The sequence below is a fragment of the Psychrobacillus sp. Z16_25 genome (assembly GCF_056856695.1).
On record NZ_JBXEOV010000018.1, the window covers coordinates 1 to 49,932 of the forward strand.

Annotated in this window: 52 protein-coding genes, 2 tRNA genes and 1 pseudogene; 51 read left to right on the forward strand and 4 right to left on the reverse strand. The window is 38.7% G+C overall.

Annotation, left to right across the window (positions count from 1 at the left end):
- The first annotated feature begins 840 nt into the window (after positions 1-840).
- The 10 genes from AC1VU3_RS14870 (at position 841) to rsmI (ending at position 7,946) form a co-directional block, all read left to right on the forward strand.
- Positions 841-2,262: an aminotransferase class I/II-fold pyridoxal phosphate-dependent enzyme gene (locus AC1VU3_RS14870; protein ID WP_480390510.1), complete on the forward strand. Its 1,422-nt coding sequence runs from the start codon at positions 841-843 to the stop codon at positions 2,260-2,262.
- 2 nt (positions 2,263-2,264) lie between these two features.
- Positions 2,265-2,903: a dTMP kinase gene (gene tmk, locus AC1VU3_RS14875; protein ID WP_480390509.1), complete on the forward strand. Its 639-nt coding sequence runs from the start codon at positions 2,265-2,267 to the stop codon at positions 2,901-2,903.
- Positions 2,904-2,957: 54 nt separating this feature from the next.
- Positions 2,958-3,287: a cyclic-di-AMP receptor gene (locus AC1VU3_RS14880; RefSeq protein ID WP_093276576.1), complete on the forward strand. Its 330-nt coding sequence runs from the start codon at positions 2,958-2,960 to the stop codon at positions 3,285-3,287.
- A 23-nt stretch (positions 3,288-3,310) separates the two neighbouring features.
- Positions 3,311-3,748 (forward strand): YaaR family protein, encoded by a 438-nt coding sequence (locus tag AC1VU3_RS14885; protein WP_480390508.1) that lies wholly within the window; start codon positions 3,311-3,313, stop codon positions 3,746-3,748.
- A gap of 62 nt (positions 3,749-3,810) precedes the next feature.
- Positions 3,811-4,821, forward strand: a complete 1,011-nt coding sequence (gene holB / locus AC1VU3_RS14890) for a DNA polymerase III subunit delta' (protein WP_480390507.1) — start codon at positions 3,811-3,813, stop codon at positions 4,819-4,821.
- Complete coding sequence (locus AC1VU3_RS14895; protein ID WP_480390506.1) at positions 4,814-5,644, forward strand: PSP1 domain-containing protein; 831 nt, start codon at positions 4,814-4,816, stop codon at positions 5,642-5,644. Before holB ends, AC1VU3_RS14895 begins: the two co-directional genes overlap by 8 nt.
- Positions 5,645-5,653: 9 nt before the next feature.
- Entirely contained in the window at positions 5,654-6,013 is a 360-nt protein-coding gene (yabA, locus tag AC1VU3_RS14900) for a DNA replication initiation control protein YabA (protein WP_480390505.1), read from the forward strand.
- 64 nt (positions 6,014-6,077) lie between these two features.
- Positions 6,078-6,824 (forward strand): tRNA1(Val) (adenine(37)-N6)-methyltransferase, encoded by a 747-nt coding sequence (locus AC1VU3_RS14905; RefSeq protein ID WP_480390504.1) that lies wholly within the window; start codon positions 6,078-6,080, stop codon positions 6,822-6,824.
- Complete coding sequence (locus AC1VU3_RS14910) at positions 6,811-7,077, forward strand: GIY-YIG nuclease family protein (RefSeq protein WP_480390503.1); 267 nt, start codon at positions 6,811-6,813, stop codon at positions 7,075-7,077. Before AC1VU3_RS14905 ends, AC1VU3_RS14910 begins: the two co-directional genes overlap by 14 nt.
- Complete coding sequence (gene rsmI, locus AC1VU3_RS14915; RefSeq protein WP_480390502.1) at positions 7,074-7,946, forward strand: 16S rRNA (cytidine(1402)-2'-O)-methyltransferase; 873 nt, start codon at positions 7,074-7,076, stop codon at positions 7,944-7,946. The genes AC1VU3_RS14910 and rsmI overlap by 4 nt, the downstream gene beginning before the upstream one ends.
- A 50-nt stretch (positions 7,947-7,996) precedes the next feature.
- Here the strand turns inward: rsmI and AC1VU3_RS14920 are convergent, their stop codons facing one another.
- Positions 7,997-8,272, reverse strand: coding sequence for an AbrB/MazE/SpoVT family DNA-binding domain-containing protein (locus tag AC1VU3_RS14920; protein ID WP_480390501.1), 276 nt, complete (start codon positions 8,270-8,272; stop codon positions 7,997-7,999).
- A 332-nt stretch (positions 8,273-8,604) separates the two neighbouring features.
- Here AC1VU3_RS14920 and metG point away from each other — a divergent pair, with 332 nt between their 5' ends.
- The 23 genes and pseudogenes from metG to yabQ form a co-directional block, all read left to right on the forward strand.
- Positions 8,605-10,557 carry a methionine--tRNA ligase gene (gene metG / locus AC1VU3_RS14925; protein WP_482983897.1) on the forward strand — a complete coding sequence of 651 codons (1,953 nt, stop codon included), beginning with the start codon at positions 8,605-8,607 and terminating at the stop codon, positions 10,555-10,557.
- A 373-nt stretch (positions 10,558-10,930) separates the two neighbouring features.
- The gene (locus AC1VU3_RS14930; RefSeq protein WP_482983898.1) at positions 10,931-11,701 is read left to right on the forward strand and encodes a TatD family hydrolase; all 771 of its coding nucleotides are present in this window, start codon (positions 10,931-10,933) and stop codon (positions 11,699-11,701) included.
- Positions 11,702-11,818: 117 nt separating this feature from the next.
- The gene (locus AC1VU3_RS14935; RefSeq protein WP_482983899.1) at positions 11,819-13,042 is read left to right on the forward strand and encodes a ubiquitin-like domain-containing protein; all 1,224 of its coding nucleotides are present in this window, start codon (positions 11,819-11,821) and stop codon (positions 13,040-13,042) included.
- Positions 13,043-13,126: 84 nt separating this feature from the next.
- Entirely contained in the window at positions 13,127-13,690 is a 564-nt protein-coding gene (gene rnmV, locus AC1VU3_RS14940; protein ID WP_480390497.1) for a ribonuclease M5, read from the forward strand.
- On the forward strand, positions 13,690-14,571 hold the full coding sequence (gene rsmA, locus AC1VU3_RS14945) for a 16S rRNA (adenine(1518)-N(6)/adenine(1519)-N(6))-dimethyltransferase RsmA (protein WP_480390496.1): 882 nt from the start codon (positions 13,690-13,692) through the stop codon (positions 14,569-14,571). Before rnmV ends, rsmA begins: the two co-directional genes overlap by 1 nt.
- A gap of 154 nt (positions 14,572-14,725) precedes the next feature.
- Positions 14,726-14,989 (forward strand): biofilm formation stimulator Veg, encoded by a 264-nt coding sequence (veg, locus tag AC1VU3_RS14950; protein ID WP_480390495.1) that lies wholly within the window; start codon positions 14,726-14,728, stop codon positions 14,987-14,989.
- Positions 14,990-15,101: 112 nt separating this feature from the next.
- A complete protein-coding gene (locus tag AC1VU3_RS14955) occupies positions 15,102-15,281 on the forward strand; it encodes a small, acid-soluble spore protein, alpha/beta type (protein WP_480390494.1) in 180 nt (59 codons plus the stop codon).
- A gap of 276 nt (positions 15,282-15,557) precedes the next feature.
- On the forward strand, positions 15,558-16,424 hold the full coding sequence (ispE, locus tag AC1VU3_RS14960) for a 4-(cytidine 5'-diphospho)-2-C-methyl-D-erythritol kinase (RefSeq protein ID WP_480390493.1): 867 nt from the start codon (positions 15,558-15,560) through the stop codon (positions 16,422-16,424).
- A gap of 57 nt (positions 16,425-16,481) precedes the next feature.
- Positions 16,482-17,333 carry a pur operon repressor gene (gene purR, locus AC1VU3_RS14965; RefSeq protein WP_480390492.1) on the forward strand — a complete coding sequence of 284 codons (852 nt, stop codon included), beginning with the start codon at positions 16,482-16,484 and terminating at the stop codon, positions 17,331-17,333.
- Entirely contained in the window at positions 17,311-17,682 is a 372-nt protein-coding gene (locus AC1VU3_RS14970; RefSeq protein ID WP_482983900.1) for a RidA family protein, read from the forward strand. The genes purR and AC1VU3_RS14970 overlap by 23 nt, the downstream gene beginning before the upstream one ends.
- A 322-nt stretch (positions 17,683-18,004) precedes the next feature.
- Positions 18,005-18,292, forward strand: coding sequence for a septation regulator SpoVG (gene spoVG, locus AC1VU3_RS14975; protein ID WP_480390490.1), 288 nt, complete (start codon positions 18,005-18,007; stop codon positions 18,290-18,292).
- A 357-nt stretch (positions 18,293-18,649) separates the two neighbouring features.
- Positions 18,650-20,020: a bifunctional UDP-N-acetylglucosamine diphosphorylase/glucosamine-1-phosphate N-acetyltransferase GlmU gene (gene glmU / locus AC1VU3_RS14980; RefSeq protein ID WP_480390489.1), complete on the forward strand. Its 1,371-nt coding sequence runs from the start codon at positions 18,650-18,652 to the stop codon at positions 20,018-20,020.
- A 28-nt stretch (positions 20,021-20,048) separates the two neighbouring features.
- Positions 20,049-21,008, forward strand: coding sequence for a ribose-phosphate diphosphokinase (locus AC1VU3_RS14985; RefSeq protein ID WP_480390488.1), 960 nt, complete (start codon positions 20,049-20,051; stop codon positions 21,006-21,008).
- A 73-nt stretch (positions 21,009-21,081) separates the two neighbouring features.
- A complete protein-coding gene (locus AC1VU3_RS14990) occupies positions 21,082-21,684 on the forward strand; it encodes a 50S ribosomal protein L25/general stress protein Ctc (protein ID WP_482983901.1) in 603 nt (200 codons plus the stop codon).
- Between the two features lie 133 nt (positions 21,685-21,817).
- Positions 21,818-22,381, forward strand: a complete 564-nt coding sequence (pth, locus tag AC1VU3_RS14995; RefSeq protein WP_480390486.1) for an aminoacyl-tRNA hydrolase — start codon at positions 21,818-21,820, stop codon at positions 22,379-22,381.
- A gap of 45 nt (positions 22,382-22,426) precedes the next feature.
- Positions 22,427-22,657: an anti-sigma-F factor Fin gene (locus AC1VU3_RS15000; protein ID WP_482983902.1), complete on the forward strand. Its 231-nt coding sequence runs from the start codon at positions 22,427-22,429 to the stop codon at positions 22,655-22,657.
- A gap of 79 nt (positions 22,658-22,736) precedes the next feature.
- On the forward strand, positions 22,737-26,264 hold the full coding sequence (gene mfd / locus AC1VU3_RS15005) for a transcription-repair coupling factor (RefSeq protein ID WP_482983903.1): 3,528 nt from the start codon (positions 22,737-22,739) through the stop codon (positions 26,262-26,264).
- Positions 26,265-26,352: 88 nt separating this feature from the next.
- Positions 26,353-26,889 carry a stage V sporulation protein T gene (spoVT, locus tag AC1VU3_RS15010; protein WP_480390483.1) on the forward strand — a complete coding sequence of 179 codons (537 nt, stop codon included), beginning with the start codon at positions 26,353-26,355 and terminating at the stop codon, positions 26,887-26,889.
- 229 nt (positions 26,890-27,118) lie between these two features.
- Positions 27,119-28,729: a putative polysaccharide biosynthesis protein gene (locus AC1VU3_RS15015; RefSeq protein ID WP_482983904.1), complete on the forward strand. Its 1,611-nt coding sequence runs from the start codon at positions 27,119-27,121 to the stop codon at positions 28,727-28,729.
- A gap of 13 nt (positions 28,730-28,742) precedes the next feature.
- The gene (gene yabN / locus AC1VU3_RS15020) at positions 28,743-30,203 is read left to right on the forward strand and encodes a bifunctional methyltransferase/pyrophosphohydrolase YabN (protein WP_480390481.1); all 1,461 of its coding nucleotides are present in this window, start codon (positions 28,743-28,745) and stop codon (positions 30,201-30,203) included.
- 4 nt (positions 30,204-30,207) lie between these two features.
- Positions 30,208-30,498 (forward strand): RNA-binding S4 domain-containing protein, encoded by a 291-nt coding sequence (locus AC1VU3_RS15025; protein ID WP_480390480.1) that lies wholly within the window; start codon positions 30,208-30,210, stop codon positions 30,496-30,498.
- 113 nt (positions 30,499-30,611) lie between these two features.
- On the forward strand, positions 30,612-30,914 hold the full coding sequence (yabP, locus tag AC1VU3_RS15030) for a sporulation protein YabP (protein ID WP_480390479.1): 303 nt from the start codon (positions 30,612-30,614) through the stop codon (positions 30,912-30,914).
- Positions 30,911-31,174, forward strand: a pseudogene (gene yabQ / locus AC1VU3_RS15035) (spore cortex biosynthesis protein YabQ); the annotation flags it as partial. The gene yabP and the pseudogene yabQ, both read left to right, overlap by 4 nt.
- Positions 31,175-31,226: 52 nt before the next feature.
- Here the strand turns inward: yabQ and AC1VU3_RS15040 are convergent.
- A complete protein-coding gene (locus AC1VU3_RS15040) occupies positions 31,227-31,358 on the reverse strand; it encodes a hypothetical protein (RefSeq protein ID WP_480390512.1) in 132 nt (43 codons plus the stop codon).
- 70 nt (positions 31,359-31,428) lie between these two features.
- Between AC1VU3_RS15040 and AC1VU3_RS15045 the strand changes: the two genes are divergently transcribed.
- From AC1VU3_RS15045 to AC1VU3_RS15060, 4 genes are all read left to right on the forward strand, one after another.
- The gene (locus tag AC1VU3_RS15045) at positions 31,429-31,824 is read left to right on the forward strand and encodes an FtsB family cell division protein (protein ID WP_480390478.1); all 396 of its coding nucleotides are present in this window, start codon (positions 31,429-31,431) and stop codon (positions 31,822-31,824) included.
- Between the two features lie 127 nt (positions 31,825-31,951).
- Positions 31,952-32,383 carry a S1 domain-containing RNA-binding protein gene (locus AC1VU3_RS15050; protein ID WP_480390477.1) on the forward strand — a complete coding sequence of 144 codons (432 nt, stop codon included), beginning with the start codon at positions 31,952-31,954 and terminating at the stop codon, positions 32,381-32,383.
- A 122-nt stretch (positions 32,384-32,505) separates the two neighbouring features.
- Positions 32,506-32,958 (forward strand): DinB family protein, encoded by a 453-nt coding sequence (locus tag AC1VU3_RS15055; protein ID WP_480390476.1) that lies wholly within the window; start codon positions 32,506-32,508, stop codon positions 32,956-32,958.
- Positions 32,959-33,063: 105 nt separating this feature from the next.
- A complete protein-coding gene (locus AC1VU3_RS15060) occupies positions 33,064-33,351 on the forward strand; it encodes a hypothetical protein (protein WP_482983905.1) in 288 nt (95 codons plus the stop codon).
- A 661-nt stretch (positions 33,352-34,012) separates the two neighbouring features.
- On the opposite strand, the gene AC1VU3_RS15065 is transcribed toward AC1VU3_RS15060, so the two are convergent.
- Together AC1VU3_RS15065 and AC1VU3_RS15070 are read right to left on the reverse strand one after the other, a co-directional pair.
- Positions 34,013-34,084 (reverse strand) — tRNA-Glu (locus AC1VU3_RS15065).
- A 10-nt stretch (positions 34,085-34,094) separates the two neighbouring features.
- Positions 34,095-34,168, reverse strand: a tRNA-Met gene (locus AC1VU3_RS15070).
- Between the two features lie 270 nt (positions 34,169-34,438).
- Here AC1VU3_RS15070 and AC1VU3_RS15075 point away from each other — a divergent pair.
- The 14 genes from AC1VU3_RS15075 (at position 34,439) to lysS (ending at position 49,581) form a co-directional block, all read left to right on the forward strand.
- Positions 34,439-36,784, forward strand: a complete 2,346-nt coding sequence (locus AC1VU3_RS15075) for a SpoIIE family protein phosphatase (RefSeq protein WP_482983908.1) — start codon at positions 34,439-34,441, stop codon at positions 36,782-36,784.
- 50 nt (positions 36,785-36,834) lie between these two features.
- Entirely contained in the window at positions 36,835-38,235 is a 1,401-nt protein-coding gene (gene tilS / locus AC1VU3_RS15080) for a tRNA lysidine(34) synthetase TilS (protein WP_480390475.1), read from the forward strand.
- A 16-nt stretch (positions 38,236-38,251) separates the two neighbouring features.
- Positions 38,252-38,794 carry a hypoxanthine phosphoribosyltransferase gene (gene hpt, locus AC1VU3_RS15085; protein ID WP_480390474.1) on the forward strand — a complete coding sequence of 181 codons (543 nt, stop codon included), beginning with the start codon at positions 38,252-38,254 and terminating at the stop codon, positions 38,792-38,794.
- Positions 38,795-38,893: 99 nt separating this feature from the next.
- Positions 38,894-40,885 (forward strand): ATP-dependent zinc metalloprotease FtsH, encoded by a 1,992-nt coding sequence (gene ftsH, locus AC1VU3_RS15090; protein WP_480390473.1) that lies wholly within the window; start codon positions 38,894-38,896, stop codon positions 40,883-40,885.
- Positions 40,886-40,995: 110 nt separating this feature from the next.
- Positions 40,996-41,778, forward strand: coding sequence for a type III pantothenate kinase (locus AC1VU3_RS15095; RefSeq protein WP_480390472.1), 783 nt, complete (start codon positions 40,996-40,998; stop codon positions 41,776-41,778).
- Entirely contained in the window at positions 41,779-42,660 is an 882-nt protein-coding gene (gene hslO, locus AC1VU3_RS15100; RefSeq protein WP_480390471.1) for an Hsp33 family molecular chaperone HslO, read from the forward strand.
- The gene (locus AC1VU3_RS15105) at positions 42,644-43,570 is read left to right on the forward strand and encodes a peptidyl-prolyl cis-trans isomerase (RefSeq protein ID WP_480390470.1); all 927 of its coding nucleotides are present in this window, start codon (positions 42,644-42,646) and stop codon (positions 43,568-43,570) included. Before hslO ends, AC1VU3_RS15105 begins: the two co-directional genes overlap by 17 nt.
- Before the next feature lie 148 nt (positions 43,571-43,718).
- The gene (gene cysK / locus AC1VU3_RS15110; RefSeq protein WP_480390469.1) at positions 43,719-44,642 is read left to right on the forward strand and encodes a cysteine synthase A; all 924 of its coding nucleotides are present in this window, start codon (positions 43,719-43,721) and stop codon (positions 44,640-44,642) included.
- Between the two features lie 354 nt (positions 44,643-44,996).
- On the forward strand, positions 44,997-45,851 hold the full coding sequence (gene folP / locus AC1VU3_RS15115) for a dihydropteroate synthase (RefSeq protein WP_482983906.1): 855 nt from the start codon (positions 44,997-44,999) through the stop codon (positions 45,849-45,851).
- A gap of 2 nt (positions 45,852-45,853) precedes the next feature.
- Positions 45,854-46,219, forward strand: a complete 366-nt coding sequence (folB, locus tag AC1VU3_RS15120) for a dihydroneopterin aldolase (protein ID WP_480390467.1) — start codon at positions 45,854-45,856, stop codon at positions 46,217-46,219.
- Entirely contained in the window at positions 46,216-46,734 is a 519-nt protein-coding gene (folK, locus tag AC1VU3_RS15125; protein WP_482983907.1) for a 2-amino-4-hydroxy-6-hydroxymethyldihydropteridine diphosphokinase, read from the forward strand. Before folB ends, folK begins: the two co-directional genes overlap by 4 nt.
- Positions 46,686-46,910, forward strand: a complete 225-nt coding sequence (locus AC1VU3_RS15130) for a helix-turn-helix domain-containing protein (protein WP_480390465.1) — start codon at positions 46,686-46,688, stop codon at positions 46,908-46,910. Before folK ends, AC1VU3_RS15130 begins: the two co-directional genes overlap by 49 nt.
- Positions 46,907-47,932: a tRNA dihydrouridine synthase DusB gene (gene dusB / locus AC1VU3_RS15135; RefSeq protein ID WP_480390464.1), complete on the forward strand. Its 1,026-nt coding sequence runs from the start codon at positions 46,907-46,909 to the stop codon at positions 47,930-47,932. The genes AC1VU3_RS15130 and dusB overlap by 4 nt, the downstream gene beginning before the upstream one ends.
- 158 nt (positions 47,933-48,090) lie before the next feature.
- The gene (lysS, locus tag AC1VU3_RS15140; protein ID WP_480390463.1) at positions 48,091-49,581 is read left to right on the forward strand and encodes a lysine--tRNA ligase; all 1,491 of its coding nucleotides are present in this window, start codon (positions 48,091-48,093) and stop codon (positions 49,579-49,581) included.
- Positions 49,582-49,932 lie beyond the last annotated feature (351 nt).

The following is a 49,932-nucleotide window of genomic DNA, read 5'->3' on the forward strand; positions in this document are numbered from 1 at the left end:
ATTGCTGGTCTATCTGATAGGGTCATTTGGGGCCATGGGTTTATTCTCATTCACGGGTGAAATACTCTCGGATAGGTTGTGGTTACTCTCGTTTAGCCGCTGTTTACTCTCAGTTAGACAAGTTTTATTCTCGTTCAGTGGGAATACTCTCGTTCGGGAAGCATTTACTCTCGGATAAGCCGAATTTATTCTCGTTCGCGCGGGAATAAAAGGAAGGTATTCTCCCAATCAGCACCTACTATCTAAATAGGAAAGAACATTTGGGGAAGGCATGGCCGATGCCTCCAATCTCCCATACTAGCTCCTATCGCAGCATCCACAAGTAAGCTAGAAGACTTAGAATGGTAAAAGGCATGGCAAATGCTCACCGGTTATCTTTATAAGGGCAAATTCAAAAAAATAATCCCTGTCATAGGTAACCGAGGATTTACTCTCGTTCACGGGAGGAATACTCTCGGATAGGGGAAGCTTACTCTCGTTCGGCGTCTGTTTACTCTCAGTTAGACCAGGTTTATTCTCATTCAGCAGGAATACTCTCGTTCGGGGACCATTTACTCTCAGATAAGCCGATTTTATTCTCATTCGTGCTTACTTAAAAGGAAGAGCAGATTCTGAGGTATGGTGGAAGTGTATGGACCAATGACTACTGTTTTTTCGTAGAGAGGGAATTCTAGTAGGGGTTCCCCTTTTTTGAATTGGAGTGGGGTATCCGTACTAATAGAGTAGGAAATAATAAGAGTTAGACACTCTCTTTCCTTAATGTCCTTGCAAGGAAAGCAAAGGATTCACTCATTTTTTCATGTATAATAAAGATAGCAAGAGGTAATTGGAGGTTTTCATATGCAGGAGTCACGCCCACTGGTTGAGGCATTAGAAAAATTTTATAATAAGAGGACTATTTCGATGCATGTGCCGGGGCATAAGCATGGTTTATTATCTAAGCTTCCAAGTCCTATGAAGCAAGCGATGGGCTATGATTTTACGGAACTAAGTGGATTGGATGATTATCATCATCCAGAGGAAGCGATTAAGGAAGCGGAGGATTTATTAGCTAGAGCTTATGGATCGGTGAAAAGCTTCTTCTTGGTGAATGGGACGACTGTCGGAAATCTAGCAATGATATATGCGGTTTGTCAGTATGGGGAGCAATTGATAGTGCAACGTAATGCACATAAATCTATCTTTCATGCGATTGAACTAGTAGGGGCTGAACCAATATTCGTTAACCCTGTTTGGGATAAGCGAACAAAGACGGCGACGACAGTGTCAGTAGAGGGAATTCGGAAGGCTATTGAGGATTTTCCTAATGCGAAAGCAGTAGTTATCACATATCCTAACTATTATGGTGTAGTATCTGCTGAGCTACAGGAAATAATAGAGCTATGTCACCAAAACAATATGCTTGTTTTAGTAGATGAGGCTCATGGTGCTCATTTTAGAGCTTCAACAGGCTTTCCTAAGTCGGCATTAGAGCTTGGAGCAGATATTGTTGTACAATCAGCTCATAAGACTTTACCAGCCTTTACAATGGGCTCCTTCCTGCACATCAATTCAACGTTAGACTTAGTTGAACGAGTAAATAAATATCTTAGAATGCTCCAATCAAGTAGCCCCTCCTATTTATTACTTGCTTCGTTAGACGATGCTCGTAATTATGTGGAGAGGTACAGTGATATAGATTTTAAACAGTTCATGGATAAGAGAAAGTTGTTTATTGAAGCATTAGAAACAATAAAACAGCTAGAAGTAATACAAGTGGATGACCCACTTAAGCTGCTTATCAGAGTAGGAAAATATTCTGGATTCCAGGTACAGAGAGTCCTGGAGGCACATCAACTTTACGTTGAATTGGCGGATACATCTCAGGTGTTACTCATTTTGCCGTTGTTAACTTTTGACCAAGATTATTCTTTTGCAGAGGTCAGAAAGCGTATAAAAAATGCAGTGGATGATTTAATGAAGGAAGAGCCTAAGAGTCCAAAAGATATTCACCCCACTGCTGGGAAAGAGATTTCTACCTTACATATGAATGTAAGTTTATTAAATGAGAGGCAAGGGGAATGGATTCCTTATACACGAGCGTTGGGGAGAGTTGCAAAAGGAATGATTGTTCCTTATCCACCAGGTATTCCGTTAATTTTGCCTGGGGAGAAGATAACTGTTTCCGTGTTGACAGAATTAGAGGAATGGATAGAGAAAGGGGCTTCCTTTCAAGGAAACCATCGTCTAGAAGAAAGGCTAATATATGTTGTGGAGGATTAATTGTGAAGAAAAAAGGGTATTTTATAACAAGCGAGGGACCAGAGGGTGCTGGGAAGACGACAGTGATGCAACTGCTAGGTAGCAGGCTAATGGATGAAGGCTATGAAGTATTAATGACTAGAGAGCCAGGCGGTATAAAGATTTCAGAGGAAATACGTAATATAATTTTAGATAGAGAGCATATAATGATGGATAGTCGTACGGAAGCGTTGTTATATGCTGCTGCAAGAAGACAGCACCTGGTTGAGGTAATTTTACCTGCTTTAAATGAAGGAAAAATCGTCATATGTGATCGATTTATTGATAGTTCCCTCGCTTATCAAGGCTTTGCTAGAGGAATCGGGGTAGAGGAGATCTATTCGATTAATCAATTCGCAATAGGAGATACAATGCCTGACAAGACCATTTACTTTGATATAGAACCAAGTATTGGACTGGCACGTATCAATGCCCACCTGGAGAGAGAAAAAAATCGATTAGATGTGGAAAGTCTCTCTTTTCATGAGAAAGTGAGAGAGGGATATTTAATGCTGTTAGATAAATATCCAGAACGTTTTGTCTCCATTGATGCTTCCAAGGAGGTAGAAGAGGTTCTCGAAGAAGTTTATTTAGCCACCAAGAAAGAACTGGAAAAATATTAAATAGTTTATGTTATAATAGAAAGAATATATAATAATAATTAGGGGTGAGTCTCGATGAAATTAATAGTAGCGGTAGTGCAGGACCAAGATAGTAATCGGTTATCCAATGCGTTAACGAAAGCCAAGTTTAGAGCAACAAAACTTGCAAGTACAGGTGGATTTTTAAGATCTGGAAATACTACTTTTCTAATCGGTACCGATGACTCTTTAGTGGCATCTGCATTAGAACTAATTAGAGATAATTGCCGTGCAAGAGAGCAAATGGTTGCACCTGTTTCTCCAATGGGAGGAAATGCAGACTCTTATATCCCGTACCCTGTGGAGGTAGAGGTAGGAGGAGCAACAGTATTTGTCCTTCCTATTGAACAATTCCATCATTTTTAAAATGAAGGAAAGGAAAGAACATTTTGAAAATAAACCAAGACTTGCGTGTAGGACACGATAAGATTCGAAATACCATTCCGCAAAATGTTTCTTCTGCAAAGTTCGGTCATATGGTCGTCAAACAAGAGCAGAGAATGCAGACGGAAACGTTGACTAGACTTTTAGGAGATATCTCCACAGCTGGAGATCGATTAGCTAGATCTAGAAATTTGCGGGACATGGCGAAATATAAAATGCTCATTCGAAAATTTTTGCAAGAAGCTGTTGATTTCGGAATGGGATTAAAGCAGTCTCACACATGGAATCGCTTTGGAGAAGGTAGAAAGCTTAAAATAGTAGAAACGATTGATGAAAAATTAGTAGAATTAGCTGAAGAAATACTGAACCAAGAAAAAAGCTCCCTTGACTTATTAGATAAAATTGGGGAGATTAAAGGACTTCTAATTAATTTGTATACGTAATACTCCCGTGTTTTCGCACAATGCGAGACACGGGATTTTTTAGAGAAAGGAATGAATAAATAATGACAGAGGAATGGTCCATAGAAGGAATTGAAAAACTGCAACCAAGGGCTATTCAGCAAGTACAAGCAATGGTATCTAAGGGAAGAGTAGGCCATGCTTATATTATAGATGGGGCAAAGGGAACAGGGACAGAAAAGATCATGCAGTTTTTTGTTCAGCTGTTATTTTGCGAAAATCCGACAAATTATGTTCCATGTGAAACATGTCGAAGCTGCAGAAGGCTAAAATCACATAATCATTTAAACTATAGGGAAATAAAACCTGATGGACAATTTGTTAAAAGGAATCAGATAGACGAGTTAATACAGGAAATGAGCAAGACCTCTATTGAAAGCGGAAGAAAAGTTTATGTGATATATGAAGCAGATAGACTACATAATAGCGCTGCTAATGCATTACTTAAATTTTTAGAGGAGCCTCAAAGTAATATCACTGCCTTTCTTTTAACAGACAAAATTCATGCCCTTATTCCAACAATTCGTTCGAGATGCCAGCAAATTAGTCTCTCGGCGATTCCACATGCTATTTTAAAGCAAAAATTAATAGAAGAAGGAATAACAGATTCTATGGCTTCAACGGTTAGTAGATTGACAAATAAGGTCGAAGAAGCACTAATTTTAGCGACAGACGAGCAGTTTGGACTTACACGAAAATCAGTGTTAAAATTAGTACAAGCAGCGGAAAAGGATCCCCAGGAGGCGCTCTTATGTCTTCATGAAGATTTTGGACCATTGCTAAAAGAGAAAGAGGAAGCAGGACAAGTATTAGATTTACTACTATTTGCTTATCGTGATATAGTAGCTATAAAAGCAACTCCGGAAACAGCTTGTACTTATCCAGACATGATTCCCGTTTGGAAACAGTTGGCTTTGCAAACAACTTACGGAAAATTATCTAAACAATTAGAATTAATTTTACAAGCAAAGCAAAATCTTCATAAAAATATGAATAGGACGCTGATGATGGAACAGCTGATGCTTAACCTGCAGGAGGGGTATAGTGTTGTATAAAGTGGTAGGAGTCCGCTTCAAAAAAGCGGGTAAAATATATTATTTTGATCCAGTAGACTATGCGCTTGAAAAAGATGACTATGTCATCGTAGAAACTGCTAGAGGGGTAGAGTATGGGAAAGTCGTTGTACCGATTAAACAGGTCGGAGAGAACGATGTAGTGCTTCCATTAAAGCAGGTAGTGCGTCCATCTACAGAAAAGGATCGTATCCAGGTAGAGGAAAATCGATTAGAATCTGCCCAAGCCTTGGCTTTAGGAACAGAGAAGATTTTAGAGAGGCAGTTAGAAATGAAGCTTGTAGATGTCGAATATACCTTTGACAGAAACAAGATTATCTTTTATTTTACTGCAGAGGGTCGCGTAGATTTTAGAGACCTAGTGAAGGACTTAGCCTCTATATTTAGAACAAGAATTGAGCTTCGACAAATAGGGGTACGAGACGAAGCGAAAATGCTTGGAGGAATTGGTCCATGTGGTCGTATGCTTTGTTGTTCAACGTTCCTTGGAGATTTTGAGCCAGTTTCGATTAAGATGGCAAAGGACCAAAATCTGTCCTTAAATCCTTCTAAAATTTCAGGTCTTTGTGGAAGATTAATGTGCTGCTTAAAGTATGAAAATGATGAGTACGAGGCTGCAAGAGAAAAAATGCCAGACCTTGGAGATAAGATAGAAACACCGGATGGTTTTGGTAAAGTAGTAGGCATGAATGTGCTTGAAAGAGTTTTAAAGATTGAATTTAGCGATCCTATGCGTGTACTAGACTACACGTTAGATGAGATTATCAACTATGCTAAAAGCCCAGTACAATGGTCTAGGCAATGAGGTGAATATGTGATGGACCGTAATTTTTTGGATACAGTAATCGAATTTGAAAAACATTTAGAGTCCACGCAGCTCCAATTTCGAGCTTTAAAAGAATTTGTAGCAATCTTGCTTGAAGAACGCCAGGCGCTGCAAGAAGAAAATAAGCACTTAAGACAAAGACTTGATGAAATACATGAAAAAGAAATGACTCAAGAGAAAATGCAAGGTAAAGGGCAGTTGAACAAGATGGATGTTGGAGAAGGGTACGATAATTTGGCTCGTCTCTACCAGGAGGGCTATCATGTATGTCACGTTCATTATGGAAGTCCTCGCAAAGAGGAAGATTGCCTGTTTTGCTTATCTTTTTTAAATAAACAAAATGGTTAAATGAAGAGACTGAATGCCACATAGGTGGAATCTCAGTCTCTTGTTTTGTATGGAGGTAGTAGAAATGGAAGAATGGCTAAAAAATGACGAGCGATTGGATTATTTATTGGCAGAGGATTTGAGAATAATTCAGAGCCCTTCTGTTTTTTCTTTTTCGCTAGATGCTGTTTTATTAGCTAAATTTACATATGTTCCCATTAAAAAAGGAAAAATAGTAGACTTATGTACTGGAAATGGTGCGATCCCCTTATTTCTTAGCGCACGAACAAATGCAGAGATTATAGGAGTAGAGTTACAAGAAAGACTTGCTGATATGGCTGACAGAAGCGTGAAATATAATAAGCTAGAGGGAAGAATAGAAATTAGGGAAGATAACGTAATAGGAATAGCAGGAAAAATAGGCTATGAAAAGTACGATGTTGTTACCTGCAATCCACCATATTTCCCTGCTCATGAGGCAAGTGAGCGCAACCTAAAGGAACATTTAGCAATTGCACGACATGAAATTCATTTAAAGCTTGATGAGGCAATAAAATCAGCAAGTGAGCTTCTGAAACAAGGTGGAAAGGCTGCTTTTGTCCATCGTCCTGGAAGACTGTTAGATATCGTAACTGCTATGCGAGCAAATAGACTTGAGCCAAAGCGGATACAACTTGTCTATCCCAAGCCTGGGAAGGAAGCAAACACTTTATTAATAGAAGGAATAAAAGATGGGAAGCCAGATTTGAGGATTCTCCCACCTTTATATGTGTATGGGGAAGATGGAGAATATACAAACGAAGTAAAAGAGATGCTATATGGAGCAAGATAAAGGAAATCACATTTTTTATGTATTAGAATGTAGAGATGGTTCGTATTATGCAGGATATACAAATGATTTAGTGAATCGAATGAAAAAACACAATGAAGGCAAAGGTGCCAAATATACAAGAGCTAGAAAGCCTGTGAGATGTATATACTATGAGTTATTTGAGTCAAAGGAAGAAGCAATGAGAGCAGAGTATGCATTTAAACAGCTTTCACGGAAACAAAAAGAAGCCTATATGGGAGGAACTGTTAAATGAGATCCCAAAAGTCAACCGAGCATGAGACACATAGCTGTTTATACTTGGTAGGAACACCTATTGGTAATTTAGAGGACATGACAATGAGAGCTATACGAATTTTAAAGGAAGTAGATCTTATTGCAGCAGAAGACACGAGAAATACAAAAAAGCTTTGTAATTATTTTGAGATAAATACCCCGTTATTTAGTTATCATGATCATAATCAAGAAACAGGCGGGGAGAAGATTTTAGAGTTATTAAGAAGGGGAAAAAAGGTTGCTTTAGTGAGTGATGCAGGTCTACCATGTATCTCTGACCCAGGAGCCGATATTGTGGAGAAGGCTGTGGCTGAAGGATTTGCAGTTATCCCAATACCAGGAGCAAATGCAGCTATAACTGCGCTAATTGCTTCTGGACTGCAAACTCAACCGTTTTACTTTTATGGGTTTTTAAGCAGAAATAAAAAAGAAAGAAAAAGTGAGCTTCTAGAACTTCAAAAAAGGAAGGAAACAATCTTACTTTACGAAGCACCACATCGTTTAAAAGATACCTTAAAGGATATGCTTACTATAATAGAAGGTAATCGAAAAATAACGCTTGCTAGGGAGCTAACTAAAAAGTTCGAGGAGTTCCTCAGAGGAACTTTAGAGGAAGCTGTTGCTTGGGTAGAAAGTGCCGACATTAGAGGTGAGTTTTGTATTGTTCTAGAAGGTAATGGAGAATCTGTTCAAGAGGAAGAAGCTTGGTGGATTTCTTTATCTTTAGAGGAGCATGTAGAGCAAGTAATAAAAGAAAAAGGAATCAGCTCAAAAGAAGCAGTGAAAGAGGTTGCAAAAGAAAGAGGGATTTCCAAGCGGGAAGTGTATCAGGCTTATCATATTAACTGAGACCAAAAAGAAAAGGGTAGCAAGGTAAATCCTTGCTACACCTATTAACATTATTTTAAGTTGCTTTGAATTTCTTTAATTAATGCTTCAGCGCCTTCTGGGCTTAAGATTAATTTACCGCCAACTAGACGTAGGTTATCTTCAGAAACTTCTCCAGTAACAGCACATGTCATGTTAGGCATATATTTTTTTAAGATGATTTTATCATCGTCAACGTAGATTTCTAAAGCATCTTTTTCAGCAATACCAAGTGTACGACGTAGTTCAATCGGAATAACTACTCGTCCTAATTCATCAACTTTACGAACAATACCTGTAGATTTCATTATTAAAGTTCTCCTCTCAAGAGTGTATATTTTTCGCCATAATTCGACATAAACCTCTTTTATGTAGTCTATCATACCAAGTACTACCATATTGGTCAATAATTATTCTTCTGATTTTATTAGAATTTATGATAAAAATATGACTTTTTGCAGGCGAAAACCCCAGTTAGATGTGGTTATATATAAAAGTTATTAATAAAATTCTTTTTTTTGGAAGAAAATCGAACCTCCTGTTTAATTCGATAAATGAATCTAGTAGTATAGATTGAAACCACTTATTCATTTAGATAGAATAGGAAATAAATAAAGAACGCATTGGAGGCAATATCAAATTGAACGAGCAAAAAACATTCTATTTAACCACGCCAATTTACTATCCGAGTGGAAAATTCCACATTGGTACTGCCTATACAACTGTAGCTTCTGATGCAATGGCGCGCTACAAACGGCTAAAGGGCTATGATGTAAGATTCTTAACTGGTATGGATGAACATGGTCAAAAAATTCAAGAGAAAGCCCAAGAGGCAGGAATGGAGCCGCAAGCATATGTAAATGAAATTGCAGCGGCAGCTAAGAAAGTTTGGGCTTTAATGGATATTTCGTATGATGATTTTATCCAAACGACAGAGGAACGTCATAAAAAAACAGTAGAAAAGATTTTTCAAACTTTCTTAGATAACGGCGATATTTATAAGGGAGAGTATGAGGGATGGTACTGTACCCCATGTGAATCATTTTTCACAGAGACACAATTAGAGGACGGTAACTGTCCTGATTGTGGGCGTCCAGTACATAAAGTAAAAGAGGAATCTTATTTCTTTAATATGAAGAAATATGCAGGTCGTCTTCTGGAGTATTATGAAAACAATGTAGAGTTTATAGAGCCTGAGTCTCGTAAGAATGAGATGATCAATAACTTTATTAAACCAGGACTAGAAGATTTATCTGTTTCCAGAACATCCTTTGACTGGGGAATAAAAGTACCAGGAGATCCAAAGCATGTCATATATGTATGGGTAGACGCACTGACTAATTATATTACCTCACTAGGTTATTTATCAGAGGATGACTCTCTATTTAGAAAGTATTGGCCTGCAGACGTACATGTGGTTGGAAAGGATATAGTTCGTTTTCACACCATTTATTGGCCCATATTCCTTATGGCATTAAATTTACCATTACCTAAAAAAGTATTTGCTCATGGATTTATCATGATGAAGGACGGTAAAATGTCTAAATCTAAAGGAAATGTCGTATATCCAGAAATGCTAGTAGAACGCTACGGACTTGATGCTACTCGTTACTTCTTACTAAGAGAGCTTCCGTTCGGCCAAGACGGTGTATTTTCACCTGAGTCCTTTGTAGAACGCACTAATTTTGATTTAGCGAATGATCTTGGAAATCTGTTGAATCGTACAGTCTCTATGATTAATAAGTATTTTGATGGTTCTATACCAGTTTCTTACACGGTTGCTACAGAATTTGATGAAGCTCTTATTCAGTTTGCAAAGGAAACGGTTGACAAGTATGAAGCAAATATGGAGAAAATGCAATTTAGCGCAGTTTTAAGTGATCTTTGGGCACTTGTATCACGCACAAACAAATATATAGATGAAACGCAACCATGGGTGCTTGCTAAAGATGAAACTCAAAAAGGACAGTTGGCAGCTGTCATGACTAATTTAGCAGAAAGCTTAAGAATGATTGCTACGCTCATTCAACCATTTATGACAAACAGTCCGAAAGAAATAGTAAAACAGCTAGGCCTTTCAGAGGAATTGTTAAAATGGAGTAATCTGAATAGCTTTCATGTCATCCCAGCGGGTACAGTTGTCATTAAAACAGGAGTACCTATTTTCCCGCGTTTAGAAGTGGATGTGGAGGTTTCTTATATACGAGAGCAGATGCAAGGATCTGTTCAAACCCCTCAAGAGGAAGAAATAGAAGAAGAGGAAAAAGTAGAGGAAATATCTATAGATGATTTCTTTAAAGTAGATTTACGCGTTGCGACCGTCATTTCTTGCGAAAAAATGCCAAAAGCAGATAAGCTCCTAAAATTACAGTTGGATTTAGGCTATGAAAAACGTCAAGTCGTGTCAGGTATAGCGAAACACTACGAGCCGAACGAACTTATCGGGAAGAAAGTAATAGTGGTTGCAAATTTAAAGCCAGTGAAGTTAAGAGGAGAGTTATCGGAAGGGATGATTCTGGCTGGAGAAAAGGACGGCTTTTTAACTTTAGCAACTGTAGATGAAAAATTAGAAAATGGTGCACAGGTTAAATAAAGGGAAATAATATAGAAAATGGGCTGTTCCATAAGCAGAAAACTTATGGGGCAGCCCTTCTTTAATTGATGAATGTTTTTTCTTTGCTTTACTCTCCTTAGAACGATATTATATGCCATATGCCCTGTGTGCGGTAATATGCTCTCCGCTCATTTCATTTATACTTGCCGGGATGAATCAGGAGTTTATGGATTTATAAAGAATTTCCTCCCTAAAACAACTTCTTGTATATTTAGAAAAAAATTTCATGTATATGAAGAAAAAGATTTAGTTTGACTTAAAAATTCAGCTAATTTAATGTATTTGTAATAATATCGTGATGTATGTAAAAAGAAAAAGTTGTAGAATATTTTACAGATAGGAGAACATCTATATGTTAATTGATACTCATGTACATTTAAATGCAGACCAATATGATGAGGATTTACAGGATGTAATTGATCGAGCAATTGAAGCAGATGTCCAAAAAATGGTTGTAATTGGATTCGATCGAAAGACAATTGAACGAGCTATGATTCTTGCAGATACATACCCGTTTATCTATGCTGTCATTGGCTGGCACCCAGTCGATGCAATTGATTGTACAGATGCTGATTTGCAATGGATTGAAGAGCTTTCTGCACATGAGAAGGTAGTTGGGATAGGAGAAACAGGGTTGGACTATTATTGGGACAAGTCTCCAAAAGATGTTCAGCAGGAGCTTTTTCGAAAGCAAATTCGTTTGGCTCAGAAGGTAAATCTCCCTGTGATTATACATAATCGTGATGCAACGGAAGATGTTGTGAAAATTCTTCAAGAAGAAGAGGCTCATCTTACGGGAGGAGTCATGCACTGTTTTGGTGGTAGCGTAGAAACAGCGAAACAATGCATTGAAATGAACTTTATGATTTCCTTAGGTGGCCCTGTAACTTTTAAAAATGCAAAGAAGCCGAAAGAAGTGGCTACAGAAATTCCTTTGGATAAGCTGTTAATAGAAACAGATGCACCGTATCTCGCTCCACATCCACATCGTGGAAAAAGAAATGAGCCAGCGCTAGTGGCTTTGGTCGCAGAGGAAATAGCTAGATTAAAGGGTTTGACAGTAGAAGAGGTAGCAGACGCTACGAGTAAAAATGCGCTAAAATTCTTTAATCTGCCTAATTAACGGTTATGAAAAAAGGGTTAAAAATTAGCTTCAGGTAAATAGAGGAAAAATCCAAAAGAGTTGACAAGCTGAAAAGTACTCTATATAATCACACGAGTGAACAAGGAGGCGTTTTTCATGCAAAAAAATAACATGAAAAACCTGTTCCTTCCTTCATTGAGGAGCAAGAAAACATTAGTAACTGCATTGTCTTTATTGGTGTTTATTGCAGCTGTTACCTTTGTATTGTACGAAGGTACAAAGAAAACTGTCGCATTGACAGTAAACGGACAACAACAAGAAATTACAACTCATGCAAATACAGTGAAGGAACTATTAGATGAGCAAGATATAATAGTTTCGGACCATGATTATTTACATCCCTCAGTGAACACTTCAATCTCGAATAATTTAGAGGTTGAGTGGGAGCAGGCAAGAAAAGTACAAGTCACGGTAGATGGAAAGGTACAAAGTGTACATACTACTGACGATTTAGTTTCAGAAATATTGGCAAAGGCAAATGTTCAGTTAGCTGAGCATGATAAAGTAACCCCTGCGATGGATGCAGTGGTAGGACCGGACAATGAAATTTCTATCAAAAAGGCTTACCAAGTAACTGTTTTAGATGGAAAGGAAAAGAAAAAATTATGGTCCACTTCGACTACGGTCGCTGACTTTTTAAAAAAACATGACATTCATTTAAATGAATTGGACCGTTTGAAGCAGAGTATGGATGAGCAAGTAACACCAGATACTGTTATAAAAATAGTGCGAGTAGAAAAGGTCACCGATGTAGTTGAAGAAGAAACAAACTTTGCAGTAGAAACAAAAAAAGATAACTCGCTACTAAAAGGTAAGGAAAAAGTTGTTCAAGCAGGAGAAAAAGGAACTGTTTCCCGAACATATGAAGTAGTAAAAGAAAATGGTGTAGAGGTATCTCGAAAAGTAGTAGAAGAAAAAGTAACAAAAGAACCTAAGAAGAAGGTAGTTGCAGTAGGTACAAAGGTTGTGACAGCTAGTGTATCTCGTGGGTCTTCCAAAGTAGCAGGTACTTCTAACTCATCTTCTGGGGGGAAAGAATTCTATGTTACCGCAACAGCCTACACTGCTTATTGCAACGGCTGCAGTGGTGTAACTTCAACTGGTATTAATCTTAAATCTAACCCTGATGTAAAAGTTATTGCTGTAGATCCAAGTGTTATCCCATTAGGCTCAAAGGTTTGGGTAGAAGGCTACGGGTATGCTATTGCAGGTGACACAGGAGGAGCTATTAAAGGGAATAAAATAGATCTTTTTATGCCATCGAAATCCCAAGCATATAATTTTGGTCGTAAAAAAGTACGTATTAAAGTTTTAAACTAATTACGAGTGCTTCCCTTTCGTTGTAAGGGGAAGCTTTTTTGCGTTATGATAATGGATATAGTGATCAAGAAAAGAGGAAGCTTTTTGCGAATAAAGGAGATTATTGTCGTTGAGGGTAAAGATGACACGACAGCAATTAAAAGAGCTGTTGAAGCAGATACTATTGAAACAAATGGGTCAGCTATTTCTAAAGAAACCCTTATAAAAATTCAACATGCCCAAGAAAAAAGAGGTGTCATCGTCTTTACAGATCCAGACTATCCAGGGAGAAGAATTAGAGCAATCATTGAGGAACAGGTACCAGGGGTGAAACATGCTTTCTTATCAAAGGATAAAACGATTGCTAAAAATGGTAAGGGTCTAGGTATTGAGCATGCGAAAGATGAGGACATCAGACAGGCACTGCAAGATGTCTACACACCAAAGCTTGACCATGACATACAGGAGCCAATTCCATTAAGTATGTTGATAGAAGCGACACTTATCGGGCATCCTGATTCCAAGGGAAGAAGAACGAGACTTGGGGAAATACTAAAGATTGGTTATACAAATGGAAAACAGCTACAGAAGCGCTTGTCTATATTTCAAATTTCCAAAGAACAATTGGAACAGGCGATTTTGCAACTGAACTCGGAGGAAAATAAATAATGACACAAAAAGATATCGCGACCCCAGTTAGAACACAGGAAATCTTAAAAAAATATGGTTTTTCCTTTAAGAAGAGCTTAGGACAAAACTTTTTAATAGACCCGAACATCTTGCGGAATATTGTGAGTCACGCAGAGCTGACGAAGGATTCTGCTGCTATTGAGGTAGGGCCGGGAATAGGAGCTTTAACCGAGCATTTAGCAAGGGCTGCTGGGAAAGTTATCTCCTTTGAAATCGACCAACGTCTCTTGCCGGTTTTGGAGGACACACTTTCTCCGTATGATAATGTAGAAATTATTCATTCGGATATATTAGAGGCTAATATTCAAGAAATTTGGAAAGAAAAGCTCTCAGACTTTCAGGATGTAATGGTAGTAGCGAATTTACCTTATTATGTTACTACGCCCATTCTACTAAAGCTGTTAATGGAACGCTTGCCCTTACGCGGGATGGTTGTAATGATGCAAAAAGAAGTAGCAGATAGAATTACTGCCAAGCCAGGAACAAAAGCTTATGGATCTTTATCAATAGCTATTCAGTATTACATGATGGCGGAAGTGGCAATGACGGTTCCAAAGACAGTCTTTATGCCACCTCCAAATGTAGATTCTGCAGTTATAAAGCTAACTCGTCACGAGAAGCCGCCGGTTAAGGTACTAGATGAAGATTTCTTTTTCCAGGTATCAAGAGGATCATTTATTCAAAGAAGAAAAACCATTATTAATAATTTGCAAGCCTCCTTACCGAATGGGAAGGAGAAGAAAGATCTAATTATTCAAGCCCTTCATAATGTAGACATTGAACCTACTAGAAGAGGTGAAACTTTAACGATTGAAGAGTTTGGCAAACTTGCAGATGAATTGTACCCTCACTTTCATTAAGAATACTTGTTACAATATCAGTAATATTAATAAATAAAAATAATGCTATTGATAAATAAATATATTGACAAGCATAGTGAATCGTTGTTAAAATATTTTGTTTGACAATAAATAAAAAATGCTGTATCATAGTATTCAGTGAGGTGTAAGCGAAATGCCAAAAACTTTAGCTGATATTAAAAAGTCATTAGATCACCATTTAGGCAAACGTTTGCAATTAAAAGCAAACGGAGGACGTAAGAAAACGATTGAACGAGCTGGTGTGCTAAGAGAAACATATCATGCCGTCTTCGTGGTTGACCTGGATCAAGATGAGAATTCTTTTGAACGAGTATCTTATAGTTATGCAGACATTTTGACAGAAGCAGTAGAAATCACTATATTTGATGAAGCAAATAATTTAATTGTAGTAAAGTAATTTGAACTTTTTATAGTTTTTTTTGAGTGCTCCCTTTCTTTTTAAGAAGGGGAGTTTTTTTGTTTATATTGCTCATACTAATAATGCTAGTTGTTAAGGGAGGCTTCACCACATGGCTAGAAAAGGGATAATGTCTAAGGAATTAAAGGAAGAGATAGCGAAAGATCTCGGATTTTATGATGTAGTCAAAACCGAAGGCTGGGGCGGAATTAAAGCCCGTGATGCAGGAAACATGGTAAAGCGTGCGATTGAAATGGCTGAACAAAATGTGAACAACCAAAATAAATCATAGTGTTTTTCTTGTATTCGAGAAGTTTATAATCTACAACTAGCAGGAAAAGGGGTGTCTCATAAGAAAACTTATGGGACACCCTTTCCTATTTGGACAGACATCTACTGGTGTATATCATGGCTTCTTTAATGGCAACACACCATATCTCTTTGTAAAGAGGAAGCACGAAAGGTCTTTCTAAATAATCCCCTTTCTTTTATTTTCCAATCCTTTTCTCAAATAGAAGGGACTATGGTAAAATAGGTTTCACCATACGTATAAAAAGGAGCAGATGGGATGTACTTTGTAAAAGCACCTGCTAAAATTAATTTAACACTCGATGTATTACATAAACGACCAGACGGTTATCATGAAGTGGAGATGATCATGACTACAGTTGATCTGGCCGACCGAATTGGATTAGAAACAAGGGAAGATGGAGCAATACATATATTGTCTTTGGATCGCTTTGTCCCAAATGATCAACGGAATCTTGCATATCAAGCTGCTAAAATCCTAAAGGATATGTTTAAAGTAAAACAAGGGGTTTCTATTAGCATTGAGAAAAATATTCCTGTTGCAGCTGGATTGGCCGGTGGCAGCAGTGATGCTGCAGCCACTTTAAAGGGTCTAAACAAGCTGTGGAACTTAGGACTAAGCCTGGACGAGCTTGCCCAAATCGGTACGAAAATTGGCTCAGATGTAGCATTTTGTGTATATGGGGGAACAGCTCTTGCGACTGGGCGAGGAGAAAAGATTCAAGAGCTGCCGAGTCCAGCAAATTGTTGGGTTATACTCGCTAAACCTACGCTTGGAGTGTCGACTGCTGACGTGTATGGTAATTTAAAAATTGATAAAATAACTCATCCACCAACTGAACAAATGATCAAGGCGATTGAGGAAAAGGATTTTAAGCTAATGTGTTCCTCGCTAGGAAACGTGCTAGAGGATGTAACGTTAAAATTGCACCCAGAGGTTGCTGTGTTAAAGGATCAAATGAAAAAGTTTGGCGCCGATGCTGTACTGATGAGTGGAAGTGGACCAACTGTTTTTGGATTAGTTAATCACGAATCGAGAGTTCAGCGTGTTTATAACGGCTTACGTGGCTTCTGTAACGAGGTTTACGCAGTCAGATTGGTCGGAGAACGCCCATCACTTGCCTAAACACGTATATTTATGATAAGTTTTCATTAAAATATTCGTAAATAGAGGTGATGTAAGATGAAATGGAAGAGAAGCGAGCGGTTGGTGGACATGACCCAATATCTGATGGAAAATCCACATAAGTTAATTCCTTTGCCTTTTTTCTCTACGCTATATGATTCAGCAAAATCCTCTATAAGTGAAGACTTAGCAATCGTGAAGGAAACATTCGAAGCAAGAGGAAGTGGCATGCTAGTAACAGTCCCGGGAGCTGCAGGGGGCGTAAAGTTTATTCCAACTATGTCAGATGAGGAAATAAGGAAAGTTGCAAAGGAATTAATGAACCAGCTTTCTAATTCAGATCGACTTCTGCCGGGTGGTTATCTTTATCTCACTGATTTATTGGGAAATCCATCTTTGATGAACAGAGTAGGAAAGGTTTTTGCTACTGCTTTTGCTGATGCTAAAATTGATGCCATTATGACGGTTGCCACAAAGGGAATACCTATCGCTCATGCAATTGCAAAGCATTTGAATGTTCCAGTTGTCGTGGTTCGGCGTGACAGTAAGGTGACAGAAGGACCTACTGTTAGTATTAATTATGTATCAGGCTCGGCACGTCGTATACAAACAATGGTCTTATCAAAACGTAGTATGGAAAAAGGGCAACGAGTATTAATTACGGATGATTTTATGAAAGTAGGCGGCACCATTAATGGTATGAAGAGCCTACTGGAAGAATTCAATTGTGAACTTGGCGGTATAGCTGTCTTAGTAGAAGCGCAGCATGAGGGAGAACATCTTATTCAAGACTATTTATCACTTGTAAAGCTTCATGAGGTAAATGAAAAAGATAACACAATCGCACTATCAGAAGGAAACTACTTTAAGAAGGGTGGAAATAAGAGTGAAAGAGATTTCAACAAATAAGGCACCTGCTGCAATTGGTCCCTATGTGCAAGGAATGATCGTCAATAATATGGTGTACACGTCTGGACAAATTCCTTTAACTCCAGAAGGACAGGTAGTAGAAGGATCTATCACAGAGCAAACTGCCCAAGTATTTGCAAATCTAGAAGCAGTACTAGAAGAGGCAGGTTCCTCCTTAGACAAAGTGGTAAAGACACTTGTTTTCTTGAAAGATATGAATGATTTTGTTGAATTTAATGAAGCTTACGAGAAACACTTTAAAGGACATAAGCCGGCTCGTTCTGCAGTAGAGGTAGCCCGTCTACCAAAGGACGTCAAGGTAGAGATTGAAGTAATCGCCACCATTTAAAATATGGATAGAATTTGGTGAAACGAGAATGAAAAATGAAATAGCACTTACGTTTTTATTTATCTATAAAATCGTAGGTGCTATTTTATTTGGGTTTCTTTTAAAGATTTCGTTTTAAAAATAGTCGGCTGTAGAGTGACATTTAACTGCTTATTTAGTAAAAATTAAAATATTTTTTAAAAAAGTATTGCAAAGATAAAAATATTACTTATATACTATGTTATAATATTGAAAATATTCTTAACAATAAGAAGGACTTTTTATTTTTTTGTAGAATGATAAATAAATGATAAAAACAGCAGGATAAAAGGAGTGGAATTAAGTGGAAGTAACCGATGTGAGACTGCGAAAAGTAATAACTGATGGGCGCATGAGAGCTATCGCTTCCATTACCTTGGATGATGAATTTGTTGTTCATGATATAAGAGTAATCGAAGGAAATGATGGCTTGTTTGTGGCCATGCCAAGTAAGCGTACTCCAGAAGGAGAATTTCGCGATATAGCTCACCCAATAAATGTGAGTACTCGTGCTAAAATTCAAGAAGCAGTGTTGTACGCATATAATTTATGCGAAGATGTGGAAGAAAAGGTGCATGAAGCAACGGTATAATTACCATGTTTATATTGATTAACTATTAGCTGAAGAGTACTTATAACTTCGAAGTCTTTTCACCATACGTAGAAAGGCAGTTCCTACTAGGAGCTGCCCTTTTTAAATATCCGAGATTAAGATAACTGTTTACCTCTCCTCTATCTTTTCCCTTTATTTTGAACCGTTTACATTAAAAAACCGGCCTCTTCTCTTCTATTTTAAATTATTCTAAAAACTCAGATTAAAAATTATACATTTAAAAGTTATATATATTACTTGTTTTGTCATGTATTTGTCAAGAGATATTTCCTTGAAAAATAGCTTCATTTCCGATATAGTCAAAAGAGGAAATCAGCCACTGGAGGGAAAATATAAATGACAAATACTTATGCTGTTGTTTTGGCAGCCGGTAAAGGCACTCGAATGAAGTCAAACCTATATAAAGTATTACATCCTGTTTGTGGTAAGCCTATGGTTGAACATGTTATCGGAAACATGGAAAAAGTAGGGGTTGAAAAGATTGTTACAATTGTAGGGCATGGAGCTGAAAAAGTCCAAAGTGAATTGGGCGCTAGAAGCGAATATGCATTACAGGAGGAACAGCTTGGAACAGCGCATGCAGTCTTACAGGCTAAGGACGTGCTAGAAGGTCTTCCTGGAACGACGATTGTTGTTTGTGGGGATACTCCGCTAATTACTGCAGAAACTCTTCAAGAGCTATTAGAGCACCATCATTCCACAAAGGCGAAGGCTACCATTCTTACTGGCATCGCAGAAGATCCTACAGGCTATGGAAGGATCATACGTAATGAAGAAGGAAATGTGAAATATATTGTAGAACAGAAGGATGCTTCCTTAGAAGAACAAAAAGTAAAGGAAATTAACTCTGGTACTTATTGTTTTGATAACGAAGTTTTATTTAAAGCGTTAAAATTAGTAAAGAATGAAAATTCTCAAGGTGAGTATTACTTGCCCGATGTTATTGAGATTATACAGCAAGAGGGAGATATAATTTCTGCTTATGCAGCTAAGAACTTTGATGAAACGCTGGGTGTTAATGATAGAGTAGCGTTATCACAAGCTGAGAAAATTATGCGTGAAAGAATCGCACATTATCACATGCGTGAAGGTGTCACAATTATAGACCCACAAAGTACATATATCAGTAGCGATGCTGTCATAGGGTCCGACACCGTTATTCAGCCTGGTGTAATAATCGAAGGAAAAACTACTATTGGACAAAATTGTCATATTGGTCCAAACAGTCACATTGTTTCTAGCGTGATTGGTAATGGGTCTATTATTCACTCTTCTGTGATTCTTTCCAGTGAAATTGGAGAGGCTACTTCTGTTGGTCCATTTGCACATATAAGACCTGATTCAGAAGTTGGAAATAAGGTGAAAATCGGAAACTTTGTAGAAGTAAAAAAAGCCACTATAGGAGATGGAAGCAAGATTTCTCATTTAAGTTATATGGGCGATGCTTCTATAGGCTCTAATGTAAATATCGGCTGCGGAACAATTACCGTGAATTATGATGGGAAAAATAAATTTAAAACTACGATTGAGGACGATGTGTTTGTAGGTTGTAACTCTAATCTAGTAGCGCCTGTCACATTGGGAGCGGGTGCATATGTCGCAGCTGGAACTACCGTTACAAAAGATGTTCCGGGAGATGCGCTTGCCATTGGTCGCGCAAGACAAGAAAACAAAGATGGATATGTGAAAAAACTTAAACTAAAATAAGCAACCATTCAGGAGGATCAATCAAACCATGACTCACCGATATAATAACTCAAAGTTAAAAATATTTACGTTGAACTCGAACAAGAAATTAGCGGAAGAGATCGCAAAAGAAGTTGGAGTTCCACTAGGGAAAAGTACAGTTACCAGATTTAGCGATGGAGAAGTACAAATTAATATCGAAGAGAGTATCCGTGGGTGCGATGTGTTCATCGTGCAATCAACTTCTGGTCCTGTGAATGAGCATATTATGGAGTTATTAATCATGCTGGATGCGGTGAAACGTGCATCAGCAAGAACTGTTAGCGTAGTTATTCCTTATTATGGTTACGCACGACAAGATAGAAAAGCACGTGCTCGTGAACCAATCACTGCTAAGCTAGTAGCAAATCTCCTAACAACTGCAGGAGCTACTAGAGCAATCGTATTAGATTTACATGCACCACAAATTCAAGGTTTCTTTGATATCCCTATTGATCATTTAGTAGCAGTGCCGATTCTTTCAGATTATTTCTTAACAAAGAATTTCGATCCTTCCGAAGTGGTAGTAGTATCTCCTGATCATGGTGGTGTTACACGTGCTCGTAAAATGGCAGACAGACTGAAAACCCCAATTGCAATTATTGACAAACGCCGCCCAAGACCAAATGTGGCAGAGGTTATGAATATTGTTGGGAATGTAGAAGGAAAAACTGCCATCCTAATTGATGATATTATCGACACTGCAGGCACAATCTCTATTGCTGCTAATGCATTAATGGAAAGCGGTGCGAAAGAGGTCTATGCTTGTTGTACACATCCTGTATTATCAGGCCCAGCAATCGATCGAATTGATAGCTCTGTGATTAAAGAATTAGTAATAACTAACTCAATCGATTTAGCGGATGATAAAAGGTCTCCAAAAATCAAAGAGCTTTCAGTAGCAAAACTATTAGGTGACGCAATCGTTCGTGTGTTTGAAGAGAAATCTGTCAGCACGTTATTTGATTAATTGCTAAATGTTTGAGAATCCCCCCTCAGGGTATTATTTGGATATAGATATACCAGGTGGGAGGATGAATACAATGGGTACATTAATTAAGGCACAACGCAGAAAGAATAAAGAAAATACGATATTACGTAATAGTGGTTTCATTCCAGCAGTAGTGTATGGTTTTAAAACAGATTCTCAATCTATTGCAATAGATGAGAAAGATTTAGCGAAGACGCTTCGTGAAATTGGGAAAAATGGTGTTATGCGTCTTGATCTTGACGGTAAGGAGATCAATGTTATCTTAAATGATTACCAAATGAACATCCTACAAGGTAAAATGATTCATGTTGACTTTTTAGCAATCAATATGAAGGATGAGTTGGAGGTCAGTGTGCCTGTAACTGTTACAGGGGCGTCTGAAGGTGTTTCACAAGGTGGTTTATTGCAGCAGCCAAACCGTGAAATTACCATTGTAACAAAGCCTTCTAACATTCCTGAGGCGATAGAGGTAGATGTTACAGGTCTAGCAATTGGAGATACTTTAATGGTAGGCGATATCCGTAAAAAAGTTAAATATCCAATTGTACAAGATGATGAATTTACGTTAGTTACTGTTTTAGCACCAAAGCTGGACACTGAACCTGAAGAGGTAGAGGATACATCGGAAGTTCAGGAAAATGAGACTACAGATTAATTAAAAAAGAGATTGCCGATTGGCAGTCTCTTTTTTAACTCATACATATGCTTGATGGCTACTTTCCGATGAGATATTAAAAGTCCTATGTGCTAAAATGAAGAAAATATAGAATCAAAGGAATGGAATAAAGATGAAAATACTTGTAGGGCTTGGAAATCCGGGAAGCCAGTATGAAGCGACGAGACATAATGTCGGCTTCCATGTGATTGATGAGCTTTCTAAAAGATTAAACTTACCTTTAAATCAGTCGAAGTTTAAAGGTGTCTATGGAATAACTCATGTCGGCACGGAAAAGATAATGTTACTAAAGCCATTGACTTATATGAACCTGTCAGGCGAATGTATCGTCCCAATGATGGATTACTTTAATGTGGAGGATGATCAAATAGTCGTTATTTACGATGACTTAGATTTACAGGCAGGCAAGCTACGTTTGAGACAAAAAGGAAGTGCTGGAGGTCATAATGGAATAAAATCTATTATTCAGCACCTTGGAAGCCAAGAGTTTAATCGAATCCGCATTGGGATAGATCGCCCTAAAAATGGCATGAAGGTGCCGGACTATGTATTGTCCAAATTCACAGCTGATGAACTTCCGGAAATAGAAAATGCAGTGAAAAATAGTGCGGATGCATGCGAAGAATGGTTGTCGAAGCCATTTTTAGAAGTGATGAATAAATATAATGGTGCATAAATGGTAGGGAATATGCCTATACTTCTTTTAAAAGGGGGTATAGGTATGCCAATTCGTTACAAATGCCGTCACTGTGAAACAGAAGTTGGTCAATTACCTTTTGACTCAATTGACCAGGAGTTTCTAAATAAACACGAAATTAAACCTGAAGAACAACATATTTATATAGTAAACGAAGAAGAAGGGAATTTTGTGGTGAGATGCATCTGTGAGGAATGTCAGCATTCTCTTCAAAAGTTTCCTAATTACTATGCTTTGAAAAAATGGATACAGTAATTGCTTTGACACATGGGGTGTACAAAGCATTTTTCTGTTTAAGCTTATTAGCTTTTGTAATGATTAAAGGTGGGTTGAAATGGAACTTCTAAGTAAATTATTAATCGAAGATATACAATTGCAGAATCTAGTGAAAGATTTAGAGAAAGGGAACGACCAGCAGCTTGTAACAGGTCTTTCTGGGAGTGCAAGAGCAGTTTTTACTAAGCTGTTACATGGCTCGTTAAAAAAGTCTGTATTAATTATTACACCTAATCTCCTTCATGCCCAAAAACTAACAGAGGATTTAATCAAGCTTTTAGGTGAAGATTTAGTCAGACTATATCCTGCTGATGAGCTGATTTCAACAGATATATCTGTTGCGAGTCCTGAGTTGCGTGCTCAACGATTAGAGACGATTGATCATATGTTATCAAACTCTACAGGTGTATATGTAGTACCTGTAGCTGGGTTAAAAAAGCATATACCTGGAGTAGAAGAATGGAAGAGAAACAGGATTTCTATTTCGGAAGGTGAAGAAATTGTTGTTGATCATCTAGTTCAAAGTTTAGTAGATATAGGATATGTTCGACAGCCTATGGTTACAACACCCGGAGAATTTGCTATGCGTGGCGGAATCATAGATATTTATCCACTATATCTAGAGGATCCAATTCGGATAGAGCTGTTTGATACTGAAGTGGACTCCATCCGAACTTTTTCTGCGGAAGATCAACGTTCCTTAAAAAAGCTGAAAGAAATAAGAATCCTCCCTGCGACTGAGTATGTCTTCACAAGAGAAAAGAAGATTCTGTTGGCAGAAAGACTAGAGGATGCTCTAGCAGATAGCTTAAAAAAGGTGAAGCTTCCAGAAATAAAGGAAAAATTCTATCAAAATATTCAGCAGGATATTGAGGAGCTAAAACAAGGTGAGACGCCAAAAGAGGCATTGAAATACGTCTCCCTTTTAGATGGAAATAGCTTTTTAGGTGACTACTTTGCGAAAAATGGAATCGTATTATTTGATGAGTTGGGTAGAGTTCAGGAAGTAGCAGAAACATTAGAAAGGCAAGAAAATGATTGGTTTTTAGCATTACTTGAAGAGGGGAAAACAGTTCATAAAGTAAAGCCTTCCTTTACTATGAAGGAAATTTTACAAAAAATAGCTCAGTCTAAGGTGTACTTATCTTTATTTTCAAGAACGTTTGGTGGTATATCCATTAAGAAAAACATAGGTTTTTCATGTAAACCAATGCAAAATTTCCATGGCCAAATGCATTTGTTAAAAAATGAAACAGAGCGTTTTATGCAAGGGAAATTTCGAGTGGTCATACTAGCAGATAGCAGTGAACGAGTACAAAAAGTGCATGAAGTATTAGAGGATTATGAAATAGTTTCACAGATTGGAGCTAATTCAAGTGATTTAACACGTCCGGGTATCTTTATTATAGAGGGAGATTTAGAGGCAGGTTTTGAGCTTCCTTTACAAAAAATGGCTGTTATCACAGACTCGGAATTGTTTAAACAGAAGCATAAGAAAAAAGCTCGCGCTCAAAAGGTTACAAATGCAGAAAGAATAAAAAGCTATTCAGAGATTAAGCCAGGGGACAATGTTGTACATATTCACCATGGTATCGGTAAATATATTGGTATAGAAACACTACTGGTAAATGGCGTGCATAAAGACTACCTGCATATTCGATACCGCGGAGATGATAAATTATTTGTTCCTGTAGATCAAATTGATCTTATCCAAAAATATGTTCCTTCAGGTGAAAAAGATCCGAAGCTCCATAAACTAGGGGGCACAGACTGGAAGAAAACAAAATCGAAGGTATCAGCTGCTGTCCAAGACATAGCAGATGAATTGCTAAAGCTTTATGCAAAGCGAGAGGCAGAAGTTGGATATGCGTTCGAACCAGATGGAGAAATGCAAAGAACCTTTGAGGCAGCTTTTCCGTATGAGGAAACAGAGGACCAGCTACGGACAATTCAAGAGGTTAAACGTGATATGGAAAGAGCGCGTCCAATGGATCGCTTGGTATGTGGGGATGTTGGATACGGTAAGACAGAAGTCGCAATAAGAGCTGCCTTTAAAGCGGTAATGGAAGGGAAGCAGGTTGCTTTTCTCTGCCCAACTACCATTCTTGCTCAGCAGCATTACGAGACAATGATTGAGAGGTTTCAGGACTTTCCTATCGAGGTTGGCTTGCTAAGTCGATTCCGTACGAAAAAACAGCAGGCAGAAACAATTAACGGGCTAAAAAAGGGTATGGTTGATGTAGTGGTCGGAACACATCGCATTCTTTCGAAGGATGTGGAGTACCATGATTTAGGGTTACTGATAGTCGATGAAGAGCAGCGATTTGGTGTAAAGCATAAGGAAAAAATCAAGCAGTTAAAAACAAATGTTGATGTGTTAACGCTTACCGCCACTCCTATTCCTAGAACACTGCATATGTCCATGATTGGTGTGAGAGACCTTTCTGTAATTGAAACGCCACCAAAAAATCGTTTTCCTGTACAGACTTATGTAATGGAATATAACGGAGTACTTGTCCGAGAAGCTATTGAAAGGGAATTAGCTAGAGGAGGACAGGCATTTTACCTTTATAACCGTGTAGAGGATATAACTCGTAAGGTAGATGAAATTCAAGCACTTGTTCCTACTGCCAGAGTTGGCTATGCACATGGTCAAATGTCAGAAACCGAGCTAGAATCCGTCATTATTAGCTTTTTAGAAGGAGAGTATGACGTTTTAGTCACCACAACTATTATTGAAACAGGCATAGACATACCGAATGTTAATACGCTGATCGTCCATGACGCAGATAAAATGGGATTATCTCAGCTTTATCAGTTGAGAGGGCGTGTTGGCCGTTCAAACCGAGTGGCTTACGCATATCTTCTTCATCAAAGAGACAAGGTGCTTACGGATGTGGCAGAGAAACGTTTACAGGCGGTCAAAGAATTCACCGAGCTGGGCTCTGGATTTAAAATCGCGATGAGGGACTTGTCCATCCGTGGAGCAGGAAATTTGTTAGGTTCTCAGCAACATGGATTTATAGATTCGGTAGGATTCGATTTATATACTCAGATGTTAGAAGAAGCAATAGAGGAACGTCGTACTGGTGTCAAAAAGGAAGAGGCTGAAGAAATAGAAATTTCACTTAGTACAGAGGCCTATATTTCCGATGAATATATACCAGACGGTTATCAAAAAATCCAAATGTACAAACGAATTAAAGCGATGGAAAAAGAAGAAGAATATTTAGAAATAGTAGATGAGCTTCAGGATCGTTTTGGAGATATACCGCTTCCGGCAGAAAGATTACTCCGTATTGCTCGTATGAAGGTATGGGGAAAAGAAGTCGAGGTAGAATCTATTAAGGAGAATAACAAGAAGGTTTCTATTAGGATTAGTAAAGAAGGTACCAAGCAAATAGACGGAGCGATGCTAGTCGAGGAAACCATGAAATTTGGTCGAGCGGTAGGATTTCATATGGACCAAGCCAACCTTATTGTTACCATTGACGGTAGAAAAACAGATAGAAATGAACCCTTTGATGTGTTAGAAGAAGTGATGAAAATCCTGCCTAAAACAAAAAAGATAGAAGAAGTAAAATAGCGCTTTGCATATTATTTGGTAATGTGATGCATACTATGGCAGAAATAAACTTTTATTTCCATTCTGTCGAAAGAGAGGCACACATTACATGAAAGCAACAGGAATTGTACGTCGTATTGATGATTTAGGTAGAGTAGTTATTCCAAAAGAAATTCGTCGAACTCTTCGTATTCGTGAAGGAGATCCACTGGAAATTTTCACTGACAGAGAGGGAGAGGTAATTCTCAAGAAATACTCCCCGATTAATGAACTTGGAGATTTTGCAAAGGAATATGCAGAAACGTTATACGAGACCCTAGGTACTCCAGTATTAATTAGTGACAGAGATGAAATGATCGCTGCAGCTGGACTTTCCAAAAAGGATTATTTAAAACGTCGAATTAGTCCAGAAGTAGAGGAAATCATAACGGGCCGTAACGTCATTGTAGAAAAGCATGAGAACTCTGTAGAATGGATACCAGGGGTAACGGAAACTGTAAAGTCCTATTGTATTGCTCCTATTATTGCTGCAGGAGATCCTATTGGTGCTATTTTAATCTTCTCTAAAGTGCATTTTATTGGCGAAGCTGAATTAAAGGCTATAGAAACTGCGGCTAACTTTTTAGCAAAACAAATGGAAAATTAATCATCACATTTCAATTAAAGCTTATTTTCCATAGCCTTCCTCTTTCATTGAGGAAGGTTTTTTGTATTTCCGCTTTCCGGTCCCTCGAGTCAAATGTGGCACGACTGCGGTGGCTGGAGAACAGCCTCCTCGCCGTACCCCATTTGCTGGTCGTGGCAGACATAGGCGCTTACGCTTTTCTTGTATTGATGTATAATAATGCTATTGATGGAGAAGAAGGGGTAATACTATGAGTAGTGAATGGAATATGAAGTCCTACATGAAGGGAGCTGCGCTTCTAACAATAGCGGCTATTATCGTAAAACTGCTGAGTGCGGTTTACAGGGTTCCCTTTCAAAACTTGGTTGGTGATGAAGGTTTCTATATCTATCAACAGGTGTATCCCTTCATTGCGATTATTACGACTTGGACTTCATATGGTTTTGCAGTAGCTTTATCGAAAATTCTCTCTGATTATGCTGCTGTAGGGAAAGAAAATGCTTTAGATCAAGTAAAGAAAATAGCATTTTTCTATATAGGATTCATTTCCCTCGTTTTCTTTTTTATTTTATATTTCGGAGCAGAATTTATTGCGGATGCAATGGGAGATCGTCAGCTAGCGCAATTATTACATTCGGGCTCATTCGTCATTTTATTAATGCCTTTTTTAGCTGTACTGAAGGGAAGCTTTCAGGCAGAGGGTCAGATGGCACCGGTTGCATATGCCCAGATAATTGAGCAGGCTGTACGGGTCTCTGTCATTTTAATTGGTGCCTGGATTGTTGTATCCACTAGCTTTGATTTGTATAAAGCAGGGAGTACTGCTATGTATGGGGCTGTTGTAGGAGAACTAGCTGGTATTTTATTTTTAGCTGTGCTCTATTGGAAGGTCATGAATCGGAAGGAATATAAATCTTCCTCGAGGCTTGTTGATAAATGGCGGGTTGTGAAAGAGTTAACTGCCATCAGTATTAGCGCAAGTATAAGCTCTATGCTCTTTCTGTTGCTACAGCTTGTCGATTCTTTTACTGTCTTTCAGCTTTTATTGGACAGTGGGGTAGAGAAGCTTGCAGCGATGGAAATCAAGGGAATTTACGACCGAGGACAGCCATTGGTACAGCTTGGTATTGTGATAGCTTCCACTCTATCTTTAGCAATCGTTCCTTTGGTTGCTCATCGAATGAATAGCAACAAGGGAAGGAGCGCTGTTCCTTTTATGCAGTTAACTTACCGAGTGGCATGCACATTTGGTGTGGCAGCAGCTCTTGGTTTGATTGTAGTAATGCCTTTTGTAAACGAAATGCTGTTCCAAACAAAGGCGGAGTCTGTTACTTTAATGGTATTTTCCATCCAAATTATTTGGATGTCCTTTATTTTAACCCTTATGGCGATGCTACAGGGAAGTGGAATAGTAAAACTCCCAACCTTTTTGCTGTTAATGGGTGTGATTTTAAAATGGATCGGCAATATTACACTGGTGCCTAGCTATGGAATACTCGGAGCTGCTATTTCTGGTAACATAAGCTTAGTTGTTGTGTTTTTATTAATGCTTCTTTATGTGAAAAAAAGCTGGAAGATGACATTTGCACCAATAAAGTTTTATCTTGGAATACTTATATCCTCGCTTGCCATGGTAGTCGTAGTGGTTGGGTATACAAATTTAGCTGAATCTCTTCTATTCGCTTGGCTAGAAGGCCGTATGCAATCGGTTCTCATCTCACTGACGGCGGTGTTTCTTGGAGCGGTAACCTTTTTATATGTGCTAGCAAAGAGAAGAGTGATTGCAGAAAAAGAGTGGTACCTGCTTCCATTTGGGAAAAGAATGGCAGCGATTCAATTATGGTTAAATAAACAAAAATAAGGTTGTGAAGCTTATGAACAAAATAGTAGTGATTGGATTGGGAGCAAGTGATCTAGAGCAGCTTCCACTAGGGATATATAAAAAGCTTCTGCAAGCAGAAAATTTATATGTTCGAACGGAGCAGCATCCTGTTCTTCAAGAACTGAAGGCTGAAGGAGTAACATGGAAGAGCTTCGATACTCTATATGAAAAAAACGACCGTTTTGAAGATGTCTATTCGGCGATTGTGGAGGAGTTATTACAGCTATCCAATGAAAATACAATTATCTATGCCGTACCTGGTCACCCTTTAGTAGCGGAACAGACAGTACAGCTATTGATAGAGGCAGAAAAGGATGGAAGAGTGCAGCTTGAAATCGAAGGTGGGCAAAGCTTTTTAGACCCTATCTTTAATGCGTTGCGCATCGATCCTATCGAAGGTTTTCAATTACTAGATGGAACTAGTCTTCATCGTGACGACTTACATATGAATGCCCATTTGTTAATAGGACAAGTATACGATTCCTTTAGTGCATCAGAGGTAAAGCTCACACTGATGGAAAAATATCCAGATGATTATGAGGTCACCTTAGTGACAGCTGCTGGTTCCACCCAGGAAAAGCTGCAGAAGGTGCCATTATATGAAATAGATCGGGTCATGACTCTAGATAATTTAACCACCTTGTATGTACCTCCAGTAAAGGAAATGGAAAATCGAATAAAGGAGTGGCAAACTTTTCGAGAGATTATTGCTACTTTAAGAGGGCCAGACGGTTGTCCATGGGATAAGGAGCAAACTCATAGCTCCTTAAAGAAATATGCTATAGAAGAAGTATATGAGCTACTCCAGGCGATTGATGAAGAAGATGATGATCACCTTGTCGAAGAACTAGGAGACGTATTGCTGCAGGTATTTTTGCATGCTCAAATAGGGGAAGACGAGGGTTACTTTAGTATGGAGGACGTCTTGGCCTCCGTTGCTGAAAAGATGATTAGAAGGCATCCACATGTCTTTGGAGATGTGAAGGTTGAAAATACAGAGGATGTGTCACGTAATTGGCAGGAGATTAAGGAGAACGAGCAAAGTGTCAGTAGCGACTCTATATTGGATGGAGATTGGAGAGCAGACTCCTCCTTGTTAACTTCCTTTAATTATCAAAAGCGTGCAGCAAAATTTGGATTTGATTGGCCAGAGGTTTCAGAGGCTTGGAAGAAGTTTGAGGAAGAGCTAGCTGAATGGAAGGAAGAGTTAAAAGGAGGATCGAAAGAGACGCAAACCGATGAATTAGGAGACGTCCTCTTCACGATTGTGAATCTTGCAAGATTCTATGGTCTGTCGCCAGAGCTAGCAATGATGCAGGCAAATAATAAATTTAAAAGAAGGTTCCAATATATTGAGAAAAGAGTAGCAGAAGGTAGGGGAGAATTTTCTCTTTATAGCCTAGAGGAGCTCGATGAGTTTTGGAACGAAGCAAAAAAGTTAGAGAGGTTGTGAGACGATGAGATTAGATAAGTTTTTAAAGGTATCTAGGTTAATTAAGCGAAGAACGTTAGCAAAGGAAGTAGCAGATCAAGGAAGAGTGACGATCAATGGGAAAGTAGCTAAGGCAAGCTCAACGGTGAAACCAGGAGACGAGCTTTCTATCCGGTTTGGGCAAAAGGTTGTAACGGCGCAGGTTAATGAAGTAAAAGAGAATGCGAAGAAAGAAGATGCGGCTAAGATGTTTACTATCTTGAAAGAAGAGCGCCTTGAAAAAATAGAGCCTGAGTTTATTGACGATGAAGACTAAAGCATATATTCTCTTCTCTCTAAAATAAAAGTTAAGAAAAAAAGCATGAGATTTAGTCATGCTTTCTTTTTTTTATGCATAGAATCTATTAGGACAAGGAGAGGAGAGAGGATATGCAATATCAAGCAGAAAATCAAACAATCACAATTCCAACGGGGGACCACTTAATTTCGCTAAGAAATCGAAAGAGAATGGACCTAACATCTGTCAAAGCAATTGAAAGATTTGATCAACAAGAATTTTTCGTTCGCACATCTCAAGGCACCCTTCATATTAAAGGGGAAGATTTGAAGATTGTCCATCTGGATGTAGACAAAGGTCTACTGACATTAGAAGGTATCGTCCAGGCAATACAATACGCAGATGAGCAAAGCATAGACGGTGCTAGAGGATTACTTCATAAGTTATTCGGATGACGCTTTCCTTACAGTTTTTTAGTTTGTTACTAATGATGATTAGTGGAGTCATCGTAGGAGCCATCATAGAGGGATTGCGTTTTGTTATGCATAGTGCGCCAAGACGCTCCTTCTTTTATAAATATCGTATCTACATCGAGATAGTAGCCTGGATCGTCCTTGGTCTGGGAACCTTTTATATTCTTTACACAGTTAGAGATGGTATTTGGCGAATATATGATCCGCTTGCCCAATTGCTAGGAATTCTCTTATATGAACAAGTATTTCAGCCCGTTTTTCGCTTTGCTGGACGAGTTTGTTTACGCTTCATAATTAGGCCTTTATGGATTCTATTAAAGCTACTAACTGGGTTAGTTCTAAAATTTGTACAACTTCTTTTAAAATTTCTGCGGTTTTTACTGTCACCAATTGTTTATATTTATAAAAATACATTGCATTTGGCACTACAGAATTTCCTAAAAAAACGATATAATAAGAAAAGTAGAATTCCTAAAGTAGAATAGGAGAGTGAGACATGAGGCAGGAGCGATATAAAGCACCAACTGAACAACATATTACATCTATTAATACAGACTACGTGCGTTCTGTCCAACGTCGTGAAACTCAAAATAAGTCTCGTAAAATAAGACTTATTAGACGCCTAGTTGCTTTTAGTATTTTTTCTATGCTGCTTATAGGTTTCCTAGTGTCTGCACTGGTAAACAGCAAGCAAACTTTAGCAGAAAAGCAACTACAAAAGGAAGAAGTTGCAGTGGAGCTTGAAAGAGTTCAAGAAGAGCAGGAAATGCTTAAAATGCAAATTTCCAAGCTTAATGATGATGAATACATTGGAAAACTTCTTAGAAAAGAATATTTTCTATCCGAAGAGGGAGAAATCATCTTTTCCTTACCTGAGGATAGTGACAAATAATGAAAAATTTGTAGTCAAAAAGAGTGTCTTGTTGACACTCTTTTTTTGTTAGCTATAATAAAAGATAAGAATGTGTATACTACTCGTTCTAAGAGTCGCTTAAATTTTAAGGAGGAGCATTTTTTTTATGTCAATTGAAGTAGGCAGCAAGGTACAAGGTAAAGTAACAGGAATCACTAACTTTGGAGCATTCGTCGAGCTACCAGGAGGCTCAACAGGTCTTGTTCACATTAGTGAAGTTGCAGATAACTATGTGAAGGATATTAATGATCATTTAAAAGTTGGCGATATGGTCGAAGTGAAAGTGATGAATGTTGAAGCGGATGGCAAAATCGGCTTATCTATTCGTAAAGCAAAGCCACAAGCAGAGAGACCGGAGAGACCAGAACGTCCACAGCGTCCACGCAACAACAACCGCCCGAACGACCGTGATCGTCCGAGCAAAGAGAATTTTGAGCAAAAAATGGCGAAGTTCCTAAAGGATAGTGAAGATCGTTTGTCTACGTTAAAGCGTGCAACAGAATCTAAGCGCGGCGGACGTGGCGCAAAAAGAGGATAATACGCTGTCTGTTTTATCGGTAGAAAAAATGTTTAATAGATGAAGAACTAGAGGTGCACAGCTTAGCTGGGCACCTCTTTTTATAACTAAAAGAATTTATTTTCAAAACTGGGGGTAGGGGATTGAGAAAAGTAGAGATTTTAAGGGAGCATCAACGTTACGTGGAATGGCTAGATTCTTTGCAAAGTTATTCGGAAGAGGAAGGAAGAAAACCTTACAGGGAGGGTAAATGGTCACCAAAGGAAATAATTATGCATTTAGCAGAATGGGATCGTTTTACGCTAGAGAATCGATTACCAAGAATGAAGGAGGGAGAAATACATGAAAGGTATCCTGATTTCCAAGAGTTTAATGCAAAGGCCGCTGCCTCAGCGAATAAACAAACATTTAAAGAAACCATTGCTCATGCAAAAGAGCAACGCACTAAGATTATGGAGCAACTACAAAAAATAGATGAAACGGAATGGGAAAAAATCTTTTACATCGGAGAACGCCCTATGTCTATCCGTCAGTATTTCACAGATTTTATCGAGCATGACTTACACCATAAGGTTCAGATTTCAGGTTATCTGTAAATGAGGAGTCTGAGAGGCTGGAATAAAGCCTATTCCTAAATTCTATAATGAGAAGTTTTCGGCCGAATTGCTAATGCCTATCAGGCTTATGATAAGCATGAAAGAATGAAAAAAATCATTCAATTAGTAGAGAAGAACTTAGAGCCGTATCGTGGAAGATTGTTTGAAGGCTTGTCGTTAATAAAGAGGAGAAAAAAGAATATGAGGCTGGACAAATCGAATGAGTTTATTTTACGATCAAATAATCAGAGGATTGGGAATGGAAAGATTATGTCCTTTTTAAAATTTCTTGACCAAAATTTATTTTTAATAGGTAATTTTATTGGTTCGAAGCAGCGTCGGCGACTCCTGTGGGAGCAGGTGGTAGGAGAGCCAGCACAACCGCACGCGTAAGCGTTGGGTGCTGGCTTGTTACGCCCCCACGGAAAGCGTCCGACGCAGCGGAGAACCTAAATCTCAAAAATTAAGAAAGTACGTATTATTCTAATTGTATAATGAATCACACGTGCTTCCACAGTCTACTCTGTAAGCGTACTTGCAATAAAATTCCTTCTGCTCGACAGGTATTTCCATTAAAATCATCTAACATTCAGTTACAAAATACTGTTTCATGCGGATATCTTCCATTGACCAAGGAATTGGTCCCTTCGACAATAAACCCTCAGCTTTTTTTGAATGTCCTTAAGAATTCTTTCATCTTTTAAAATTACTCCTTCAAAAAACATTCTAGAGAGGGTGGACTTTGTTCGATGCCAGTCCGAAGCGAAGAAACTCTTATAGAATGCTAGATTATACATTTCAATCAGCCAATTTTAAATGTGAAGAGATTCCCTATAGGCATAGGGAATAGATGAATCAAAGATAAAGATATCGAAATCTAACGTAGAATTAGATTTGCCTCTTACGACACTAACAGCCAGAAGCACAGCCTGACATAATGGAAAATGACGTTTAACAAATTGGAACGCTGCTGTATGAGCTTCAGACCTTTGCAGTTATTCCTTTAAAAATAGATAAAAAAATAGCAGCTACAAAGTAGCTGCTATTTGTAAGATGACCCCTACGGGATTCGAACCCGTGTTACCGCCGTGAAAGGGCGGTGTCTTAACCGCTTGACCAAGGGGCCGTATATATAATGGCGGCAGAGGGGATCGAACCCCCGACCTTACGGGTATGAACCGTACGCTCTAGCCAGCTGAGCTACGCCGCCGTTCTCTTAACAACAAATATCATATTACAAGCGATTGGACAAAGTGTCAATACTTTTTTTAAAACTAAATAGTTCGACTTTTGAAGGGGTAAATAGTTCCCCCTCGACTTGTTTAGAGAAAAATTATTAGAACCTTACAAAGCCCTTTTTTTCTAGCCAATCTAGTCGAAAAGTTTTTAAGGAGGAATATCAGGAAGTGACATTCTTCTCGTAATAGCGAAGGTATACTTCGAACAAGAGTTGAATAGGAGGTATACCCAATTGAAAACAATGTATGAACAGGAACAAAAAAAGTTTTATTTCTGGCGCAGCTTCATAGAAGGGATAAAAGCAAGGAAGATCACGCTGTTGTTTACCGTAATATTCTTTTTATTAACATTCTTTGGAGCACAGGTGGTTTTGTTTGAGGCAACAGTTCCCTTTTTCTTACCCATTTGGGCACTTGTTCATCTTAGATTCCCACGCTATATCCCTTGGACAATAGCTGGGGCTGTACTAGGAAGCTTAACGTTAGGCATAGGACAACTTACTATACATGCACTACAAGCACTCCTTTTTAAGTTTCAAGGGAAAAGGATTATAAGAAAAATACCGGTTCCGTTATTTGTTTTCTTGGATATTATACTTGTTCAGCTGATCTGGCAGCTTATCTCCTATGGGGGTGAGGTACCAGTATCCATCTGGCTATCCATTGGATATGAGGGGATACTAAGCCTATTTATGACGCTGTTTTTGTTTCAGCTCTTTCTGCCTTTACCAGAGCTTCTTCACCGTAAGTGGACAAACGAAAGAATGGGAGCAGCTTTACTAATCGGAGCACTAATACTAACAGGGATGTCATCATTAATAGTTGGTTATGTATCGATTCCATTAATCATTGCACATCTCGTTATCGTAATAGCAGCAGCTGTAGGAGGAGCTCAGTTGTCTACAGTGGTAGCAGTCCTAGCAGGTAGTATTTTAAGTATTTCAACGCTCAGCTTTAGCGGCATGATTGCTGTATACGCGGTAACAGGGTTTTTCGCTGGCCTGCACAGGAGATTCGGACGGCTATGGCAGGCTTTTAGCATGCTTGGCGTCACCTTTTTCTTTATTTTATATGATCAAACCTTGCCTCTAGATAGTGTTTATATAGGGTCTCTTGTAGCGGCCTCTTTACTTTTCTTTATGATACCGTCCCAGTGGATTAGCGATTTAAAGAACCATTTATATCCTGACGCAACTCATGTTCTTTTACGGAGACAAAAATGGATGACAGAGAAGGTACACCATCAATTACAAGAGTTTCAGTATTTTGTTGATTTTATCACTGGTTTTATTACACAAAAATTCGAGAAAAAAGGGGGGACCTTAGAACAGCCAGAACTTTTACATGTCTGTCAGTCATGCTTTCATTATGAAAAATGCTGGGGGGAAAAATCTAATGGAATTCCAAACCTAATAAAACAGTGGGAGGAGCAGCCGAATAAGACAAGGATCCATTTAGAAATTAAACTTCAAAATAAATGTGTGAAGCCAAGTGTGATTATACAGGAGCTTAAAGAAAGAGAGGCTAAGAAACAGCTGCAGCTGGAGATGCAGCATGGTAAGAAAATGTTTGCTTTAAAACTGAGAGATATGGGACAGCATATGAGTGAGCTGATGAACAATTTAGAAAGTGGGGTTTCTCTATATACATCTCATGAAGAAGAACTAAAACAAAAGCTTCAGCAGTGCAATGTCGATTTTTTTCAGATAGATGTGCTAAGTATTGAAAAAGGACAAATGGAAATTGTATGCTGCCTACCTGTAGAGGCACGAGGAAAGATGTTAGGAGAAAGAATGATTCTTCCTATTCTTTATGAATTGTGGAAGGAGCCATTTGAAATTATTTCGGAAAGAGAGTTGCAGCAACCTTACAATCATATACAAATGACCTTTAAGTCATCTGTTCGTTTTCAAGTAACACATGATGTTTATACATCCTCTAGCAGAAATACAATCTATTCAGGAGATGCTCATGCTGTTTTTCAATTGCATCCAGGTTTACTAGCAGTTATTTTATCTGACGGAATGGGTAATAATATAGAGGCACATAGAGAAAGTAGAAGAGTCATGCAGTTTATGCGTGAATGCTTAAACAAAAAAATGGATCCAGAAACAACGATGCATACGCTACATTACATGATGAGTCTACAGGATGAAACGGATAGCTATGCAACAGTAGATTTAGCCTTAATTGATTTGCAAAAGGGAGAGCTTTGGTCTTGGAAGGCCGGCAGTATGTCTACGTATTTGATAAGAGGGAAGGATATGCGTAAAATTGAAAGCAAGCATGTCCCATTTGGATTTTTACCAACCATTTCTATAGAGGCAAGAAAAGTAGATATAAAGGATGGAGATATTTTACTTATGCTTTCGGATGGCGTGTTTTCTTCTAAAACAACAATTGAAAAACAGGAGCAATATTACCGAAAAATATTGCAAGACCCAACCATTAATGCAGAGCGATTTGTGAAGATTTTAGAAGAAACCTATTCGTTGCCGGGTGATGACCGGACTGTTATTTTTATGCAAGTGAAACACGCTGTTCCTGAATGGTCTATATTTTCACCAAGAGAGGCGGCTAGATACTAAGAAAAATGCTACAATAATCTAAAGGATGTTGAAAGAGAGAGGGTGAGAAGATGCACCAATTCGTCCGAAAGGTGAAACAATATATTGACAAGCACCAGCTGATTGAAAAGGGAGAGCGTCTTCTTATCGCCTGCTCTGGTGGGGCTGACTCTGTAGCTGCAGTTCTCGTAATGAAAGAGTTGGCGAGCGTTTATGAATGCGAGCTAGGAATTGCTCATACAGACCATCGATTAAGAGGAAAAGAGTCTGCAGAGGATATGGACTTTGTATTAAAATTAGGAGAAAAATTACGTATTCCTGTTCATGCAACCACACTTCAAGTACCAGAGCGAATTGAAGCTGAAGGTGGAAATGTTCAACTGATCTGTAGGGAGGAAAGATACTCTTTTTTTGAACAAGTAGTAAGGAACCATGACTATCATAAACTCATTTTCGGCCATCATGGAGACGACCAAACGGAAACAGTATTAATGACAGTGATCAGAGGATCTTTAAGTAATGCAATTACTGGAATCCCCAATATGCGTCCATTTTCAACAGGTCAGATTATTCGCCCGCTTCTTAATGTGACGAAGAAGGAGATTATGGAGTATTTAAATGAATGCAACGTAGGCTATCGACATGACCCTAGTAATGATAAGCATACATACACACGCAACCGTATCAGACATCGAATCGTCCCTTTATTGGAAGAAGAAAATCCGAATATCAATGAGGCGATCCGTACCTTGGTAGAAAAACAACAACAAGATGATGATTTTCTGTGGCAGCTTGCAAAGGATAAGTTTGAACAGCTTGTGACAGTTGAGAGTGAAGGGGTCTTCTCACTCAATACTAGCACATTTTCGAAGATTCCCCTTGCTTTACAAAGGAGATTGATTCTACTACTATTAGAGTATCTATATAAAAACTCCGACATACTACTTAATGACCGTCTGATTGAATCTATTTTAGCAGCCTGCAATGAACAGGAGGGCCATGCTGTTTTACATTTGCCCAACGGTTTCTTCCTCATTCGTCATTACCAAGTAGTTCAATTTACCTCTTCTAATCCACAAAATGCTTTTAAGTTAAGAGAACAAATTTTTCTAGAAGAGAACAAATGGACTAATTGTGGTGCTGGATTTTCTATCTATTTAACACGGAATATAGGTGAAGTACAATTCTCAGATGAAAAATGGTTTGTTCATGTAGAAAAAGACATGCTTCCCCTTAAGATTAGACAAAAGAAAAATGGAGACCGCATACAAATAAAAGGAATGCGCGCCTCCAAAAAAATTTCACGTCTATTTATAGATGAAAAGGTCCCATTAGAGGAACGGCTAGTATGGCCACTGCTAGTGACTGCCAAAGATGATATAATAGCAGTAATCGGCATACGTTACGGAGTACAATTTTCGAAGCAAGGCAGTTCGCAAAATTATGTATTATACATAAGGCGAAATCAATAATTTAGGGGGACCAATCATGCTAGAGAAGGACATTCTAGAAGTATTAATAACAGAGGAGCAAATTCAAGAAAAGACGAATGAGCTTGGTGCGTTATTGTCAGCAGATTATGCAGACAAGTTCCCACTTGCAATAGGAATCTTAAAGGGTGCAATGCCTTTTATGTCCGATTTAATGAAGCGAGTAGATGCTTATATTGAAATGGATTACATGGATGTATCGAGCTACGGAAATGCGACAGTTTCTTCTGGAGAAGTAAAAATTGTCAAAGACTTAAACACTAGTGTGGAAGGCAGAGACATTCTTATTATTGAAGATATCATTGATAGTGGGATGACTTTAAGCTATCTAGTGGATCTTTTAAAGTATCGTAAAGCAAAATCCATTAAAATCGTGACCCTATTGGATAAGCCTTCTGGTAGAAAAGTAGACTTGGAAGCAGATTATGTTGGTTTTGAAGTGCCAGATGCGTTTGTTGTAGGTTACGGATTAGATTACGCAGAAAAATATAGAAATTTACCATACGTTGGTGTGCTGAAAAAAGAAGTGTATTCTTTTTAGTATAAGTATCCAAGTTTAGAGGCTTTTTGTTGTACGCCCAAAATTTCGTATGATAAGATAATCAGTAGTTTTTCTGTTTACCTTGTGAGGAGGCTAGGAATGAATCGAGCATTGCGCTACGCCATATTGTATTTACTGATATTTTTTGTGATTGTTGGTATATTCGCTACGTTTAATAATAGCAATCAACCAACTAAAGATATTCGTTACGACGAATTCATCACAGCTCTTGAAAAAGGAGAGGTAACAAGCTTCTCTATGCAACCTGAACAAGGTGTTTACTTTGTTGAAGGGAAAATGAAGGGCTATGAAGAGGGAGAGACGTTTTTAACAAAGCTTCCTTATAATAGTGAAAATTTACAAGAAAAGATACGTTCATTAGCAGCGGCTCAAGCGATAGAAGTAGAAGTTATTGAACAATCCAAAACGAGTGGATGGGTTCAATTCTTTACTGGCTTATTACCCTTCTTAATTATCATTATTTTGTTCTTCTTCTTATTAAGTCAATCACAGGGCGGTGGAAACCGTGTGATGAACTTTGGTAAGAGTAAGGCAAAATTATATGATAACGAGAAGAAAAAGGCCAAATTTGCAGATGTTGCTGGGGCAGATGAAGAAAAAGCAGAGCTTGTAGAGGTTGTAGATTTCTTAAAAGACCCTCGTAAATTTGTAGAAATTGGTGCACGTATCCCTAAGGGTATCCTTTTAGTAGGTCCACCGGGAACCGGTAAAACCTTACTTGCACGTGCTGTTGCCGGTGAAGCCGGCGTACCTTTCTTCTCAATTAGTGGTTCTGATTTCGTAGAAATGTTTGTTGGTGTAGGGGCTTCCCGTGTACGTGACTTATTTGAAAATGCGAAAAAGAACGCTCCGTGTATCATATTTATTGACGAGATCGACGCAGTTGGTCGCCAACGTGGTGCAGGTCTTGGTGGCGGACACGATGAGCGTGAGCAAACACTTAACCAGTTACTAGTTGAGATGGACGGCTTTGGTGCTAATGAAGGTATTATCATTATCGCTGCGACAAACAGACCGGACATTCTAGACCCAGCATTATTGCGTCCTGGACGTTTCGACCGTCAAATCACAGTAGGTCGCCCGGATGTAAAAGGTCGTGAAGCTGTACTTAAAGTACACGCACGTAACAAGCCTTTAGATGATACTGTAGATTTAAAAGCAATAGCTTCTCGTACTCCAGGCTTTTCTGGTGCAGACCTAGAGAATCTTTTAAACGAAGCGGCATTGGTTGCTGCTAGAAGAAATAAAAAGAAAATTGATATGTCTGACATTGATGAAGCAACAGACCGAGTTATTGCAGGTCCTGCAAAATCAACGAAGGTTATATCAGAAAAAGAACGTAAAATCGTTGCCTTCCATGAAGCAGGTCACGTAGTAATCGGTTTAACCTTAGATGATGCAGAAGTCGTTCACAAGGTAACAATCGTTCCTCGTGGTCAGGCTGGCGGTTATGCAGTAATGCTTCCAAAAGAAGATCGTTACTTTATGACAAAGCCAGAGCTTTTGGATAAAGTCGCTGGTCTATTAGGAGGACGTGTGGCTGAGGACATCGTGTTTGGGGAAGTATCTACAGGTGCCCATAATGACTTCCAGCGCGCAACAAGCATCGTAAGAAGCATGGTAACGGAATACGGCATGAGTGATAAATTAGGTCCAATGCAATTTGGTCAATCTCAAGGTGGTAACGTTTTCTTAGGCCGTGACTTCAACTCCGAGCAAAATTACTCCGATAAGATTGCTTACGAAATTGATCAAGAAATGCAAACAATGATTAAAGAACAATATGAACGAACAAAACAAATTCTAACAGAAAAACGTGATTTGCTAGACCTTATCGCGAATACACTCTTAGAAGTAGAGACATTAGATGCTGCTCAGATTCTTCATTTAAAGGATCATGGTACGCTTCCTGAGCGAAACTATGGCCAAAACACTGAAGAAACAACTGAGGATGCAACCGAAATCACTTCGGATGCAGTAGGAGCTCCAAATGATCCGACAATTGGAGACTTACCAAGCGAAGACGGTTCTAATGATCCAGATTCACCAATTCAGGAAGAACGTCGATAATAATAGGAAAGCTGATTGCTCTCGTATGTGCACGAGGCAATCGGCTTTTTTCTTATATAGAAAATATGGTATGATGTTTTGGAAAAACTAGAAAAGTGAGGATATGCTCCATGATTCTCGTTTTAGATATCGGAAATTCAAATATTGTGTTAGGAGTCTTTCAAGATGAGCAGCTCATCCATCACTGGCGCATAGAAACAGATCGTCGTAAGACAGAAGATGAATACGGCATGCAGGTAAAAGCACTATTTTCACATGTTCATATATCATTCGATCAAATTGAGGGAATCATTATTTCATCTGTTGTGCCACCCATTATGTTTTCCCTTGAATCCATGTGTAAAAAATATTTTGGAATAAAACCACTAATAGTGGGGCCAGGTGTGAAAACTGGACTAAATATAAAATACGAAAACCCACGAGAAGTCGGGGCTGATCGTATTGTAAATGCTGTTGCAGCTATTCATGAGTATGGTTCTCCTCTTATTATTGTAGATTTTGGTACTGCCACAACGTATTGCTTTATTAACGAAAAGGCAGAATACATGGGGGGAGCAATTGCTCCAGGGATAGGTATTGCTACAGAAGCGCTATTTACTAAGGCAAGCAAGCTTCCGCGTATTGAGCTTGCGACGCCAGAGCATGTAGTAGGAAAAAATACAATAGCTGCAATGCAATCTGGTATTGTTTTTGGGTATGTAGGTCAGGTTGAGGGTATAGTAAATCGTATGAAAAAGGTAGCGAAGAAAAGGCCTACTGTTATAAGTACTGGAGGTATGGCATCTCTTATCGCAAGTGAAACTGCGGTTGTAGATATCATCGACCCGTACCTGACTTTAAAGGGCTTACATTTAATATATAAACGAAACTTAGATGAAAGAGGTAATAAATAGATGAATGATTATTTAGTAAGAGCATTAGCTTTTGATGGAAGTGTCCGTGCATTTGCCGTTCGTACCACAGAGACAATTGGGGAGGCGCAGCGTCGCCACGAAACATGGCCAACTGCTTCCGCAGCTTTAGGAAGATCAATGACTGCTGCAGTAATGATGGGCGCTATGTTAAAGGGAGAGGACAAACTCACTGTTAAGGTAGAGGGGAATGGTCCTATTGGTCCGATGATTATTGATAGTAATGCGAATGGTACGGTACGTGGCTACGTGACCAATCCACAAACCCATTTTGATTTAAATGCTATAGGTAAGTTGGACGTAAGAAGGGCAGTCGGTACAGAAGGTGCTATCACCATTGTTAAAGACTTAGGAATGCGTGATTTCTTCACTGGACAAGTGCCAATTGTTTCTGGAGAAATTGCAGAGGACTTTACTTATTACTTCGCTTCCTCTGAACAAGTTCCGTCTTCAGTGGGGCTTGGTGTGCTAGTAAACCCTGATAACTCTATCTTGGCTGCGGGTGGTTTTATTATTCAGCTAATGCCAGGGACAGATGATGAAACTATCACGATAATAGAGGAGCATTTAGCGAATATGCAGCCAGTTTCAAAGTTAATTGAAAAGGGCTTAACACCAGAAGAGTTGCTATATGAAATTTTAGGTAAAGAAAACGTGAAAATTTTAAATGATATGCCAGTATCTTTTCAATGTAACTGTTCAAAAGAGCGCTTTGCAAGTGCTATAATTAGTCTAGGAGAAGAAGAAATTCGTGATATGATTCATGAGGATGGCGGAGCAGAGGCTCATTGTCATTTCTGTATGGAAAAGTATCAATATTCAATAGATGAACTGGAGTCCTTTATAGATGAAATCAATTCGTAATAACACCCCACCACCAACTAAACGACGCTTAAAAACAAAACCTACGCTAATGCTTATTAGCATACTACTGCTTGGAAATCTGTTGTGGTTTATTGCTTGGTTAATACCAAACAATGATGTCCAGGATTCTGAGGAAGTGGCAACTGTTGGTGGGAAGGCTATTACGAAAGAACAATGGGTTGCCGAGATGGAGTCCAGGTATGGAAAAGAAGTCTTACTAGACATGGTAAATACAGAGGTCATGGAAGCGGCTGCCAAAAGAAATAATATTAAGGTGACTGAAGAGGAAGTGGACTTAGAGCTAGCTTTGACTGTCTCTAGCCAAGAAGGAAACGACACTTCCCTTCAGGCTTTTGATGAAGAAACACTCAGGAAAAAAATTCGGTCGAGACTTATATTAGAAAAGGTTCTCACAAAGGATCTTGGTGTTGAAAAGAAATCGATCGAAGATTTCTATGAAAACAACCAAAACCTCTTTGACATACCAACCTCTTACCGAGCGAGTATCATTTATGTGTCAAGCGAGGGAGAAGCAAAAGAAGTAGTAAAGCAATTAAATAATAAATCTTCCTTTGAAGGGCTGGCAAGAGAGCTTTCTATTGACCCTAGCTCCGCTAGCTTAGGAGGAGATATTGGGTACATAACTGTGGAAACACCAAATTTAGACTCTGCTATTGCTCAAGCTGTGTCAAAAATTGATGAAGGCAAATGGAGTGATGCCATCAGCTTGGAGGATGGTCGATATGCTGTTGTGCTTGTAGAGGATATCATAAAAGGCCAATCCTTCTCTTTTAAAGAAGTAGAAGAGCATATTAAGAGAGATCTGGCGCTTAATCAGATTTCTCAATCGGTTCCACCACAATCCTTTTGGCAGGAGTTCGATGCTAATTGGTTATATGGAGAAGAATAAACGCATCCTTAGGGTGCGTTTTTTACTACTTATTAACGGATATACATAGAGAGCGACGAGAATCTTTATTAATTGACATATCTTCTAATAGGTTGTTAAGATGAATATAATAAACCCTATTAAATAACTAGGGATTAGGAGTGAGATAATGACTAAGGTAGCACAAAGTATTACAGATTTAATTGGAAAAACTCCAATTGTAAAGTTAAATAACGTAACAGGGCCTGAAGATGCAGAGGTATATGTGAAGCTTGAGTACTTTAATCCTGGGAGCAGTGTAAAGGATCGTATTGCACTAGCAATGATTGAGGCGGCAGAAAAGGACGGAAAGTTAAACGAAAATAGTACGATTATTGAACCGACGAGTGGTAACACGGGTATTGGTTTATCTATGATCGCTTCAGCAAAAGGCTATAAAGCTATTTTAGTAATGCCAGATACAATGAGCTTAGAGCGTCGTAATCTTTTACGTGCATACGGTGCAGAATTAGTATTAACACCGGGTGCGGATGGAATGAAGGGTGCGATTGCTAAAGCGGAAGAATTAGCAAAAGAACACGGTTATTTTATGCCACAACAGTTTAATAACCCTGCTAATCCAGAAGTTCACCGTTTAACTACAGGTCCTGAGATTGTAGAAGCGTTCGATCAATTAGATGGCTTCGTAGCCGGAATTGGAACTGGTGGTACAATTACTGGTGCTGGTGGCGTATTAAAAGAGCATTTCCCGAACATTCATATCGCTGCAGTTGAACCAAAGGATTCGAATGTATTATCAGGAGGAAAGCCAGGACCTCATAAAATCCAGGGAATCGGTGCTGGATTTGTACCAGGCGTGCTTAATACAGATTTATATGATTCTATTATTGAGGTTTCTAATGAGGATGCATATGCAACTTCTCGTCAAGTGGCGAAAACTGAAGGTATCCTTGGAGGGGTTTCTGCAGGTGCTGCGGTATACGGAGCTATTCAGCTTGCGAAACAGCTAGGAAAAGGTAAAAAAGTACTTGCTATTTTCCCGGATAACGGAGAAAGATATTTAAGTACACCTTTATATCAATTTGAGGATTAATATAGTGTGAAGGGGTGTCCCATTAGTAGAAAACTATGGGACACCCCTTTTTTGCGTTTATTTGTGATTAAGGATTGTTATTGGGGTGGTCATCAACCAGTATCACCTGTTGGAGCACGATTCTTTTGCAATTTAAAGTGTGTTCGTTTTGGTAGATAACTTCATATGTTTCCAGTTAAGATGGACGTAAATGTGTTTCTTTAAATGGAAAATGGAATAAATGCTAAAATAGAGATCGAGATAAGCTTTTATTCAAAAGAGTAAACAAATAAGTTGATGGTTTCTTATCGTTCAGAAGGAGCCGTTGATCTGAATCTACAGTATATAGCAAGCAAAAGGAAGAAGGGAATAACATTGGAACTAAAGTACTCGCAAAAATTTGAGGCTGGCGGAATCACCCTTGATTTTCGAAAGGAAACAATCGTGATGGGCATATTAAATGTAACACCAGACTCCTTTTCGGATGGTGGGAAGTTTAATGAGATAGAAGCGGCTGTTGCGCAAGCAAAGCAGATGGTAAAGGACGGAGCGAAGATTATTGATGTTGGAGGAGAGTCTACGAGACCGGGCTATACTCCAATTACTGTAGAGGAAGAAATTGCTCGCGTAGTGCCTGTGATTGAAGCTCTTCGAAGAGAAGTCGATGGTATTATTTCAATTGATACTTATAAGGCAGAGGTAGCAAGAGCAGCTATCCAAGCTGGTGCGCATATTATCAATGATATCTGGGGTGCTAAAAAAGATCCTCGAATTGCCGAGGTAGCGGTAGAATTTCAAGTACCTATCATCTTAATGCATAATAGAAATAACGAAGATTATCAAGATTTTTGGAATGAAGCCAAGCAAGATTTAGAGGAAAGCATCCGGATAGCTAAGTCAGCTGGAGTTCCAGATAGTCACATTTGGCTGGATCCGGGTATTGGCTTTGCTAAAAATACGACGCAAAATATATGGATGATGCAGCATTTGAAGGAGTTAGTAGACATGGGCTATCCGGTATTACTTGCCACCTCACGTAAGCGTCTTATCGGCAATGTACTCCAACTTCCAGTAGAGGAACGTATGGAGGGTACTGGAGCGACTGTATGCTACGGTATCCAGCAAGGATGTCATATGGTACGTGTGCATGATGTGAAGGAAATAACGAGAATGACAAGAATGATGGATGTTTTAGTAGGTAAAACAAATTATCAAGAAGCGGAGAATTAAACATGGATTACATATATCTAAATGATTTAGAGTTCTACGGCTATCATGGTGCACTGCCGGAGGAAACGAAACTGGGTCAAATCTTTCGAGTGACAGTCACACTTGCTTGTGATTTAAAGGAAGCAGGAGAAACAGATAACTTAGAGGCTACGGTAAACTATGCAGAGGTTTATGAAGTTTGTAAGGAAATAGTAGAAGGTAAGCCTTATTTATTAATTGAATCCGTAGCAGAAAAAATTGCAGGGAAAATTCTAGAACAGTATAAGGGCAAGGTAAGCGGCTGTAAGATTCATGTTGTGAAGCCGAATCCACCAATAGCGGGTCATTATGCTTCTGTAGCTGTGGAAATTACGAGAGGTGTGCTATGAACATCGCCTATCTTTCCTTAGGATCAAACATCGAAAACCGTCTTCACCACCTTCAGCAATCAGTTCGACTCCTGGCTGAATCGGATATGGTAGAAGTGAAGAAAATCTCCTCTGTGTACAAAACAGATCCTGTAGGTTATTTAGATCAAGATGCTTTTTTAAATATGGTGGTAGAAGTGACAACATCACTAACACCACATGAACTTTTAAAAAAATGTAATGAGATTGAAGCGGCTTTAGGGAGAAAGCGAGATATTCGCTGGGGACCTCGAACGGTAGACCTTGACATTTTGTTGTATAATGAAGAGAATATGAAAACAGAAGACCTTATTATTCCGCATCCTAGAATGACGGAACGAGGCTTTGTACTCATACCACTAGTGGAACTTAACGATCAGTTAATAGAGCCACAATCTAAACAATTTTTATCACATCTAGCGGATGGTCAGAAAGAAGGCGTCCATTTATGGAAAACATTCGATGGGGTTCACGCATTCGTGCATTTCGAAAGTTAAAGATGGTCAAGCAGGTAGAGCTTGCAAAGAAAATGGATATGTCTGTATCTATATTGGGCAAAATAGAGCAAGGGAAGCGTATGCCAACTGATGAACAGTTGAAAAAAATAGCTTCCATACTTGATATACAGCTAGAAGAATTGAAAGGGGAACAAAAGGAAGGTGAAGAATATTGACAGTTGCATCAACTAAGCCTTTCCAAATAGGGGATATTGTTATGGATAACCGTGTCGTACTGGCCCCTATGGCAGGTATCTGTAACTCAGCATTCCGTCTAACTGTGAAAGAATTTGGAGCAGGGCTTGTGTGTGCAGAAATGATTAGTGACAAGGGAATCGTTATTAAAAATGAAAAAACATTAAGCATGTTATATATCGACGAACGAGAAAATCCCCTTTCCTTACAAATATTTGGAGGAGAGAAGGAAACGTTAGTAGCTGCGGCTAAATATGTGGACCAGCATACAACAGCAGACATTATTGATATAAATATGGGCTGCCCGGTTAATAAAATCATTAAATGTGAAGCTGGCGCAAGATGGTTGTTAGATCCCAATAAAATCTATGAGATGGTTGCGGCTGTCGTAGATAATGTAAGGAAGCCGGTAACTGTAAAAATGCGTGCAGGCTGGGATGATGAGCATTTATACATGGTGGAAAATGCTCGTGCAGTGGAACGAGCTGGAGGAGCAGCGGTAGCTGTACATGGTCGTACTCGTGTGCAAATGTATGAAGGAAATGCAAACTGGGATTATATTCGACAAGTCAAAGAATCAGTGAACATCCCTGTTATTGGGAATGGAGACGTGAATACACCTCAGGATGCTAAGAGAATGATAGAAGAAACAGGTGTAGATGCAGTCATGATCGGTCGAGCGGCACTAGGAGATCCTTGGATGATTTATCGTACGGTGGAATACCTAGACTCTGGGATCCTAAAGCCGGAGCCGAGTGTACAAGAAAAGATTGAAGTTTGTTTATTGCATTTTGACCGCCTTGTAGCACTAAAAGGTGAGGCAATTGCAGTTAGAGAAATGCGTAAGCATGCCTCCTGGTACCTAAAAGGCATCCGAGGAAATGGGACAGCTAGAAATATGATTAATCAAATGGAGTCGGCAGAAGAATTAAAGTCATATCTTCGTCACTTTGCAGAAGAGTCAATGAAGGACGGACAAACCTCCAGTTCAATTCTAGCGTAAGTCAAAAGCTGTCACAGTAAGTGGCGGCTTTTCCTCTGTAATCAGAAAAGTGGAAATAACGAAGCCCATAAGCAAAAAGATGAATAGCTAAATGAAATTGTGTACAATAGATGAAACGTGAAGATACGTGCGATAAATGTCGCGGAGGAGTGAAGGAAATGTCTAATATAGAAGAATTAAATGATCAGCTTTTGGTGAGACGCCAAAAGATGAATGCTATACAAGAAAAAGGGTTAGACCCATTCGGAGGAAAATTCGAACGTACTCATATGAGCAACCAAATTGTAGCGGAGTTCAATGAGTATACAAAAGAAACTTTAGAAGAATCTCCAAAAGAAGTTGTAATTGCAGGGCGTATTATGACAAAGAGGGGCAAAGGTAAGGCTGGCTTTGCGCATATTCAAGATTTAGGTGGACAAATTCAAATTTATGTTCGTAAGGATGCAGTAGGAGAAGATGCTTATGAGCTATTCAATACAGCTGACCTTGGCGATATTGTCGGAGTGCGAGGAAATGTATTCCGTACACAAGTAGGGGAGCTTTCTGTGAAAGCTACGGAATTTACGTTCCTAACCAAATCACTACGTCCAATGCCTGAAAAATTTCATGGTTTAAAAGATGTTGAGCAACGATACCGTCAACGTTATTTAGATCTAATGACTAGTGAGGAAAGTAAAACTACCTTTATAGCGAGAAGTAGAATAATTCAATCTATGCGTCGTTATCTAGATAATCAAGGATATCTAGAAGTTGAAACTCCCCTTTTGCATACAGTAGCAGGTGGAGCAGCGGCTCGCCCTTTTATTACTCATCATAATGCATTAGATATGGAGCTTTATTTGCGTATAGCGATTGAGCTGCACTTAAAGCGTTTAATTGTTGGTGGATTAGAAAAGGTTTATGAAATCGGCCGCGTATTCCGTAATGAAGGAGTATCCACGAGACATAATCCAGAGTTTACGATGATTGAATTATATGAAGCTTATGCTGATTATAGAGATATTATGGATTTAACAGAGAACCTTGTTTCTCATGTAGCTTTAGAAGTACTTGGTACTACTACCGTTCAATATGGTGATGATGAAATTAACTTAGCTCCAGGCTGGAGACGTTGGCATATGGCGGATGCGGTTAAAGAAATAACTGGAGTGGACTTCTGGAAAGAGATGACCGTAGAGGAAGCAAGAGCTTATGCTAAGGAGCATGGAGTAGAAATTAAAGATTCCATGGAGGTAGGACATATTCTTAATGAATTCTTTGAACAAAAAGTAGAAGAAACGCTTGTTCAACCTACTTTCATATATGGGCACCCAGTAGAAGTTTCCCCACTGGCTAAGAAAAATCCGGAGGACGGACGCTTTACGGATCGTTTTGAGTTGTTTATCGTAAGACGTGAGCATGCTAATGCTTTCACAGAGTTAAATGATCCTATTGACCAACGTCAACGCTTTGAAGCACAAATGGCAGAAAAGGCAGCTGGTAATGATGAAGCGCATGAAATGGACGAGGATTTCTTAGAGGCTTTAGAATATGGTATGCCACCAACAGGTGGACTTGGAATAGGTATAGATCGTTTGGTCATGCTATTAACAAATTCACCATCCATTCGTGACGTACTGTTATTCCCAACTATGCGTCACCGTGACTAATAAAAAATGAAACGCTACGACAGTAGCGTTTCATCTTTTTTGATAAAATTAACATTTTAAAAAAATATGTTTTACCTCTTGCTAACTTGGTTAGAGCGTGATATAGTTATCAAGCTGTCAATTTCAAACGAGTTTCTCATTGAAACTCTCCGAAAAAAACTTTTAAAAAGTTGTTGACACAAACAAAAGAGTCTGATAAGATATTAAAGTCGCTAAGGCGATAACGAAATGAACATTGAAAACTGAACATGCAAAACGTCAAGATATACAGCGGTTGAAACATATCGCAAAACAAACATGACATCATTTTATGATGATGCCAGCAAAATTTATGAGCTATCAAAGCTTATC

Excerpts from the sequence above, each read along its gene's own strand:
- spoVT (WP_480390483.1), top strand. The coding sequence starts at position 26,353 with ATGAAAGCAACAGGAATTGTACGTCGTATTGATGATTTAGGTAGAGTA.
- hslO (WP_480390471.1), top strand. The coding sequence starts at position 41,779 with ATGAATGATTATTTAGTAAGAGCATTAGCTTTTGATGGAAGTGTCCGT.
- veg (WP_480390495.1), top strand. The coding sequence starts at position 14,726 with ATGCCAAAAACTTTAGCTGATATTAAAAAGTCATTAGATCACCATTTA.
- folB (WP_480390467.1), top strand. The coding sequence starts at position 45,854 with ATGGATTACATATATCTAAATGATTTAGAGTTCTACGGCTATCATGGT.
- AC1VU3_RS14920 (WP_480390501.1), bottom strand. The coding sequence starts at position 8,272 with ATGAAATCTACAGGTATTGTTCGTAAAGTTGATGAATTAGGACGAGTA.
- AC1VU3_RS14955 (WP_480390494.1), top strand. The coding sequence starts at position 15,102 with ATGGCTAGAAAAGGGATAATGTCTAAGGAATTAAAGGAAGAGATAGCG.
- rsmI (WP_480390502.1), top strand. The coding sequence starts at position 7,074 with ATGAGATCCCAAAAGTCAACCGAGCATGAGACACATAGCTGTTTATAC.
- folK (WP_482983907.1), top strand. The coding sequence starts at position 46,216 with ATGAACATCGCCTATCTTTCCTTAGGATCAAACATCGAAAACCGTCTT.
- AC1VU3_RS15050 (WP_480390477.1), top strand. The coding sequence starts at position 31,952 with ATGTCAATTGAAGTAGGCAGCAAGGTACAAGGTAAAGTAACAGGAATC.
- ispE (WP_480390493.1), top strand. The coding sequence starts at position 15,558 with ATGTACTTTGTAAAAGCACCTGCTAAAATTAATTTAACACTCGATGTA.
- AC1VU3_RS14905 (WP_480390504.1), top strand. The coding sequence starts at position 6,078 with ATGGAAGAATGGCTAAAAAATGACGAGCGATTGGATTATTTATTGGCA.
- AC1VU3_RS15025 (WP_480390480.1), top strand. The coding sequence starts at position 30,208 with ATGAGATTAGATAAGTTTTTAAAGGTATCTAGGTTAATTAAGCGAAGA.
- lysS (WP_480390463.1), top strand. The coding sequence starts at position 48,091 with ATGTCTAATATAGAAGAATTAAATGATCAGCTTTTGGTGAGACGCCAA.
- AC1VU3_RS15015 (WP_482983904.1), top strand. The coding sequence starts at position 27,119 with ATGAGTAGTGAATGGAATATGAAGTCCTACATGAAGGGAGCTGCGCTT.
- holB (WP_480390507.1), top strand. The coding sequence starts at position 3,811 with ATGACAGAGGAATGGTCCATAGAAGGAATTGAAAAACTGCAACCAAGG.
- AC1VU3_RS14870 (WP_480390510.1), top strand. The coding sequence starts at position 841 with ATGCAGGAGTCACGCCCACTGGTTGAGGCATTAGAAAAATTTTATAAT.
- rsmA (WP_480390496.1), top strand. The coding sequence starts at position 13,690 with ATGACACAAAAAGATATCGCGACCCCAGTTAGAACACAGGAAATCTTA.
- yabN (WP_480390481.1), top strand. The coding sequence starts at position 28,743 with ATGAACAAAATAGTAGTGATTGGATTGGGAGCAAGTGATCTAGAGCAG.
- AC1VU3_RS15130 (WP_480390465.1), top strand. The coding sequence starts at position 46,686 with ATGGAAAACATTCGATGGGGTTCACGCATTCGTGCATTTCGAAAGTTA.
- AC1VU3_RS14990 (WP_482983901.1), top strand. The coding sequence starts at position 21,082 with ATGGGTACATTAATTAAGGCACAACGCAGAAAGAATAAAGAAAATACG.
- AC1VU3_RS14935 (WP_482983899.1), top strand. The coding sequence starts at position 11,819 with ATGCAAAAAAATAACATGAAAAACCTGTTCCTTCCTTCATTGAGGAGC.
- AC1VU3_RS14930 (WP_482983898.1), top strand. The coding sequence starts at position 10,931 with ATGTTAATTGATACTCATGTACATTTAAATGCAGACCAATATGATGAG.
- mfd (WP_482983903.1), top strand. The coding sequence starts at position 22,737 with ATGGAACTTCTAAGTAAATTATTAATCGAAGATATACAATTGCAGAAT.
- AC1VU3_RS14985 (WP_480390488.1), top strand. The coding sequence starts at position 20,049 with ATGACTCACCGATATAATAACTCAAAGTTAAAAATATTTACGTTGAAC.
- glmU (WP_480390489.1), top strand. The coding sequence starts at position 18,650 with ATGACAAATACTTATGCTGTTGTTTTGGCAGCCGGTAAAGGCACTCGA.
- yabP (WP_480390479.1), top strand. The coding sequence starts at position 30,612 with ATGCAATATCAAGCAGAAAATCAAACAATCACAATTCCAACGGGGGAC.
- AC1VU3_RS15045 (WP_480390478.1), top strand. The coding sequence starts at position 31,429 with ATGAGGCAGGAGCGATATAAAGCACCAACTGAACAACATATTACATCT.
- AC1VU3_RS15095 (WP_480390472.1), top strand. The coding sequence starts at position 40,996 with ATGATTCTCGTTTTAGATATCGGAAATTCAAATATTGTGTTAGGAGTC.
- AC1VU3_RS15060 (WP_482983905.1), top strand. The coding sequence starts at position 33,064 with ATGAAAAAAATCATTCAATTAGTAGAGAAGAACTTAGAGCCGTATCGT.
- cysK (WP_480390469.1), top strand. The coding sequence starts at position 43,719 with ATGACTAAGGTAGCACAAAGTATTACAGATTTAATTGGAAAAACTCCA.
- AC1VU3_RS14910 (WP_480390503.1), top strand. The coding sequence starts at position 6,811 with ATGGAGCAAGATAAAGGAAATCACATTTTTTATGTATTAGAATGTAGA.
- hpt (WP_480390474.1), top strand. The coding sequence starts at position 38,252 with ATGCTAGAGAAGGACATTCTAGAAGTATTAATAACAGAGGAGCAAATT.
- purR (WP_480390492.1), top strand. The coding sequence starts at position 16,482 with ATGAAATGGAAGAGAAGCGAGCGGTTGGTGGACATGACCCAATATCTG.
- tilS (WP_480390475.1), top strand. The coding sequence starts at position 36,835 with ATGCACCAATTCGTCCGAAAGGTGAAACAATATATTGACAAGCACCAG.
- AC1VU3_RS15000 (WP_482983902.1), top strand. The coding sequence starts at position 22,427 with ATGCCAATTCGTTACAAATGCCGTCACTGTGAAACAGAAGTTGGTCAA.
- ftsH (WP_480390473.1), top strand. The coding sequence starts at position 38,894 with ATGAATCGAGCATTGCGCTACGCCATATTGTATTTACTGATATTTTTT.
- pth (WP_480390486.1), top strand. The coding sequence starts at position 21,818 with ATGAAAATACTTGTAGGGCTTGGAAATCCGGGAAGCCAGTATGAAGCG.
- AC1VU3_RS15075 (WP_482983908.1), top strand. The coding sequence starts at position 34,439 with ATGTATGAACAGGAACAAAAAAAGTTTTATTTCTGGCGCAGCTTCATA.
- AC1VU3_RS15105 (WP_480390470.1), top strand. The coding sequence starts at position 42,644 with ATGAAATCAATTCGTAATAACACCCCACCACCAACTAAACGACGCTTA.
- AC1VU3_RS14880 (WP_093276576.1), top strand. The coding sequence starts at position 2,958 with ATGAAATTAATAGTAGCGGTAGTGCAGGACCAAGATAGTAATCGGTTA.